We start from the raw sequence: 57,671 nt of genomic DNA on the forward strand, positions 1-57,671 counted from the left end.
TACGAGAACACGCTGCATCACTTGCTCGACCACGGAATTGGCGTCGAGAACGTCACACTCGATCTGTACAAGATGGTGGGTCGCAAAGAAGCAATCGTCGAGAAGATCACGGGCGGCGTGGAATTCCTTTTCCGCAAGAACAAGATTACCTGGTTAAAGGGACACGGCAAGCTTGCCGGCAAGTCTGGTAGGGGTATTGGCGTCGAGGTAAGTGGCGACGATGAAACAAAGGCCTATTGGGCAACCGACGTCATCATCGCAACGGGGTCCAAGGCCAGGCATCTCGACGACGTTCCTGTCGACAACGTCATTGTCTCCGATAACGAGGGCGCCCTGTCCTTCGACTCCATACCAAAAAAACTGGCCGTGATTGGCGCGGGAGTCATTGGGCTTGAACTGGGCTCAGTGTGGCGTCGCCTGGGTTCGGACGTTACGTTACTGGAAGCCCTGCCGACTTTCTTAGGCGCTACGGACGAAACCGTCGCCAAGGAAGCAGCGAGGCAATTCACCAAACAAGGTCTGAAGATCCATCTGGGTGTAACGCTTGGGAATGTGACGACGAGCGCGACGGGCGTGTCAATCGCCTTCACCGATAAAGACGGCACAGCTCAGACACTCGACGCCGACCGGCTCATCGTTTCCGTCGGACGCATCCCAAACACCGACAATCTTGGTCTCGACTCGGTTGGCCTGTTCGTGGATGAACGTGGCTGTATTCCGGTTGGCGAGCACTGCTGCACCAACGACCCTCATATCTACGCTGTTGGCGATGTCGTGCGCGGCGCCATGCTGGCCCACAAAGCCGAGGACGAGGGGGTCATGGTTGCCGAAATCATCGATGGGCAGAAGCCGCATATCGACTACGACTGCATCCCTTCGGTCATCTATACGGAACCGGAGATTGCCTGGGTGGGCAAGACCGAGCAGCACCTGAAAGCTGAAGGTCGCGCTATCAGGGTTGGACAATTCCCGATGATGGCGAACGGCCGCGCACTGGGCATCGGTCAGACCGAAGGTTTCGTGAAGATCATTGCCGATGCAAAGACCGATGAACTCCTTGGAGTGCACATCATCTCGGTCAATGCGTCAGATCTCATAGCAGAAGCCGTTGTAGCGCTGGAGTTCAAGGCATCTGCCGAGGATATCGGGATGATCAGCCACCCCCACCCGTCTCTCTCTGAGGTCGTGCGTGAGGCTGCACTGGCCGTCAACAAGCGGGCACTCAACATCTGACCAACAGGAGCCGGTCGCTGCCACCCAGGTCGACGGTGCAGGCGCGCTCCTTACCTGTTCTCACTCCACGGGCGTCGATCCGCTCCAAGTTGACGAGCCGATGCTTGCGCACGTGCTTACACGCAGCAGAACACCTTGCCAGCACCGCCAGCGATCGACCCGTTCCCCTTCACCGCTCTGGTGAACGTCCGGCCCACGCCAACCCTCTGCACATGGCGCTAGGCCGCACACAACCGCATGAGTCTTGTTGTCAGCGCAATACACATTTGCGTCGTGATTTGACCTGCGACCTGCCCTCGCGCAACGCCCGTCTGGCAAGGCTTCGTGTCGATTGGCGCCCGACAGAACTGTTTTTTCCAAAAGGGCTGCGCCTCTATTTATCATTCGATCATCTATACTTGATGCATGTTGAAGCGTGGCAAGTAAGTCTTTCGCAAATCAAGCGTCAGTCAACCCGCCACGATGAATTTGGAGCTAGGCACACGGCAGCGACCGGGAGTTAAACGTCGGGGTAACCGGCGCAGGCGATTCCACTGCAGCTGGCTCTGGCGCCATCAAGGCGAGTGGCTGTATTTGCGAGGATTACCAATTCATGAATATGAGAATCGAACCGGCCAATCTGGAAGAGCCGCAACTGTCCTTTGAGACCGTCCAGTCCGGTATTTCGGTACCTTACGTCGACGTGGGATCCGGGGAACCGCTGCTCTTCGTTCACGGCTCACTGTGCGATTACCGCTATTGGGCACCTCAGATTTTCGCGTTGTCCGAGGGGTTCCGCTGTATTGTCCCGAGCTTGAGTCATTACTGGCCTGCAGCAGAGGCCTGGATTCAAAGCGACTTTGGCTGGGAGAACCACGTCACAGAGCTTGCTGAATTCATTGTCGCGCTCGATATTGAGCCGCTCCATCTCGTCGGTCATTCCAGAGGCGGCGGCATCGCCCTGGAGCTCGTCCGTCGACACCCCCGTCTGGTGAAAACCCTCACTGTTGCTGATCCGGCTGGCCCGTTGCAAATTGGCGAGAGCCCGGTGACTTCGTTGCCAGCTGCGACCAATACTCTTCGCACCAAGATAGCGTGCATGATCGAAAGCGGGGATGTAGCCGCCGGACTTGAATTGTTTGTCGACTCTGTGAGCATGCCCGGCGTGTGGAACAAAAGCAGTGCCAGCTTCCGCGCGATGGCCGTCGACAATGCAAAGACGCTTCCCCTTCAGTTTCAGGAGACGCTGCCGACGCTTTCTTACGAAACGATGCGGGACATCAAGTGCAGAACCCTGCTAATCGAAGGCGCGACCAGTCCAAAGATGTTCCGGAACAACGTTCAAAAACTATCCGAATGGATTGACTTGGCCGAACTCCATACCATCTCCGGGGCGTCCCACGGCATGAACGTTTCTCATGCTGGCGAATTTAACCGGCTTATTCGTTCGTTTGTGTCGTTTTGAGGTGTATTGGCGCTGCTTGAGTCATAACCAGGGCGGGACAACGCCTCGGCAAATCAGTGCCGACGAAAGAATTGTCATCAAAATTGCCAGCGTGCTTGTCCTCCTGACACGTTCCCGACTGCGTCCATCATGTGTCGGGGACATGTCAACAAGAGTGAAATTTCAGAACTTTTCAGCAGTGGTCAAGGTCACGCAAGCCCAACAGCGATACCATCTGCATCATGAGTGACCAGATGAGCAATCTCACAACGATTGCGCATGCGCGGCTCCAACTTCGCAACGCTAGGCTTCCTAGCCCTAACCATGCCGTGCCTGCTTCCGATTGCACTTCGTGTGCGATTGGAGAACGCCGAACGTCACGTCGACCGTAGCCAAAAGAAGCCAAAACGCAGGAGAAACGTGATGGCGGACACAGGACATCAGCGCGCACTATTAGTGGTCGACGTTCAAAACGAGTATGTGACAGGCAAACTCGTCATCGAATACCCTCCCCTTGCTACCTCGCTTTCCAATATTGCAAAAGCGATGGACGCGGCGTCCAATCGCAACGTTCAAGTCGTCGTCGCCACACAAGTCTTGGACCAGGACGCACCGGTTTTTGCGGACGGCACCGACGGTGCGAATCTGCATCAATCGATAGCGATCAAACCGTGTTCGCAGCTATTCGTACGTAATCACGCACGCCTCTTTTGCGAACCAACTCTGGTCACATGGCTCCAGGCCAATTCGATTGAGACTGTCACCGTCGTCGGGTACATCGCGCAAACGCTCATCGATATTGCAATCTGCGATGCGATCCGGGTAGGTTTTAAAGTGGAGTTTCTTTCGGACGCAGGCGGTTCGGTTCCTTGCCGAAACCGGGCTGGAACGGCGTCTGCGGAAGAAATCCATCGCGTTTTGTCCGTCGTCCTGCACTCCTCGTCAGCTGCAGTGCTGCTGACTGACGAGTGGATACAAATGCTTGACGACGGGATGTGCGCTGAGCGCGACAATATCCTCAATTCGCATCGACGTGCTCTGCTCATCCGTGCTCAGGACAAGAATTTCGGCGGAGACGCCTGAGCGGTAAGCAGCGCAATTCTCCGGCCCTGCTCAGGTTTTCGCTGCGACTCGAGCTCCTGTCGGCCAACGCACAACGCTGGGAAAATTTGTTCGTGTACCTCAAGGATTCATTGAAGTTGGTCCAGTATCCCCTTCGCGGCAATCGTGTCTACCGTAGAAAATTCCTTTGAATATGCTTCATACACCGGAGACAGTGTCTCCAACGCTGCTGATTCGCGACCCTGGATAATTAGCAGCCTTGCCATGCTGACCGACGTGCGCAGCTCCCACGAGAGCGCGCCCATCGATTTGGCGGCAACAATCGAGTTTCTGAACATTTCTTCAGCAGCGGGATGAGCGCCGGTCCCGTTCACCGCCAGCGCGACCTCAGCGCGAACTCGCAGCAGTTCTGGCAAGGATATATGCCCACGATTTCGCTGCGCACGTGCTAGCCAGGCCCCAGAAAGCTCACACGCCTCCGAATGCGCCCCTCTCGTTACGAGTTCCGAGCAAAGCGACGACAGGTATCCCGTCAGGAACGGGGCTTGACTGGCGGCGCCAAGCGCATTCAGGGATGGAACAATCTTTTTTTGATACGCATTCGGCACGCCGCGCCATAGGCAGACTAGTCCGTGCCAGAACCTTCCGCGCGTTTCCCAGATGGACGTACCGAACTGACGGCCTTTCTGTCCCATCAGATGTAGCGGATACTCCAGTCCGGCGATGCCTTCGGTCAGCAGCGAGATCGGAAGCGCGCCAAGCATGAATACATACCACTGTGTTGCGTCGTGCCCCAACTCATCGGAGCGAGCCATGGCCTCCTCGATCAATTCTGTTGCTTGAAGGGGTTGGCCCGATAACCAGCAGAGATGAGCCAATGTGACCTGCGCGACAACGATCTGGTCGAAGTTGAATCTCACAAGATGCGAATCTGAACCGGAGTGCCTGTAGGCGCACAGCATCCTCTGGATCTCAATTTTCGCCTTCTGCAGATCACCACAGCAATAGTGTGCAGTTGCAAGGACCCGCTCACCGACCCAATGGTCACCCTGCCCTGGCTGCGCAGCGCACAAATCCCGGAAACGCCTGGCAAACTCTGCAAACCGATCAGACGATCCGCACAGATACGTGAAGGCACATAATCCCCACAGGGAGATCTGCTGGTATTCAATGTCTTCGAATTGCTCCGCTATGCTAAATGCGCGTGCAAACGCTACGCCGGCGTCCGGCAATATAGCTGCCTGCTCTGATGCAGGACTCGCGAAAAGCAGCATTTTCCCCAACGCCGCTTGCAGCTTCATTTCAGACTTCAGTCCGGTTCGACCTGTGACATTAATAAATTCAAGCGCCCGCGTGACATTGGCCAGACAGTCCTCAACGAGCGAATCCTCAAACCAGTAGGGAACGACGGCCACTGTGAGGTCAATACCGAGCCCAACGTCGCCATCCTCCGAGAAGCACCAACCGATGGCCGCTCTTAGGTCTTTGATAGCAATCTCGTAATCCGCCGTCCAGCGCATGTCGTTGCCTGACTCTCTCTGGGCATGCGCTGCCTGAAAACACTGACACAGATACTTGGCGTACCTCCCGAAGAACGTTTGAGCTTCGGCACGCGCCTCCAGTTTCTTCCTCGCATAAGCCCGGGTCATGTCCAGAAGACGATATCTTGCCTCCGGGTCTGCCGTATCCGGAGAGATCAGAGATTTCGCGACCAGATTGATAATGCAATCGAGCACGCCTTCCGAGGTTACATCCGCGTCTGCCACCACCGCCTGCGCCGCCCGAAGAGAGAATTTGTCGGCAAACACACTTAGACGGGAAAGTACCACCCGCTCCTGTTCAGGAAGAAGCTCGTAGCTCCAGTCCAAGGTCGCAGCCAGAGTCTGCTGGCGAGGCAATGCCGTACGGGCACCTCCGGTTAGAAGCTCAAACAGATTCTCAAGCCGCTCGGAAACTCCCGCTACCCCAAACACCTGTACGCGTGCTGCGGCCAGTTCGATGGCAAGGGGAATACCGTCCAGCCGACGACAGATCTGTGCCTTCAATGCGACGCTGTGAGCATCGTCTGCCATTCCTGATTGCCCGTAGCTGAGGCGGGCGTTGAAAAGCTGCATCGCGCTTGACGCCATTGCTGATGCCACATCGCATTCTCGTACATCGGGCACGGCCAACGCCGGCACATTAAAAGAGAATTCCCCCTCGATGCGCAACGCCTCCCGGCTCGTCGCGATGACGTGGAGGCCTGGACTCGCCTCAAGCAATGTCCTGACAATCTCCGCACTGGCGCCGATCACGTGTTCACAATTGTCCAGCACCAGCAGGCACGGACTTGTCCCCAACTGCGTAGAAACTCGCTCGGGTAATGCCCTGGTGTCCGCTGGGGCAAGCCCAAGCGCGGTGGCAACAGCCTGTGAAACGAACTGAGGTTCAACGATGGGAGCGAGTTCGGCCATACACACGTTCTGAGCAAAATCGTGCGCCATTTGACGCGCCAATTCGATAGCGAGCCTCGTTTTGCCTATTCCGCCAGGACCTACCAGCGTAACCAACCGGTTGGCCAGCAGCATGCTCGATAGGGAGTCAATGCTCTGTTGACGGCCTATGAGGCGTGAAATGCTTGATGGAAGCCTGACAACGCCTCGAGCGGGCACCTCGAGAACAAGCACCCCCAGCGGCGCAATGAACTTATACCCTCGGCCAGCAATCGTTCGAATGCATCCCCGCTCCGGTCCAAGTGCCCGTCTCAGGATTGAGATTTGGGCCTCGAGAGAGTTCTCTTCAACGATACGCCCCGGCCAGACTGCCTCCATCAGGTCCAGCTTCCTGACAATACGTCCGTTTGATCCAACGAGAACCAGCAATATGTCGAAAGCACGATCGCCAAGATGAACCGGTATGCCGTCGAGTCGTAGCTCGCGCGTGGCCGGCGTGACTTCAAATCGTCCGAACTGCAGGGATTTCAGCGAATTATCGTCCATAATCACGAGTTCTCGTAGCGATCCTCTTCCAGACGCGCAGGCATATACCGTCGTTTGTCAGAGAGATTTAGAGGCTGTGCATACAAAGATGACTGCGCTGACATTATCGCGCCATCTTTAGACCCGGCAACGCTCAATTCTGGGCAATCGCATCCATGGCGACTGTCTTTTTCCGTAACGTGAACGATGTGCAACGCGAAGCGTCACGGCGGCGTATATGTCTACACGGCACACGTGCAGGCGACTCGACGCTTCTGTCGCGTCGGCCCTCGATTGAGATGGGTCACGGGTGGGCTCAAATCATTGACCAAGATTGCGACTGCTGAGCGAAATGATGCGCGTCCCAACCGGGAGACGGGCGCAAGTTACTCGTAATCGTTCGCCCATGCTGCGGCGCCCAAGCAAATGTTGGGGTATATCCCGACACACCGGCTAGCCGCCTCCAATCGAAGATATCGACCAAGAAAATGCGACGGAATGCGGTGCGTCAGCGCGGTAAGACGTGCTACGTGTTCAGGATAATTCAGCACGCACAAGTTTCGAACAAGGACATTGTATGCGCGTGCGAACACAATATGAGCAAGTCTTACACACCCAAGGACGCCATCATGCTGACAGTCAGTGACGTCGAGATAATCCCCGACCAGCGCAGAGTCCTTGTATCTAGCAAGCCATTTAATCTGGGGTCGAGGGCGTACGACCTGCTGGAAATGCTTGCGGACGCGCGAGGAGAACTGGTGTCGAAGACGGAGATGATGAAGCACGTCTGGCCAAACACCGTGGTTGTCGAAAACAACCTGCATGTCCACATTGCAGCGATCCGTAAAATGCTCGGCTCTCGCGCCGAATTGCTTGTTGCGGTACCCGGTCGAGGATATCGACTTGCGATGGAATTCCCAAGACGGCGCCCTTTGGAGACCGGCCCTTCGAGATCACCGGGAAGTGGCTCGCTTTCGAACTTGCCGTCAACGGGCTCAAGCCTCTTCGGCCGCGAGAGCGCGATATCCGATGGGATGCGCATCTGCACGCAGACCAGGGTGGTAAGCATGGTCGGTCCGGGAGGTATCGGAAAGACAAGACTTGCCATTGAAGTTGCTAGGCAGCTCCTGCCGGCCTACAACGACGGTGTATGGATGGTTGAACTGTCAAAAATTGGCAAGCCTGAATTTCTGGCTGCGAAGATTGCCGCCCTCTTCAACCCCACCGCTCCGATGGAACGTGAGCCGATGGAAACTATCGCGAGCGCTCTCGACGGAAAGCGGATGCTCATCCTACTCGACAACTGTGAACATCTCATTGAGGCGGCCGCCGACGTAGCACAGGCCATCGCGACGCACGCTGCGTCGTGCACCGTATTAGCAACGAGCCGGGAGCCTCTTAGAGTGCCCGGCGAGGCAGTCTACAGAGTCCCGGCCCTAGACCTCCCGCGTGAAGGTGACGGCGAGCCTGCGGCACGTGAGAGCAGTGCTGTTCAGCTGTTCCTCAATCGCGCCAGTTCTATCGACGCGCATTTTTCCGACGATGCAGAAAATATCCTTCTGGCGGCAGTCATTTGCCGGCGGCTGGACGGAATGCCGCTAGCCATCGAGCTGGCAGCCTCGCGTGCCGTCACGCTGGGTATACGTCGACTGGTCTCAAACCTCAGCGACAGGTTCATCCTGCTTAACGGTGGCTATAGAACCGCGTTGCCACAACACCAAACCTTGAAGGCGATGTTCGACTGGAGCTACAACCTGTTGCCCGAAAAACAGAGGACCGTCTTCCGGCGACTCGGAGTTTTCCCCTCCAGTTTCGAATTAGAAGCCGCGACCGATGTCTTGTCCGATGAGCGGCTGACGTCATCTGACGTGCTGCAGGTCGTAGGCACACTCACTGACAAATCACTGCTCGTCGCAGACCGGAGCAACGGAATCACCGTGTACAGCATGCTCGAGACGTGTCGCGCCTATGCGCTTGAAAAACTGGACGACAATGGCGAACGGAATCGGCTGGAAGCGCGATTCGTGTCTTACGTCCTGTCGCGCCTCAGAAGCACTCTAGCCTCGATCTATAGTGCCGCTAGTACAGAACCATTAAGGCTGCTTCAACCGGACCTGGATAACATCCGGTTCTCCCTGAACTGTCTGAAAAAGAAACATTGTAATTGGCTCTTAGGCACCGAATTGATTGCGATGACGGCCCCACTCTTCTTTTCGCTTGGGCTTGCATCGGAAATCAGACTCTATGCGCGATCGGTGCTGGAAATGGGCGAAAAATCAGAGCAAACTGAAGAAATATCGGAATTCTGCCAACGTCTGCTCGGCACGATCGCGGGAGGAAACGAGGGTGAATCTGCCAACTCAGACCTCATCTTCGACTCCGAATCTGTGAACCAGCAGTTCAGCACTACAGGCTTTCCGCCAAGGCATGTGGCAGAGCCCTCAAACTAGCGCTACCCCGCGCTCGCGGTGAAGAGCTAGGCTACGTTCGCGGGAAACTTCGGTTAAGCAAGTTGGACTGGGCCAAGCAGATTACGCCTTTGATCTGCAAGTCCCTAGATAGACATCCACGATCGATTTCGCTGCGGCCGTAGCGCGACACTAGCTGTTGAGAGATGGCGCCAACGTCCATCCGCGAGTGGCGTCTCGACGATCAATCACGATGCCAGTTCGCACGTTCAACTTCCATGCTCTCTGATCACGATGTGGTTCGCGACCGACTTCACCTGCGGTGCCCTGTGCGCGGCATCTTCCGCCATCTGGAGTTGTGGCGCGTCAGGCACCGACCCGCTCAATGTGACGACGCCGCCTCGCGCGACGACGGTAATGCCGTTCGAACTCAGACCTTTCGTGGCTGCGAGCTGTTTTCGTACAGCATGCTCAGTTTGTCGATTCAGAGTTCTCACCTGCTTCTTGACGTTGACTTGCGACTGGCTCGTCGAATCGTCCTGCTGCGCAAACGTTGGTGGAGAAAACAGGGCAATACAAACGGTAAGACCAATCAACTTGACCAGATTATTCATCTCTATCTCCATAACTAAAAGGCTTGTCACGGACCTTCGAACGCGGTTTGCCAGACGCTGACCAAACGATTTATTGGACCTCATTGCTAATCTCGACCCACTCATCTTAGTGCAGCGCATCTGTGCCAAACTCTTAAGCCTTCTTAAGCCTGAAAGCAGTGTAGAGGTGGATTGAGACTAGTAACGTGAAAAAAGGAAACGGAGTTGATTGCGTCCTAGTCTGGCCCATGAGGAGCCGAGAACAAGCCCCCAAAAAATTATCCGCCGAAGGTTCGGATCGAGTCTGTCCAGAATATCGGCATTGATTGTGCCAAAGGTTGCCGGAGGCGGCATGTCCAGGCGGACAAACAGGCGGACAACGACAAGTACCAGGATCAGAATTCGCAGCGGGTTGTGAATTTCTACCAGCATCTCGTAGCGATCAGATGTCGAGTTGACCGTCCCTATTCCAATCAGCAGCATGGCCCGAATCAGCAGCGCCATTACCCAATGGAGCAAGCGTGCGGGAAACGCAAATTTTTCACTTGCTGTGCTCATGACTGCTCCCGTTGTTGCACATCACTTGGCGTAACCGAACCGGTGGCTTGACAGCGCGCCCCACCTCCCGAAGGGTAAAACTACGTGAATATGCAGTGGACCGCGCACTCGGGATTGGATCGTCGGACGCCCCTATGCCGGACGGCAGTACGAGCGGATCGTAATTCACGCCAAAACAAAGTCCGCCGTCCTCGCTCGATACGTGGTCAAGCGACACAATTCCTGCGTCGATTTGCCTTCGAGTCGCTGACCACGGCAATGTCGGGTCGTCCGTATGGTAATCAGGCCCTCCCAGGTAATCACAAGGTGCCACTGGACCTGGTGATTGAGTACCAGCAAGATGAACGCATCAAAAAGCGCGTTACTATCCTGCTTGGTCTCCGAAGGTTCGTACGATACGGCTGCCACTGGGACGGCAGCCCATCGGGCCGGCGTCGATTTGCCATTCGCGTCAACAAATGTGAATGTGTCGTTCGAATTGTAGGTCGCGTCACCGAAGCCCGATGACACTGTGCGTGCGCCGATAATTTTTAAGGCGGCGCCAAACTCGGGATGTTCGCCAGAGAACGTGCATCTTTGGGGGATCTACCTTGCCCGTCTTTGGGTCTGGCGTAGCTGCCACCATCTGGTCATAGAACACTTGCGCGGTCTTGAAAGGAAACACCGGTGTTGCGCTGATATAAGTTTTCCGCACGTCGTCGTGTTGAACCAGGAATCTCGAACACTGCGCTGAGACTCAATTTTTAGCAGCTCGCGGCTTGCGCGTACCCTGTAGTGATTCAGTCGAACGCAGAACTGTGCGACCTGAATCTCTTCATGCGACACAAATTTTGATGTTCGCGACGAACGTCGTTTTTTTTGTGAGGAGGACCGGCGACGCTCGCGGTCTCCCAAACCTCATCTTATGAGCCGCAGGACGGCCCGCTACCTTAATCCGTGGTAATTGTCACGACCGCTGGGCACGGCACGCCGATAGACCGGTAACTCGATACAACTGCGGCCAATGGATGGAGTTGCTCGCCAACAGTGCGAATGACGAGATAGGCAATTTGAGCGTCCACAAAAAAGAGCCTCTTTTGAATTCTCAGTGGGTGGTTTGGCGGGTCAAGGGCGGGCATAAGCCCGGCGCAGCGAACCCTTGAGGCGCCTGATTCGATAAGCTGAGTCATGGCTGGTTGCGGCAGAATGCTGCAACCAGCCATGCAAGACGAATCGAACAATGACGAACCAACTATTTGAAGCCGCCCTGGGAATCAAGGCACCGTGGTACGTACAAAGCGTCGACTTTGATACCGGCAAACGCCAACTCACGATTGCCGTGGACTTCGTCGCGGGCAGTCGGTTTGCCTATGCTGGCGTAGCCGGCGAGCACCCCGTGCACGACACGCAAATCAAGCGTCTGCGCCATTTGAATTTCTTTCAACACGAGTGCTATCTGGAAGTACGTGTGCCGCGTGTGCGCTTGCCGGACGGCTCGGTACGGTTGGTGGAACCTGATTGGGTCGGCCAACTCAGCGGCTTCACGTTGCTGTTCGAGGCGCTCGTGCTGATGCTCGCTCAGCAGATGCCGTTTGCTGCCGTGGCGCGCATCGTCAACCTGTCGTGGCACCGGGTTCACGCCATCTGCTCGCGCTATGTGGAACTGGCGCTCGCGTCGGCGGACCTGTCGGAGGTGACGACGGTGGCGATTGACGAAACCTCGTACCGGCGCGGTCATGAGTATCTGACATTGGTGGCCGACATGCAGGCGCGGCGCGTCGTGTTCGTGACGACCGGCAAGGATGCCAGCACAATTGAAGGCTTCGCGGCCTATCTTGTCCAACACGGTGGCAAGCCCGAGCAAGTTGACTCGGTCAGCATTGACATGTCACCGGCCTTCATCAAGGGCGTAAATGAGCATCTCCCCGATGCGCGGCTGACCTTCGACAAGTTTCACGTCGTCGCTCACGCGTCCAAGGCGCTCGATACCGTGCGTCGACAGCAACAGAAGGTCGACCCGGAACTCAAAGGTATGCGCTGGACGCTGCTCAAAGACTCGAACAAACTCAACCTGGCGCAATTGACCGACCTCGAGGCGCTCGTCAGTCAGTACACCACGAAGCGCACCGCCCGCGCATGGCTATATCGCGAGCAACTGCGCGAGATTCTTGAGCGCAAGCAAATCAATGTCGTCTCCGACATGCTGCAGCAGTGGTGCACCAACGTTATGCGTTCGAAGGTCGAACCGATGAAGGACGTGGTGCGATTGATTCGCCGACACTTTGACGGCATCGTCGCCTGGACCCAGACCCGCCAGACGAACGGCTTCATCGAAGCCATCAACGGACTGTTTCAGGCCGCCAAGCGCAAGGCACGCGGATACGCTCGCTTCGAAACCATGCGAACGGTCCTGTTTCTCATCGCAGGCAAACTCGACTTCTCCGCCTTCAACTCGCATGCCCGCTGAAGGCCGTCACCCACTCCGTTTTCAAAAGAGCCAAAAAAGACACGGCGTCGGTGAGACGCCGTGTCGTAGAACACTTTCAAATCAGCGCAGTCGTTCTGCTTCAAGCTGCGACGGGGCTCACGCTGCCGTCGGGCGGCAGCTGGAAGGATTTGACCGACAGCCACAAGTGCTGGGTCTGGTCCTCGAGTGACTGTGCTGCGGCGGCGACCTGCTCCACGAGCGCGGCGTTCTGCTGAGTCACGGTGTCCATTTGGGACATCGCACCGGCTATCTCCTGAATTCCGCCGGACTGAGCCGTAGATGCATCGGAAATCTCCGCGACGATACCGGTGACGCGTTGAACGTCCGATGAAATTGCAGTCATATTGCGACCGGCCTCCGACACGAGCGATGCGCCCGTTTCAACGAGCTCGACCGACGCCTGAATGAGCTCTTTCACATCCTTTGCGGCGCTCGCCGAACGCTGTGCCAGCGAACGGACTTCCCCTGCAACGACGGCGAAGCCCCGTCCCTGCTCACCAGCTCGAGCAGCTTCAACCGCTGCGTTCAAAGCTAGGATGTTCGTCTGGAAGGCGATCCCGTCAATCATGGCAATGATGTCAGCCATCCGAACGGATCGCTCGCTGATTTCTTTCATCGTCTCGGTGACTTGCAGGACGGTGAGATGACCACGCTCCGCCGAATGCATCGCCTCGGTCGCCAGCATGCTTGCCTTTTGAGCATTCTCTGCGTTTGATTGGACGGTGCCCGTGAGCTCGCCCATGCCGGCGGTAGTCTCCTCCAGCGAGGCAGCTTGCTCCTCTGTCCGCGCGGAAAGGCTTATGTTACCGGCCGCAATCTGCTGCGCGGCCGTAGCAATCGCCCCGCTACCGTTTCTCACAAGCGTAACTGTGTCAACGAGACCAAGACGCATCTCGGCCAGGGCATTCACCAGCGAACCGATTTCGTCGCCAGCGCCCGGCATGTCGTCATGACGCAAATCCCCAAGGGCAATGGCTTTGCATTGTTCGAGGGCGGCCTGCAACGGCGCCCCGACCGACGCGCGAATGCTCAAATAGGTAACGCCTGCAGCGATAAGACCACACAGCAGCGCCGCCGCTGTAAGCGCACGAAACATACTGAAGGTCGACTGTGCGTCAGCAAATTTCGCTTGTGCAACTCGCGTTCGTGTTTCGTTGAGATTGCCACAGCTTTTTTGAAACGCGACGTAAGCCGCAAATCCATCATTGGACAGCTCTATGAGCCGTCCCTGATCCGGAGTCAGGAGAACAACGGCCAAGTTCCGATAGACTTGTTGCACCTTCGCCAGGCGACTGGCAACGTCGGCGCTGGCACGCTCTTCGTCACCCGACTTTGGCAACGAATAGTACAGATTCCACGCCTGATCGGCCCGCTTGCTCACATCCGCTGCCAGGTCCAGCAGTTGCCGCTCCGACTCGCGGTCCTTAGCCAGAGCAGCCCGGTCGAGTGCCACCCGCTGACGAAGCATGAAAATCTGCGTATCGCCGATTGAAATTGCCCCAGGCAACTGAACGACAAAAATGTCGCGGCTCACCCCGTTGCTTGCAGTCATCCCCAAAATCCCCATAGTGCCAACCGTAAGAAGAAGCACGGACAACAGCAGCATGGAGACGCTAATACGAGTTCTTATCGAGAAATTTGAAAGCACGTTTTCACTTAGATATACTAAATTGTCTTGTTGCGAAGCCACGATGTTGTCCTTGCATCACGCACGCATGAATGCGAACGAAACTGTGCTCAACAACACGGACTGGTGTTTTGCGACGTCTAATCCGAACGGTACAGGTGCTAGTGTCGTCCACCTCATCCGGTAGCGATACAGCTTGCGGTGGCTCTGGAACCGTGACCGTCATCAGTTCGCAAGGCACCCTACAAATCGCATAATTTAGCTAATGATAATTTAAACGCGTGCTGGCCTACTGTCAAGATTGATGTGCGCGCGGGAGTGGCCACAATTCGGCGTTGATTTCAGCCAACCTCGCATGCCGTGCGTCGGCAATCTGGGTTGCTTGCTTTGGACCGCACCGCCGCCACTAACGCGCCGCCCAGCGCCACGTTGAGTTGACGCTGTTTTTTGAAAGGGAGACGGCGGGCAAACGTTGCCAAGGCGCTTTGGCACTAGGCAGCGTCCTTGCTGTGTTGGGCGTGTCGTTTCCACCACGGTTTGCAATTGCGGCTTGACGTGCAGCCACAGTTGGGCACCGGAGAAGCCTTGGCGCTTTGGTCAACGTTCGGCCCCTCTGCTGGCTGAGACGATGTCTGTTTCTCGTGTGCGAAGGAGGTAGCGTAACCCCCAAACGGCGTCGCGCGAATCCGCTTGAGCTCACCGCACGGACCGCACACCCTGCTCACCTGCGCCTTACAAAAGCGCAGAGAGGATTCGTTTCAGCAATGATGGTGACGACCTTTTCGCCGTTGCTTTGACGCCCTGTGCTGCAACGGATTGTGAGTTCGACCGGGAGTTCTCAACCGGGTTCCGCTTGAGGAAGCCTTGTAGCTCGGACCACGTTCCACCTTGAAAAATATCGAGCCTCGCAACAGGGACACCGATACTCGAGAATTGCTGAGCCTCAGTGGCAACCGCCTCGCGGGTCGCGTGCTGCATGTGTCGATACGGTTACTTCTCCGTATAGGCATGCTTTCGCTCCAATCGCGCTTTCGCTGGCGACGACAGCCCTTCACCTCGGCCCGAAGGCCGAGGTGAAGGGCTACCATCGGATAAACCACGTCATCGTGGTCGATACGGACGGTCGGGCCGACGATGGTCTGATTTACGGTGTCTTTGAGGTGCTCTAACTGAGGACGGCGTATATTATCAGCCTGTAGCAGTGAGATCTGGCCGTCGCCGATATCTATGGGCAGGCGGTCGGGACGGAAGAGTTCCCTCTCGGCTTTTAGCCTTAAAGGCTAGATGGTCCCGGGTAGAGTAAGGAGGCGTAGTGAACAAGTTGAGCAGCTTCGAAGCCGACATCCGCCCATTTTTTACGCAGCGGGATATTCAGGCGATGAGCAAGGCATTCAACCTAGCAAGTTATGACGACGTCAAGGCCCACGCGGCTGCAATTTTCGATCGGATTCGCGGGATTGGTGGCGCTGTCATGCCACCGCCGCCGCCCAAAGGAGAAGGTCCATGGACCCAATCCCGCATCGATCTTTTCGCCAAATGGGTAGCGGACGGCTGTCCACCGTAGTCGGCCCCTGAGAGGCTGCGGAAGAGTTGCAGATTTGCCAAGAGTGAGACGAAACGTCGGCAGGCGTGATACGTCCAGAAACCGGTCGACGGATTTTGGGCTTGGTTGTTCGCGCTATGAAGGCGTTACCACCTGTTGTTCTGCGACATCATCGCACGATCTATAGCAAGGCGCCGTCGGGACATTGCCGCCCTGAGTGCTCCGGCTCGCACAACAACTATCGCGCGTACCTTCTCGCGAACCAAAGTCCGGAAGATATTTTTCCACAACTCTGGCTCGGACCGTGCGCCGTCGAGCTGCGGTTTTGCGGCGTCGAGGACCAAAGATTGGGTCGCCGTGCTTTTGGAAGGCCTATCGAAGGTATGAACGCGCATCCGATCGTCCCCCTCTCGTCGTGGTCGCGTCGGAACCTCGTGTCCGCGAGTCTTTGTTGTTTAATGCCGCCTACCGCCGGAAAAATTAGACGCATTAAGATAGGTTCGGATGGTTGCAGGGCGCCGCCTAACCTCTTCTTCCCACCGCAGTAGGTTTGGGAAGCCAGACAGCTCTTGCTTCTGCTTTCTCCAAACGGTAACCCACGGAAATATTGCCATATCAGCAATCGTGTACGCATCGCCAGCGACGAAGTGGGTAATTCCAAGTCGGTGGTCCAGCACCCCGTAGAGCCGCGCCACTTCCCGATGAAAATAGTTCTCCGAATGGATTTGACTATCCTGCGTAGTTGCGATGAAGTGGTGATATAGCCCTCCAGCAGGTCCGAGTCCTCCTACCTGCCAAAACAGCCATTGGACAACCGCGCTTCGTCCGCGCAAGTCAGTTGGTATGAAAAGGCCAGACTTTTCCGCGAGGTAAAGGAGGATTGCCCCCGACTCAAATATCGCTACCGACTTGCCACCGTCCGCCGGTTCATTGTCGACGATAGCGGGCATTTTTCCGCTAGGCGAGATCTTAACGAATTCCTGTTCATGTTGTTCGCCCGCTAGTAGATCAACGGGGATGATCCGGTAGGGAAGCCCCGACTCTTCCAGGAAGATCACAATCTTAAGGCCATTCGGTGTGGGCCAATAGTAAACGTCGATCATGCCAGGGCTTCTAGTTGTTGCGCGTGGTCGAACGCCGCAATAGTAGGCGCAGAATGCGATCTGCTTTCTCCAGACGCGACCGTACCCATGAACTCGGGAAACCAAATCGGGCACGAGATTCTTGTGCTAGTTCTGACCATAGTGATGCTCATATCGTATCTCGCATCATTTCTACTATCGTTCCTTGTTCAATGTCGACTCGTCCCGAGCGAAGGAATTCGCTGCCATCCTCGGCTACCGAGATTTGCTGCGGCCAGTTTGCCGCTATTGCACGCCGCCTACGAGGACCAAGGCGACCTAAATAGTCACGCTTACCATTACGGCTGCTGCGGCTGTCATGTCGTCTGCAGCGCTGACCGTGATCGAACACTCACAGGTTCGACCTGCCTGGTCGGTCGACGGTTCGCTCGACAGATTAAAAATCCTCTAAGGCTTCCTCAAGACGTTCATTAACGCAGTCGTGCTTGCGCTGGTCGAAGTGCTCGTATCGCTCGCACGGCTACCGCTCCCGCGCCTAGTGGTCAAATCCATAAATCGACAATTCGAGCGAACACGGGGCTCTTCCACAAATTAAGTTACCCCCGGCCGGCGGCTTACCTTCTATGAGTTAGGCCCCCGCCTGCCTCTCGCCTCGTGACCGACACGTCAGTACTCGCGCCAATCACGCTCGTGGTCGCCTCCTTCGCAATTGGCGTACTGCATTGCCAATGCGCTAAGCATGGCCCCCGTGGAGTTGGATGCGCTCGAATCGTCTAGCCACGTCAAATCATCAAAACAATAGATTCTCGTCAATGTTGTCGAGCTTAATACTTCACTCAGGTGGACGGGCACCCTCCTAGGATTGTTCGCGATATCCCCGGGATACGCACGTGCGAAGACATCCATCCTCTCTCGCTCACTCGACCGCGTCGACAACAGTGATCCGGCACCGCACCGACAACAACGATCAGCCTCCTTCGATTCAGCCTATTCCTTGTCCGCTTCGGATTCTCCCTTGTTGCACTTATTGCCGTGCGTTCGCGCCCAAGATGGTCATCGCTCCTCCCGCCTTATCCGGGAAATGACGCCCACTAAGCATCTATGGCTCCCCATTGGCAATTACGCTGTTTCTAATGGAATTTCTTAGTGCCCCCAGACCTTCAATCTCCACTTCGCACACATCGCCGGCCCGCATCCACAGTGGCGGATTCCGCGCCATGCCGACTCCTGCAGGCGTGCCGGTGACGATGATGTCACCTGTCTGTAACGTAAGCACCTCGCTCATCAGCGTAACGAGTGTCTCTACATCGAATATCATGTCCGAGATAGATGCCCCTTGCACAGCATTCCCGTTTAGTCGCGTCTCAAGGCTCAATCCCTTGCAGCCGGGAGGCAGAACTTGGGCCGGTACAAAATACGGGCCGAAAGCGCCCGTGCCGTCGAAGTTTTTCCCCATGGTCCATTGCGGCGTCTTGAACTAATAATCTCTGAGGGTGGCATCATTGAAGATCGAATATCCTGCCACGTGGTCAAGGGCGTTGTTGCGTGAAATATGGTGCCCCGGCTTGCCAATGACCGCGACCAGCTCGCCCTCATAGTCCAGTTGTGATGACTGGGGCGGGAGAATGATCGGATCAAGGTGTCCAATCAGGCTCGAGGTGAAGCGGGCAAACACGGTTGGATACTTTTTCTCTTCAAATCCCGTCTCGGCGGAATGGTCCCGATAGTTGAGTCCGATGCAAATGATCTTGTTGGGGCGCGACAGCGGAGGCAACAGGCGCACAGCATCGAGATCGACCGCTGTTCCGGCTGCCAGTCCCTCGGCGACGGTTGCAAAATCGACGCCGTTGGCGATCAGGAAATCGAGATCGCCTGGATACCCCGTGTCGTCAACGAACATCCCGGTGCACTTGCCATTGCGTTCGACCGCCAGGCCTCGACGCCCCTTCACTTCATAGACAGCGAAACGCATAGTATTCTCCTTTGCGAATATGAGGAAACGAGTTCAATCTTCTGGACATCGGCACCGATCGAGACCATGCTGCCATGCACGTTGCGATCTGGCATGACGAACATAGTTTCAGACCATTCTCAGGAAAGCAGCTCATCGGGACGTGCGACGGGAATTTCGGCTTGTGCACTTCCCCCAAGTCCAGATCGAGCGCCTGTGCCCTTCGCATCAGCTTTTTTGCGGCATTGCAGCCCCAGTCTCCGCCCTCATCGAAGACAATGATTCGGGCATGGGACCGCCTGTAGCCCAGTCAAGCAGCTCGACTGTATGCACGAAGGGAATCCCGATCGAATCGGAGAGCTGCGTCATGCAACCGATGTTGCCGCTCGCAGCAACGTCGGCGTTGACTGAACGGATGCTAGCTACCTTGCGCTTCTTCAACTCACCCGCGATCTCCGGCTGCAGCATGTTATAGACGCCGGCAGAGCCACAGCATAAGAAGCCATCTGGCGGCTCGACAACCTCGAAGCCCGCATTGCGGAGCAGGTTGACAGGCTGGTGCACGATGCGTTGACCGTGCTGCATTGAACACGCGGAGTGATAGACCACCTTCAACGCCCGGTGTGACCGCGTTGCTAGCATCCCCACCTCCGTCATGAACTCCGTAATGTCCTTGGCGAGCGCACCTACTCGCGCGGCCTTTTCACTCCATTCCGGATCGAGCCGCAGCGCATGCCCGTAGGCCTTGACCGACATTCCGCATCCCGAGGTATTGATGATGATTGCGTCGAGACCACCAGGATTCTCCACCTCCTTCAGCCAGGCAGCGATGTTCGCCTTCACCAGGGGAAGCGCATGCGTCTGCAGTCCCATATGCTCGGGAGGCGCACCACAGCAGCCTGCGCCGCTGGCCACGACAACCTCCACACCGTGACGCCGCAAAAGACGGATAGTCGCCTCATTGATCGCAGGATCCAGCACCGTCTGCACGCATCCGTTAAGGATGCAGACCCTCGCCCGACGAACACCTTCTGCCGGAAAAACCTGTGGGCGGTCTACCGGACTCGAGTGGGGTAGCCGACCTCGTGGCGCGATTTCCAGAATCGCTCGCAGCGGACCCGTGAAAATCCGCCGCACGGGGCGAGCGAGATTCCCAGCTAGTAGCCCCAGACGAAACAGTCGTGGATGGGGGATCACCAACGTCAGAGCGCGCCGGATCACCCGTTGCGACAGCCGCCGACGGTAGGTTGTTTCAATGTGCTCCCGTCCATTGGCGATCAGCTTTGAATACTGCACGCCTGAAGGGCAAATCGCCTCGCACGCGAGGCAGCTGAGACAGCGATCGAGGTGTTCCACGGTCTTCTCGTCCGGCGTACCACCCTGCTCGTACATGTTCCGCATGAGCACGATACGTCCGCGAGGGCTGTCGTTTTCATCGTGCCGGACCTGGTACGTCGGGCAGTGCGACAGGCAAATGCCGCAATGAACACACGTCCGGATGATGTCGTTCGATAGCGCAATGTTGGGATCGGCCAAAGCGCCCTCGGGAATGCGAGTTCTCATGTTAGACCGCTCCTCCCGTTACTGCCCCCAACTTTCCCGGATTGAGAAGTTCCTTGGGGTCGAACGCTCGCCGGACCCGCTCGCCAAGACGCTGCAGCGCCTCTGACCGGGAGTGAAACGTGCCAATCTTGCGGCGCGAATTTGCTGGAGCCCGAAGCAGACACGCATTGCCGCCAACGGCGGCGACCTCATTGCGCAACGCCCCGGCTTGCTCCTCTGCCTTTGCGACGGTGGTCCGAACGAAGACTTGACAGCCTCCCCAGTCGTAGATAGCCTCGCCGCCCAGCAATTGCACCATGCGAGCCGCCTGCATGCATGGCAACGCGAGGCGCCAGACGCATGAGTTCTGATCGGCGGCGAAGCAAGACAGGTCTCGGATGCCCCGCCAGAACTGGCTGCTTTCGTCACCGACAATCGTACGGATATCGGCGAGTTTGTGCAGACGCTGTTCGATTTCAGCCCTGCGCCCTGCGACCGACTCGCTGAACCCCTCGAGACGAAGCGCTGTCGTCGACGCTTCGGTACGGCCGCCACCGAGGTGCACGGCGGCGCTGATCTCGACAGGCAGGCGCAACATGTCGCTGATCAAGCCCACGGCCTTCGCATCATCGAGCCCGCTCAACAGTACGGTAGCCTCCCACGTCGGACGAGGGTGAACCTTCAGTGTGACGGAGGTAAGCGCCGCAAGAACCCCGAACGAGCCGGTCAACAGGCGCGGCATATCGTAGCCGGTAACGTTCTTCACGGTACGCCCCCCGCCCTTGAACAGCTCCCCGCGCCCGTTCACACCCTCCACTCCAAGCACGGCATCGCGAGCCGCACCGGCCAGAATGCGGCGAGGGCCAGCGATATTGCAAGCGATAACACCTCCAATGGTGTCGGCCCCATCATCGCCAAAAAAAGCGGCGTAGTCGGGAGGCTCGAAGGAGAGGTGCTGCGCATTCGCCGCTAGCGCCTCGCGTACGGCGGAAACAGGCGTTCCTGCTCGCACCTTGATGACGAGTTCTTCAGGTTCATAGAACTCTATACCGGACAAACGTGACATATCCAAAACTGCGTCGGCCTTGACAGGGTCGCCAAACGAACGCTTCGTACCTCCACCGACGATTTCGAACGGCTGGCCGCTGGTATTTGCCTCCAGAATGATCTGCACAAGTTCGTCCGTATTTTTAGGGCGGACGATACACGGGGGATGAAGCGTGTACATGTCTGTCATCTCCGCACCCTAAAACCGGGGGATTCCTGCGAAGCGCATCTTGCCGTCGCGCATCCGCATGCGTCCAAGTTCCACACAGCGGCAGGGTGTGGGAAACACCTTGCCGGGATTGAGTAGCTCGTCAGGGTCGAAAGCGCACTTCAGACCCAGTTGCTGGGCCAGATCGGCGTCATTGAACTGGTAGGGCATCAGATCGCGCTTCTCGATACCCACGCCGTGCTCGCCACTGAGTACACCACCGAGGTCGACACAGGCCTTCAGGACGTCTGCTCCGAACGCCTCCGCTTTTTCAAGATCACCTGGCCTCGCCGAATCAAACAGCACCATTGGGTGGAGATTGCCGTCACCAGCGTGGAAGCAGTTCGCGTACTCCAGTCCATATGTCTTCGATAGATTTTCGATGCGACGAAGTACCTCCGGCAGCTTCCCGCGAGGAATGGTTCCATCTGTGACGTAGACATCTCTTGCGATCTTGCCCATCGCACCGAATGCCGCCTTGCGACCCTGCCATAGCTGTTCGCGCTCCGTTTCAGTCTTGCTGATCCTCAGTTCCGCGAGGCCTATCTCCCTCGCAATCACCTCGACGCGCGCGACGAGGGCGTCCACTTCTATCGCGGTGCCGTCCAGTTCACATAGCAGAATGGCCTGAACCTCGGGGGGGTGAATTTCGCCCAGCATCGAAGAGACTGTGTCGATGACCTTGCGGTCCATAAACTCCAGACCGGCGGGAATGATGCCGTGGGCGATAATCGCGCCTACGCATCGACTTGCGTCCTCGACGTTCGCGAATCCAAGCGATAGAACGCGCGCGATTGGCGGCTGCGGGGTCAGGCGAACCGTAATCTCCGTGATGATCGCGAGCATGCCTTCTGACCCAATCAGTACGCCTGTCAAATCGAATTCCCCATCAGTCCCGCCAACGAAGGGACCACCAAAACGGATGACGTCCCCAGTCAGCAATACCGCCTCCATCCCGGTGATGTGGTTTGACGTGACGCCGTATTTGAAGCAATGAACGCCTCCCGAATTCTCCGCCGCGTTGCCGCCAATGGTCGCAATCGCCTGACTGGATGGATCTGGCATATAGCAGAGACCCAGATGCTGCACCGCCTCGGTAACACGGACGTTCGGCACACCAGGCTGCACTCTCGCGACGCGGTTTTCAGCATCCACCTCCAAAATCCGGTTCATCCTCGCCGTGCCCAGCACGATTCCATCTTCGACCGGCAACGCGCCGCCGGACAGCGAGGTGCCAGACCCGCGCGGAACGATCTTGATTCGCTCTTCGCGGCAGTACTCAAGTACGCCTCTCACCTGCTCAGTGCTATCCGGAAGGACGACTAGAAGCGGCAATGCGCTATAGGCGGTGAAACCGTCGCACTCGTATGGACGGCGTTCGGCCTCGTTGTCCAGTACCCATTCTTGCCCCACGATCCGCCGCAGGCATTCCGCGATAAGGTGGCGACGCTGAACAATCGACTCGTCAACCGGGAGCATTTTCACGACTCATTTCCTCCGTCCCCGAGCAAAGGCACTTAGAGCACGAACACCGGACCTGTCCCGGTACCATCGCTTGTCGCGATCCGTAGACTTCGTCCATGCGCTTGCCTCGGATCATCTTGTTACGCCTGACAAGTAGTGTTGTCTGAACTACGGTTTTTCCAACAGTACGGCGGCAACAGGCGGCTATCTGAAATGCGACCTTACCTGTATAGCCTCTCGCGAGCCGCCGGCGAGTATCAGCGTGGCCGCCACGAAGCCAATTTGCTCAACGGGAATCGCAACGCTGTAATGAGACACCCCGACAAAAATGACACACACCGACAAAACTGATCGGCTTATCAGGCTCAGTTATGACATCAGGCAGTGTCCCGACTCGATCACCGATGTCCATTGCCACGAGTTTCTCAAAGAGGGGCCTTTTCACGCTCCAGCCGCGCACGATTAGCTCGACTTCCGCCCCGCTGATATCGATCCGCTGTGTGCCAGCGATCCGAGCTTCCGCCTGAACGCGTGTGACGCCGAGCACCGACGTCAGCAGAAAGGCTTGACAAATCCTTCGCCCGAGAAGGCCCGCGAAATCGCCCTCCTCAACCGCGAGGCAACAACTGCACTGACGAGGCACAGAGCCGCGCCGCGCAATTGAATTTGCGCAAGGCAGGATAACTGCCGACACACAAATAAAGCCAGACCGACCCGTCAGCCGGCCCGCCGGGCTCCGAGAGCGGCGAACCGTTGCTTAAAAAAGCTTCGAAACAACGCTGCCGGACGATTTGCCCCCCAACCGTCGCTTACCTAAGTAAACAGAGTCGCGCGCAACGTGCGCTCCAGAGGACCGTAAACTTTCCTTCGCCGGACAAAGGACCTCAATTCCAACGAGATCTGGAACTAGTCCGCAGAAGCACTTGAATCGATGGCAAGAGCTGTTCCTTGTCGGCTGAACTCGCGATGCAACGCGGTGGGCCTTCTCGATTACGTGCAAGTGTGCTCAGGCACCGCCTTCGCTAGCATGCTCGCCGAGAATCTGCTTTGCATAGCGCACCCCAATGCCGTACGCGGTGTTCTCCTTGAAGATGTCCATGACCCCGTTGTATGTTTCGGCGCGCGCCCAGTCTCGTTGCAGTTCGCACATAAACTGCACCGAGTTCATGGGCACCGCACCGACTTGAATCATCCGTTGCACTGCTCGTTCGTGCGCCTCTTCGGTGACGTCGCCGCATGCATCGGTCGCAACATAAACCTCGTAGCCTGCGGCGCGCATCTGGATGGTCGGAAACGCGACACAGACCTCAGTCCACAGGCCCGCGACTACAATCTTCTTGCGCCCAGTTTTCTCGATTGCCTGGCGGAAGTTCGGGTCCTCCCAAGAGTTCATCCACGTGCGGTCGATCGGCACTTGCTCCGGAAATACCGATTGCACCTCCGGGATCATCTGTCCGCTGAATGACTGTGCGGCGATGGTCGATAGAATCGTAGGCACCTTGAACAGTTTTCCCGACTTCGCCAAGACCTGAACGTTTTGCATGATTGTTGTGCGATCGTGCGAATGAACGCCGAAAAACATCTGTGGCTGGAAGTCTATCAATGCGAGAGCGCATGTATCGGGCGATAGCAGTTCGTAGGCCATGTACATCTCCTTAAGCAAAATGTAGGTCACGGGCAGAACTTAGATAAGTGCCCGCGATAGTTGGATCGAAAAGTTCCGCTCGACAAGATGTCGAGGTATTTTCTGCATTGCGCCGTCTTTGGCTAAATAGACTACCGACGGCCCTGAACGACATCGTGCGGTCTCGACCGCAAGTCCCGCTATGGGTCCCGGTAACTTAAAGTCTATGCTGATCGCAGACGAAGAGGTCGTGAAATGCCGCTTAATAATTCTTAACGTTCATCCTTCGGGCAAACGACGGTCGTGTGACAAGAGCGTTAAGAGAGCTAGCGAGATCGGTGTCCCGAACGTCGTCCATATATCGTTGCGTATACATTTAAGGCCTAGTACTAGTCGGTTCCTTCGCCACGTCGTTTATGACACGCGATTTCAGGCCGTACCTGTGCGCTCCACAACCGAAGCAAAGATGGGCTGCATAGGAATAAAAGCAGCTCTGGAATCGAATTCCCAGCGAATCGCGGTTTGTTCGTGAAGATCTATTGAGCAGACTGGATAAACGGCCACCCCTGCCTGAGCATGTGACTCACAAGCGACTCTCTGCGTAGCGTCCTCCGTGCCGTACGTCAGCGACGAGTACCGTGAGCGTAGAACGCACGTAAAAGGCGGGAACCCCCTACGATTAGTCCAGACAGTGAACCTGCTATCCCAGCAATTTTCGGGGGACTGGCGGGCGCTATTTGAAGAAGCGGTTGCTTCGCCTGTGGACAACCGGCATGCCGTGCAAAGAGATGTTCGGCGTGCGTCCTCACACATCGGAGCGAGTATCCCGCTTAACACTAAATTCAGGACATTTAAGGCGCTGCACCAGCACATCTGGGCGTATGGTATTTGGCATCGGTCAGTGCACATTGGCGTACGAAAGCATAGTTTTGTTGAAGCAGCCGCGTACTGTCGGATTAAGCCGTAGTCTCGTTCGCTGGCAAGCTCGGTGACGCGACACCAAGGGGGTCAGTCCGATGAAAATGTATATCTTCTCCCTGCTTGCCGGCGTTTTGGTCGGCTTGATCTACAGCCTAATCCAGGTGCGCTCGCCGGCGCCTCCGCTCGTGGCACTCGTCGGATTGCTTGGCATCCTCGCAGGCGAACAGATCATTCCGGTCGCTAAGCAGATGCTTTCGGGAAGCGGCTTTCACACGGCCTGGCAGGCATCGAAATGCGACCAGCACATTTTCGGCTCGCTACCTGGCCGCCACGCGGGACGGACGGAAGGTATCGCCTCCGCGAAATCACCGGAGAAACAGTCATGAGCAGTCGCGCGACAGACGCCCCAAACCTGATTCTTCATAACGGCCGCTTTACGACGCTTGACAAACGCAAGCCCACGGCGGAAGCCGTCGCAATCGGGGACGGCGTGTTCACCGCCGTTGGCAGCAACATCGAAATCCTCATGCTCGCGGGAGATGCCACGCAGGTCATCGATCTGAATGGGCGAAGTGTGCTGCCGGGCCTAATCGATAACCATTTGCATATCATTCGAGGCGGCCTGAATTTCAACATGGAGCTGCGCTGGGACGGCGTGCGTTCCCTCGCCACGGCCATGGAAATGCTCAGGCGTCAGGTGGCCGTTACGCCACCGCCGCAATGGGTACGCGTCGTAGGCGGCTTCACGGAGCATCAGTTCGTTGAAAAGCGCTTGCCGACGATTGACGAAATCAACGCGATCGCTCCCGACACGCCGGTCTTCATCCTGCATCTCTACGATCGCGCGATATTGAACGCCGCCGCGCTGCGCGTGGTGGGTTACACGAGAGAAACACCCGAACCTCCGGGTGGCGAAATCGTGCGCGATGCGGCGGGCAACCCGACCGGCCTGCTGCTCGCAAAGCCCAATGCCGCCATCCTGTACGCGACGTTGGCGAAGGGTCCAAAGTTGCCGTTCGAGTACCAGATCAATTCCACCCGTCACTTCATGCGCGAACTGAACCGCCTTGGCGTAACGGGCGCGATCGACGCAGGCGGCGGCTTCCAGAACTATCCGGAAGACTATGCAGTAATCCAGAAGCTTTCCGACGAAGGCCAGCTTACCATTCGTCTTGCATACAACCTCTTCACGCAGAAGCCGAAGTCCGAGAAGGATGACTTCCTGAACTGGACAAAAACCTCGACCTACAAACAGGGCAATGACTATTTCAGGCACAACGGCGCGGGGGAAATGCTCGTCTTCTCTGCCGCTGACTTCGAGGATTTCCGTCAGCCTCGCCCCGACATGCCGGACCCGATGGAAGACGAGTTGGAAGGTGTCGTGCAAATCCTTGCACAAAACCGCTGGCCGTGGCGCCTGCACGCCACCTACGACGAGACGATTAGCCGCGCTCTCGACGTATTCGAGCGTGTAAACCGCGAGACGTCGCTCGCAGGGTTGAATTGGTTTTTCGACCATGCGGAAACAATTTCGGAGCGTTCCATGGATCGCATCGCCGCGCTCGGCGGCGGAATTGCCGTGCAGCATCGCATGGCCTATCAGGGCGAGTACTTCGTCGAACGTTACGGGTCGACGAGGGCCGAGACCACGCCGCCCGTCGCTCGTATGCTCGAAAAGGGCGTCAAGGTATCGGCCGGCACCGACGCAACTCGCGTCGCATCCTACAACCCGTGGGTGTCGCTTGCCTGGCTCGTCACGGGGAAGACGGCAGCGGGCATGAGGATCTATCCGCAGCGCAACTGCCTGGACCGCGAAACGGCCCTGCGCATGTGGACGGAGAACGTTACGTGGTTCTCCAATGAAGAAGGAAAAAAGGGACGCATCCAAAGCGGCCAGTTCGCAGATCTGATCGTCCCTGACCGAGACTTCATGACGTGTCCCGAAGCCGACATAGCGGATATCACCTCCACGCTTACCGTTGTAGGCGGAAACGTCGTCTACGCCTCCAGTCCCTTCGCCGACCTCGATGCGCCGATACCGCCGGCAATGCCCGACTGGTCGCCGGTGCGATCATTCGGCGGATACGCCGCATGGGGCGACGAGGATAAGCCGCTGCAACGCACGGCAGCGCAACTATGCGCGTGCGCAAATGTGTGCGGACTGCACGGTCATGCGCATGCCACGGCATGGTCGCGCACTGTGCCCGTGTCCGACTTCGGGAGTTTCTGGGGTGCGCTCGGATGTTCTTGCTGGGCGGTCTAGCCACCGCTCCTGTCAGGGTCTCTTGGCGGTGACTCACGTCGCTCTAACGTCGGGTGTCATGCGTCGGTGGTCGGGATCGAGGAAGCGCGGAGATGCGGTAGTGTCCCGCGCCGGCAATCGCAACGGTCTCGAAGATGATGAGTGTGTACGCTCGGAGTTGGTGTGCACAATTTCTTCCCCATGACTGGACACAATTCACTACTCCGGCGGGCGTGAGTTGCGCTCGGCGATTCGGCAGTTGAAGCGTCATTCGCGGCATGCGTATCCAGCAGCCGGAATTGATGTTCGACCGCAGAAAGATAGTCATTTCAGCCGACATCGAGTTCGCATTTCAGCACGATAGCTCCGCATTCGGGATGTTAGTTGCTAACCTGCCGCCGCATGTCCGGGTTGTTTCACCTACTCGACGCTCAGTCGTGTCTTTCCATCGATTGGGCGATTATTGTGAGGCATCGTCGGCTCACCTATTCGGCCTTTGCTTGTCGGGTCATCCGTGGGAAGACCCCCGAGACGGGATGGTAAGGATGAGCACACGCGTGCAATGGCTTCGCGGGTTTGACGGTCTCCATCAGGTGGCCGGCGGCGCGCCCGCGCTGGTCATCTTGAGCTATACGCAGTCTTGCAGTACGCAATGTGGTTAGCAAATCCAATGGAGTTGCGAATGCGCGCCATGTATCAGGGCCCCGCCACTTTCCGGAACGACGGCGCTGCCATCGCTATACCACACTCGGGGTGGCCGCTGCGGACATCCCTCGACGCGGGTGGTACATCCCATGAGTGATACCGCCATGCAGGCTTCGATCCCAACATCGCCCGCTCCGGGGCTAACGCTTTCGCCAGCGCATACGCGGCCGCTGCTGTTCGGCCTCGGCCTCGCCACAGGCATGGAGTTTTACACGTTCGACAGCATGAACCTGGTACTGGCGGACCTGACCGGCACGCTGGGCGTGTCGGCGGACGAGGCGAGCTGGCTGCTGACGGTATATAGCTGTTCGCTCTTTCTCGGCGTACCGGTCTCGATCTGGATGGCGGGACACTATGGCTACAAGCGCTTCCTGATCACGACCATCGTCGTGTTCGCGATTGCGTCGATGGGCTGCGCGGTCTCACCGGATCTCGATTCGATGCTGATCTGGCGCGCCATCCAGGGGCTGGCCGGGGCCGGTCTCGTCGTATGGTGGCGCGCCAGCATCTATGTGCTCTTGCCCAAACCCCAGCGGAGTCCGGCTCTGATGCAGGCGTCCACGCTGCTTTATCTGTCGAGCGCGGCCGGGCTTCTGGTAAGCGGCTATATCACCGACCATTTCCATTGGCGGCTGATCTTTTTGCCGAATCTGTTGTACGCGTGCGCCGCGATATGGCTGCTCGCGCGCTACTTTCCGACCCTTCCACGTCCCGCCTCCGAACGCGCGGTCAGCATCGACTGGCTCGGCATCGTCCTGCTCGCCACTGCGCTTATTTCGCTGCAGATTATCCTCAATCGCGGCGAAATCGACGATTGGTTCGGGTCCTTTCATATCCGGCTGCTGGCCTGGACCGGCGGGGCGGCCCTGCTTCTGTTCGTTGCATGGCAGGCAAGTCCCTTCAACCGCACCCCGCTCCTCTGGCTCGACCTGCTACGTGACCGTCGCGTCTTGTCGTCCGCGCTGATCGGCGTCTTCACCGGCATGATCCTGTCGGGCAGCCTGTTCGTGCTGCCCGAATTTCTGCGCAATCTGTCGAGCCAGACGCATAGCGCGACCCAGACCGGGCAGATCATGTGCGTCTATGCGCTCACTGCGGCGGCCATCCGGCCACTAATGGTCGGTCTCATCGCGCGCGTCGGCCAGCGCAAGACCATCGTGATCGCTCTCGTCATGCTGATTGCCTCGATGATCCTCTTCAATCGCCTGCTGACCAGCGACACGCCGGGTTACTACTACGTCGCTCCGCTAATCCTGTACGCGTGCTGCCTGTCCCCGTTGTTGCCGGCGGTGGGCAGCGGCACCGTTGCAAAGATCGAGCAGAACAAGCTGCTCGACGGCGTCTCCTTGTACATGACCTTTCGCCAGTTCGGCGCTTCGCTTGGAGTTGCGCTGCTGACCATTCTCATCGGGCATCGCGAGACACTACATTCATCTCGCCTGTTCGAACACCTGCGCCACGACAATCCGGTAACGTATGACTGGCTCTCGTCGATAAGCGCAACGCTTGTCGCACGCGGCGGCTATACCCCCTTCGAGAGCCAGCACGCTGCGGTAAGACTGCTCGCCGAGGCAGGTGCACGCCAGGCTGCAACGCTTAGCAACGCGGACGCATTTGCTTTTATGGCGGCCGTCGGCGTGGTTGCGCTGTGCCTCGTTCCAATCATTCCGCCGACCCCGGTGGTCAAAAAATAAGGAGCGTGGCCGTCAAAACGCTCCCTGTTCCAACTCTAGTCCCTCTGTACGTCCGGAGACAGCGATGAGCGAAGCGCCGCCGCTTCAAAAGCCCTCGACTACCCCGCCTTCTGTCGAAGAGCATCCGGCGCCTTCGCAGCCCCAAAAACGACGCTGGCTGCTCGTCGGCGCGCTGGTACTGTTTGTCCTGCTGGCCGTCGCTGCCTATTTCCTGGTGCCTGACTTGTACGAAAAGCAGACGGACGACGCGTATGTCGACGCACACGCTGTCTCGATCATCCCCAAGGTCCCGGCCTACGTGAAGACGCTACATATCGACGATAACAGCAAGGTGACAGCGGGCCAGCTGCTCGTTGAACTAGACCCGCGCGACTATGTCGTCCAGGCGGATCTGGCACGCGCCAATGTCGCGACCGCAGAAGGGAAACTCGAGGAAGCGCGCAATCAGGTCTTGGTGGCCGACGCCAATACCGGCCAGCAGCAAGCGGAGCTTGAAGTTGCCAGAGCCAATGCAAAGCTTGCGGCCATCAACCTCGGCCGGCTGCAATCCGTTTCCGACGTGCGCGCCGTGTCATCGGAGCGGGTCGACGAGGCGAAAGCGGCAGCCGACGGTACACGGGCATCCGTTACTGCGGCCCAGGTCAAGGTCGACGCGGCGAAGGCGCAGGCCACGCTTGCACGCGCCCAGGTCGAAACGGCCGAGGCCTCGGTCGCCCAGGCTCAAGCCGAGCTGGCACAGGCGACACTCAACCTGTCGTACACAAAGATCTACGCAACTCAGGCTGGAAGCGTCGCGAACAAAAGCGTCGAGCAGGGCAACTTCGTGCAGCCCGGCCAGACGCTTTTGACTGTCGTCCCGGACAAGCTCTACGTCATCGCGAATTACAAGGAAACACAGTTGACTCACGTGAGACCCGGCCAGCCGGCCACCGTCTTCGTCGACGCCTTTCCGGACTTGCGGCTTCATGCCCACGTCGACAGCATCCAGCGCGGAACCGGCTCTCGCTTCGCGCTGCTGCCGCCGGAAAACGCAACGGGCAATTTTGTGAAGGTGGTGCAACGTGTGCCGGTAAAGATCGAATTCGACAATCCGGGAGAGGCACTCAAGTGGATCTCGCCAGGCATGTCTGTCGAAACGGAAGTCTTTGTCAGGGAGCGCCCGGCATGGTTCGGCTTTCTGAATTGATGCCATACGGAACGGTCAGGATGGCTTTCTCGCAACGACGCTCACGAGTCGCCTCCGGCGTTGCCGTCACGGCCCTGACATGGCTCCTCGGCGGCTGCGCGGTTGGACCCGACTATGTGCCGCCAAAGTCGGACATGCCGGCCAGCTTTACCGAACATATAGGCTCAGCGACAGGTGCTGCGCAAGGATCGCCGACGCCGGATGACGCGTGGTGGGAAAACTTTGGTGACGCCACGCTCGACTCGCTCATTGCAGACGCGCTGAGCTCCGCACCCGACATCGCCGAGGCCGAAGCGCGTATCCGCGAAGCGCGGGCATTGCGCGGAATCGCCGGTGCGGCCCAGTATCCGACCGCCGACACAGGTGCCGAATACGACCGGACTCACGGCAGCGCCAACGTGCCGATTGGTGTGCCGCCCGGCGGTCTCGGTCCGGGCGCCAATGGCAACCTATGGCAGACCGGCTTCGACGCGTCCTGGGAGATCGACGTGTTCGGCGGCAAGCGGCGCGGCGTTGAGTCCGCCGACGCGGCCTATCAGGCTACCGTGGCAGACCTCGGCGATGTCGAGTTGACGCTGGTTGCGGAGATCGCACGCAACTATGTCGAATTGCGCGGCGTCCAGCGGCAACTCGCGGTCGCGCGGAGCAATCTTTCGATCCAGCAGGACTCGCTGTCGCTGACCCGCTCGCAATTCGACGCCGGGCTCGCCTCGCGCCTCGATGTGCTGCGTGCACAGTCGCAGGTCTCGGATACGGAGGCCGCGATCCCGACTTTCGAAGCGAACGAACGCGCGGCCATCTATCGAATTGGCGCACTGATCGGCCGTCCGCCAGAACAATTGCTCGCGCAACTGGATACACCTGAGGCGGTTCCCTTGCCGGTCGCGGACGTGCCTGTGGGTCTGCCGTCGGACCTCCTGCGCCGCAGGCCGGATATCCGCGCGGCCGAACGCCGGATTGCCGCCGCGAACGCCCGGATCGGCGTTGCCGAGGCCGATCTCTATCCGCACTTCTCGCTCACCGGGGTGGCGGGCCTGGAGAGCCTGAACGCCTCGACCTTTCTCACCGCGCCGAGCCGCTATTTCTCCATCGGCCCGAGCATCAGCTGGCTGATCTTCGATGCCGGAAAGGTCCGCTTCGGAGTGCGTGCCGAAGAGGCACGCACCGACCAGGCCGCCGCCGCGTACCAGCGCACGGTGCTAGGCGCGCTGCGCGATGTCGAGACAGCGCTCGTGTCTTACGCGCAATCGAAAGTGCGGCGCGAGAGGCTCTCGGCCGAGGTCGCCGCTGACCGGGACGCCGTGACTATCGCGACACGGCTCTACCGGCAAGGTATCGAAGACTTTCTGTCGGTGCTCGATGCCGAACGCTCACTGTACGCCGCCAATGACAAGCTCGCGCAAAGCGATCGCGATACCGCGCTTGCGCTCGTCGCGCTGTACAAGGCGCTGGGCGGCGGCTGGCAGGCAGAGGGCAGCGCTGCAAATATCCCGGCATTCCGAAGTGATGTTGGTCCAGACTGAGATCGCTCACGTAAATCGGCTCGGTTTCTCCATCAAGCCATTAAAACAAACGACGTCGCGGCAGTAGCCTACCGATCGGCGACGGCCGGGCTGTTCGACTGTAGGGGTCGACGGGAAGTCCGGCCGCGCACCGAAATCCGGGGCGGTTCATTACTGTGGTTAAACCTGCGAGGAGTGCGAGCTGCACAACTGCCTGGTCAAACGGCAGCGCTCTTGTCTGCGTTTGTCGCTTTCATAGCATCGCCACGTTTACGACAAGCAATCGCGTCAGCACAACTTAGCAACGAGGGCAGAAATACCGACTGGACCTCAAGCGATACAACTGACATTGTTTTTCAAAATAAAGTAAGCCTTCCAAAGGCGCATCGCAGATGTCTATGGCGTGAGACCAAGGCAAGTGTGCGAGCAGGCGACACATTCGATGAACCCGAGAATTCCGCTTGCTGTTGGCATGGGCCATGTGAAGCAGGCAATCCAGCAGGTCTCCGATATCGTCGATGAAATTGCCGCCGCATCCGGGGAGCAAAAGAACGGCGTTGAACAGATTGCCGTCGCAGTCAACCAGATGGATGAAGTAACGCAGCAGAATGCGGTGCTGGTCGAACAGGCCGCCGCCGCGTCGCAGTCGCTGGAACCGCAGGCGAACAATCTCAAAGACGTGGTTTCGGGTTCAAAGTCAATGAAGCAGAACCTGCTGGATCTCATGTGCCGGCGCCCCGGGGCAGGAGCGCCCCGCCGGTCGCAAGCCCTCCATTGCAGCCTCGAACGGCGCCGGCGAGAACGAAGAACGCACTGTCAAACGTCAGCGAAGGAAACATCGCCGCCGTCGAAACCGCTGATTCCGACTGGCAAGCCTTCTGAGCGAGGCGGAAGTTGGATAAGACAACTGAGTTGCTCGATTCGATGAGCGCGCTTATTGCCAAACACACCAAAGCGGCAGCAGTCCTGTCCGCACGCGCCATGGTCTTGGGTAAGTTCCTGGACGCAACGTTTTTGCACCTTACGCAAGCGCAAAGCGCAGAGATTCGAAAATCATTTCGGGTATTCACCGCGAGACCGTCTGTATGCCGCATCGTAATAATCGCTTCACCTGGAGGGTGATTATTCTCCATCTGCAACCTTCACCTGCTAGTAATCTGCCTGCCGCGTACCGCGCGACTCCTTCGGGTGACCTTGATGTGCTGAAAACATTCACCTTTCCATCAACCATTCGCTCTCCTGGAAGTCCCCACCTTTGCGAAGGGTTGAGTACCTCTCCACGGCTCTTGACTCCTGGAAACGCTCACCATCCTGGAATTCCTCACCATTCCCGAGACTCAATCTGTGTCCTCCGGATGAAAAGTTTCGCGGTAAGCCGGCACTCACAGAGCGCGTCGTGACATCGTCTACGCCGTACCAAGAAGTAGAATCCCGCCCGCAATGGTGGTTTGCGGCGGGTTGATGGACGGAAAACAACTCCGCGCGCGAAGGCGCGCTTGATCGAATGTTAGTGCTAAGTCCCTAGCAGGCTGCGGAAATACCTCCCTCCTGAAGCAACGTCCTTTGATCTGCGCGGCTACCGCCGCGCAATTTTCTGCATTGCGAAATTTCAACGCGAATCCAGCTTGTTTTTCGACGGTTTGAGGCCTGTTTTTCGCCTCATGACCGCAATTTCTGCCACTACGGGCGGACCTGTCCTAGCGAACGCATGCGCACCAGGTTGTAGGCGGCCATGTTCAGCACGAACATCTGGTCGACTTTCTTCAACCCGCGTACCATCACCTGGCGCATGCGCCCCACGGTCTTCGCCCACCCAAAGCCTTGTTCGATCAGCTTGCGCTTTTGCTGCGATATCGCGTAGCCCACACTGCGCGCAATCTCATCGGGCACGGCCGAACGGCGACCCGACGTGTTCTGCGCCACGTGCGGCGTGACCTTCATCTGCTGGCAAGCTTCGATGAATTCCTCTGCGTCGTAACCCTTGTCCGCGCCCAGCGTGATTTGCGCAGCCGCATCGCTCGCCGCCTGCCGCGCATCGTTGATCATGACCTTGGCCGCTTCACGTTCGGCATGTCCGTCAGCACAGCTCACCCGGGCATTGACCACCAGCCCATGGCGGTTGTCGGTCAGCGTGTGGCCCATGTAATGCAATTCGCTGGCCGTCTTGCCCTTGCGGTAAAGCCGTGCATCGGGATCGGTCTTCGACTCGTGCGTTTCGTTGCTCCGCTTGCAGCCCTTGAAGTCGCCCTCGCCGCTGCCACCGTCGTTATCCCTGTCGTCACCGTCCTTGCGCACAAAGCTCTTGTGTCCCGCCCACGCCTGGATCAGCGTGCCGTCCACGCTGAAGTGCTCGCCCGACAACCAGTTCTTCTTCTGCGCGACGCACAGCACTTCGTTGCAGAATTCGACCACGGCATCGTGCCGGATCAAACGCTCGCGGTTCTTCGTGAACACCGTCGGCACCCAGACTGAATCGTCCATCGACAGACCAATAAACCACCGAAACAGCAGGTTGTATTGCGTTTGCTCCATGAGCTGGCGTTCAGACCGGATGCTGTACAGGACCTGCAGCAGCATCGCCCGAAGCAGCTTCTCCGGCGCGATGCTCGGCCGGCCTCCCTTGATATCGGCCTCGTACATCCCGGCAAACACCCGATCCATCTTCGCCAGCGCCTCGTTCGCCATGACGCGAATCGAGCGCAGCGGATGCGAGGGCGGAACGAAATCGTCCAGCTTGCGCACGGAAAACAAACTCTCGGTGAATGTGTCGGTGCCGCGCATGATCTCCAGGGGGCGGGTGCAGTTCTTACATCGACGCGTTTGCTATCCGTCGCGATGACTTCAGTGCAAGGTATTTCCGCAGCCTGCTAGACGACGCACTAACAGGCCGTTGAAATATCCATCGTTGATGCGCTCAGATGCATTACGACGGATGCTGGGTTTGCACTTTTGAAACGCGGAACACGTTTGCGGGCATTCGGCGTTACTCGCGGGTTCACCATATCGGTGTTATCCATCGCTTCCTGCCCCTCAACCGGCAAGTGTGCGCATACGCGTCAGGTTGTAGCCGACCTGCGTCAGCACGAAGAGCTGGTCTACGCGTTCAAGTCCCCGATACATCGCTTGTCGAATTCGTCCGACTGTCTTGCCCCATCCGAACACCTGCTCAATGCGTTTACGTTTTTGCTGGCTGACCGCGTAACCGGCCCAGCGCGTAGTTCGCTCGTCAATTGCTGAACCTCCTGGACGCCCATCGTTTTGCACCACATGCGGCGTCACACGGTTCGCTCGACAACTGGCCACGAAACCGGCGGTGTCGTAGTTCTTGTCCGCGCCGACCGTGATGCCGTGCGGCGCAACACTTGCGGCATCGGCAAGCATCAGCTCGGCCGCGTCGCGCTCGGCGGTGCCCGTCGCCATCGTCACCTGTGCGTTGACCACCAGGCCATGCCGGTTGTCGGTCAGCACGTGGCCCATATAACAGAGCATCGCTCCGGTTCCTTTGCTCTTGCGAAACAGGCGCGCCTGCTCGTCCGTCGTGGATTGGTGCGTCGCGTTACTGCGCTTCTGTCCGTGCCAGTTGTCATTCGGCGCGGGCGGTTCGTCAGGAGGCGTGTCGTCTTTGTCCGGACTTGCCTTGGGCACAAAGCTCTTGTGCCCGGCCCATGCCTGAATCAACGTGCCGTCGACGCTAAAGTGCTCCCCGGAAAGATATCCGCGCTCGCGCGCGGTCTCGACTGTCTCGTTGAAGAGCAACACCAGCACATCGTGTTCGAGCAACCGGTCGCGGTTCTTGCTGAACGTCGAGTGGTCCCACACGGTCCCGTCCATTGGCAGGCCGACGAACCAGCGGAACAACATGTTGTAGGAAATCTGTTCCACCAGCATGCGCTCGCTACGAATCGAATACAGCACCTGCAGCAAAAGAGCTCGCACCAGCTTCTCCGGCGCGATGCTCGGCCGACCTCCCTTCGCGTCAGCCTCGTACATCCGCGCGAACACATCGCCCATGCGTTTAAGCGCGTCATTGAGCCAGGTGCGAATCGGACGCAACGGATGGTCCTTCGGTACAAAATCGTCCAGCTTCAACACCGTGAACATTGACTCGGTAAAACTATCTGGCCCACGCATCCGTTCCATCTCGCTCTCATTGATGACATCAGTTCAACGTTTACGCCTGCGTCCCGGATGACCGCTACATGAGGTATTTCACCGGCCTGCTAGTGTTCCGTCCCAGAAATAACTTTACGTAAATATGGATTGTTCTATGATCGAGTCGTGATGAACAGGAGGCGATCATGGGACGCAAGGGGATCGAGGTTGTGGTGTCGGAACTGGAGCGAGAACAGTTGCTGTCCATGAGTCGCTCGCGTTCGTTGCCTCATTCTCTGGTGCGTCGGGCAAAGATCGTCCTGATGGCCGCTGACGGTTTCACGACCAATGAAATTGCGATGCAGTGCGAAGTGACGCCACCGGCGATCACGCACTGGAAGAAGCGGTTTGTCGCTCAGGGGCTTGCGGGTCTGCATGATGAAGCTCGCCCAGGCCGACCACGCACACATGACGACGAGGCGGTCGCGGAATTACTGGCCAGGGTGTTGCATGAGAAGCCGGACGGGGCAACGCACTGGAGCGTGCGTTCTGCGGCCGCGCAGACAGGGATTTCGAAGAGTTCGGTTGCCCGGTATCTGTCGCTGTTCGGTATACAGCCCCATCGTTCAAAGAGCTTCAGGCTGTCTACCGATTCATTCTTCGTCGAGAAGGTGCGCGATATTGTCGGGCTGTACCTAAGCCCGCCCACCAACGCCCTGGTGCTGTGCGTCGACGAGAAGAGCCAGTGTCAGGCGCTGGAGCGCACGCAGCCGATGCTGCCGATGGGGCTGGGCTATCTCGAAGGCGTGACGCATGATTACGTCCGGCATGGCACCACAACCTTATTCGCTGCGCTCAATGCAGCGACGGGCGAAGTCATTGCTCAATGCAAGCCACGCCACCGGCATCAGGAATTCCTGGCGTTCCTCAGGCATATTGACCAGGTGGTGCCGGCCGATCTCGACGTGCATCTGGTCGTCGACAACTACGCGACTCACAAGCATCCGAGGGTCTGGGCGTGGCTCGCCAGGCATACGCGCTACCACATGCATTTCACGCCGACCTACTCGAGCTGGCTGAATCAGGTTGAACGCTGGTTTGGCCTGATTACGCAACAGGCGATCCGTCGTGGGTCATTCAGAAACGTGCGCCAGCTCATTGCCAGCATCGAACGTTATACCGAGCAGTACAACCAGCACAAGCGGCCCTTCGTATGGACCGCAACAGCCGATTCCATTCTCCAGAAAGTGGCCCGGCTATGCAAAGTTATTTCTGGGACGGAACACTAGTGTGAAGCACGCGTCGCCGGTCATTTGATCAATTTGAGTACCTCGCGGAATTTGACGTGGTCGCAGCTACGTAGCCATTCAAAGGCGATCATCTCGACGGTTACCAACTGCACCCCTGCCCGATCAAGTCGCTCCATTGCGGCTTCCAGGTCGGTATTCTTTCGGGACCCCACCGCGTTGCGCGCCACCGTCACTCCGATGCCTCTTTCGAGTAGGCCAAACGCTGTCTGAAGAACGCAAACATGCGACTCAGATCCTGCAAGCACCACACTGCCTGTACCGGTTGGCAACATCTCAACCAGTCCAGCGCCGCGCGCGTCGAAAGTGTTTTTCACGAGCGTTCGCGAACATAGATTCTTCACGTCGCGTAGATTCGGTCCGAGATGTCGCGGATTTTGCTCCGTTCCGAATACAGGAACACCGAGTATCTGCGCGATATGGCCGAGTCGGATAGCCTCCCGTAGGACCTCACCGCCTTGATGGATTACCGGCATCAAACGCTCCTGGAGATCAACCATAACGAGTGCAGAATCATCAATATTCATCATCATTGTCGTTCTCCCGTTTCCGCACGTCTTCTGCCATTTGCACCAGTCGACGAGAAATCCTCCGGTGACTGCAGCTGCGCCTCAGCAAGCACGCAAAGTGGCCGCGCGCCGCCGGACTCATCGGGCAGATGTCGACCCAGCTTGTGTGAAAACGCACGCTGATCGCCTAAACTGAAGTAACGCATTCAGGTCGGGCGGGCACATGAAGCGATTCGTTGAAGGCGAAGACCGTAAGCAAGCTGTCTTGCTGCCCGAGTATCTCGAGGACTATGTGTCCGACGACAATCCGGTGCGCGTAGTTGACGTCTTTGTCGATGAGCTTGATCTTCGTGGTCTCGGCTTTGACGGAACCGCACCTGCAGCAACGGGACGACCCTCCTATCATCCATGCGTTCTACTTAAGATTTACATCTACGGTTATCTGAATCGGATTCAGTCGAGTCGGCGCCTGGAGCGTGAGACCCAGCGCAACATCGAGCTTATGTGGCTAACAGGCCGCCTCTCGCCGGACTTCAAGACCATCGCCGATTTCCGACGCAACAATGGCAAGGCAATCCGCAATGTTTGCAGTCAGTTCATCGTGCTATGCCGAAATCTGGATCTTTTCTCAAAGTCGATAGTGGCCATCGACGGTAGCAAGTTCAAAGCCGTCAATAATCGTGATCGGAATTTCACTAGCGGGAAGGTCAAGGCGCGCCTGCAACAAATTGATGAAAGCATCGCGCGATATCTTTCCGCGTTGGAGACGGCAGACCGTACTCAATCGGATGTAGCTGAGGCGAAGACGAGCCGCATCGGCGACAAGATCAGCAAGCTCAAACAGCAGATGCAAGACCTCAAGGCGATGGAGCAGCGATTGCGCGAGTCGCCCGATGGACAGGTATCGTTGACTGATCCAGACGCGCGCTCAATGGCTACCAGCGGCCGGGGAACGGGAATGGTTGGCTACAACGTTCAGACGGCGGTTGATGATACGCATCATCTGATCGTGGCGCACGAGGTCACCAACGTAGGCAACGACCGTGCTCAGTTGACGAACATGGCTAGGCAGGCGCGAGAGGCTACAGGCATCAAGGAACTGACTGTTGTTGCCGACCGGGGCTACTTCAAAAGCGAGGAAGTCCTGCAATGCCATGAAGCGGGCATTACGACCTTCGTTCCCAAACCGCTGACGTCGGGCAAGAACGCTGAAGGCTACTTCGGCAAGCAGGATTTTATTTACGTTGCCAAAGACGACGAATATCTTTGCCCCGCCCAGCAGCGGCTCAACTGGCGTTTCACGAACATCGAGCATGGCATGACGCTGCATTGCTATTCGAGCTCAGCCTGTTCTACCTGTGGCATCAGAAAACAATGCACATCGGGCAAACAGGCTCGCCGGATAAAGCGTTGGGAACATGAGGCTGTCGTCGAGGAGATGCAGAAACGGCTCGACCAGAAGCCGGACATGATGCGCATACGCCGTCAGACTGTCGAGCACCCGTTCGGTACGCTGAAATTCTGGATGGGCGCGGCGCACTTCCTAATGAAGACACGCGAGCATGTCAGCACTGAGATGAGCCTTCACGTGCTCGCGTACAACCTCAAGCGCGTCATGGCGATCTTCGGCACCGGAACGGTGATGCAAAAGATGCGCGTCTAAGGCTGGGCTAGCATCAGGCCGGCCTCGTCGCCGCGCATTAGAGCGCCTAAGCACCTCGTTCTCTCACATAACAGTCAAGAAAACCAGCAACCGTTGGACGGACTCAGAGAGGTCGTCGGCGCGTGTCGGTGATCGTGTGCAATCGTCAATGCGTCAGCGTCGCGTTTTTACACAACCTGGACCCATTGAAGACGCTGGGCCACGATCCGCTCCAACGGCTCCTTCGAAGGGTTCAACAGCCCCATGGCCAGTCCTAGGTTGCTGTGACCTACGCTAACGTCCGCCTTGTTGAACCGCCAACGATCGTAGCCGACACTAATGAAGTCCCTGATCATGATCGAACTGTCGCTTCGATGCTGTGATTCAAGTGCGGCGTAATGGGCGCTGGCTTCCGATGCATCGAAGCGCCGCACCGGCCGGTCGTCGGCCCAGCTCAAAAGTTCGATTTTTTTGCCAGACTTGATATTTGCGATTGTTCCCCACGCACCAGCGAGATCTTCGCGATGGGCGCGGTATCGGCGCTAGCCTCGGGGTCTCTATTATGTTTCTGCGACGTATCGGAGCGCCACGGCTTTTCGGCGAGAACCGCGCAATTCACGCATCCAATATTGTTCGAGTCACTAGCGATGCCCGTTATTGGACAGTTGTCTCTTCAATAAGGCGGCATTAAGCCGGGCACCTGCATAAGCCGCCAAAAGCTAGCGGAGCCCGACAGAAAGTAGAGACTGCCATTTCGGTTCCCATCCTTTAGCCTAATCTGGAATTCCTGGTAGCTGCTCGACTGCACGTTTGCTTCCCCATCAAAATTCGCCGAAGTCTTTCAGTTTGAAATAATCGGGACACGCAGGAGAGGCCAGATGGAGCCTGATAGCCCAAACCAGAATGCCTCGGACAAGAAGCCGCTCGAGAATGAAAAAGAGCAGAAAGAAGAAGGTTCGCTTAGCGCGGCGAGGAAGACCTTTATTACTACACTGGTTGCAATCTGTCTCAATCCGGTGTCGGCTGCGGTGGGGTATTATATGAATCACATACTTCAAAAGCCGCGTCTGCAAATAGAATATGTAAGCGAAAACTATTTCGTGGAAAATCATAAGATTGGCGCGAAAATACTTGGCGAGTTGCAGAAAGACCAAAGACTGAAGGCAAGTCTTCGTGAGTCTTTGATGCGCGTGCAGCAACAGGGCGACCCCGACTGCCTGAGCTGGCTGGACGGGGCAGACTGGTCGGATGAATGCATAGACCGAGTCGAAAGTGTTGCGGCAGGAATAATGAATACCACGACTGTGGAGGTCGAGGCCCTCCAGTCTAATATCGATGCCCTAAAAGATTGGACCCCTCCTGCCCCCCTAAATTTAATCCCGAATGGCACGGTCCAATACGAACTGCTTACGATACAGGCACAAAAAGATAAGCAAGGCGCTATTAACATGCTTCAACGGCCATCTGAGGTCTTGTCACGGGAGGTGTCGGCGCTTAAAGATCTCGCTGGGATTTTCCCTTCTATGCGGCAGAGTGAGACTCCAAGAACCGGAGACTTAGAACTCGTTGTGGGCGTCTTGAATTCAGGTGACTCAGATGGTGTCATTGCGAACCGAGCGACGCTTACTTTCGACGGAAAAGAACTGTGGCTTCATCCGAAACCCGACGACACGTGGACGCCTATCAAAGCCCATGCTTTCCAAGAAATAAGATTCGCAGTTGGCGAGAGCGAACAGGACCCCGAGTTGCTCAAGGAGTGGAAGGCGGCAATTGTTGCAGGTAAGAAAATTGACATCACTGTCACGCTTAAGACTGGCGCGAACACTAACGGGCCTACGTCCGCGAAAACATTAGATCCGGCAAGTTAAGCGGTCGGCGGTCAACGTCCGGCGTAGAACAAAACACGTTCTTGATGCCTTTTAGCTCGTCATTCGGGCAACTGGCGTGCTAGTTGTTTTGACGACTTCAAAGCCGCAGCGAGCAATCCGCGACCCACAGGCGGTCCATGGGATCATTGAGATGCATCGAGGCGATTTCGGCGGCGGAGCCCGGCGCTCCGATGTCCCGTGACGATGCGAACCTGACGTTCGAGCGTTAGCTTGAATGGACGGGCGACTGACCGCTGGTGGCCGCGTGCCGCCTCACGCAATGCGCGTACTTACCCCGGCCTTGCACGACTGCGATCGGCGGCACGCGACCCGAAACAGTCGGTCGACTTACTCAATAGCAGTCGTTCACTAGCTCCGACGGTCGCCCGAGAAAGCAGATCACATGCGTCGCCCCGATCGAACACGGCGGCCGCAGCATGCCCGCCGGCCGATACACAAACACTGCTAGCCGGATTGAGCACCGATCTGATGGCTGCTCGACTAAAAAGCGACAAAGATGGTGGCCGAAAAAACCTCCGTTATCCGAGAGGTACAGATCTTCTAACGTCCACCGGAGAAGGCAGCGAAGGTCTGAGGTTGGCCGGTCGCTGCCTGACGTTGACCGGCGGCACACGACCGACCGTGTGAAAACGCAAAGGTACGGTTTTCGGGTGTAGGTAGGTTTACCTTTCCGAGATGCTGCCAAGCCGGCACGGCACGATCTGAAGCTTCGATTTTTTCGAACGCCACGTTCAGCGTGCGTTTTCAAGACGCCACTCACGAGTGCCGGGAGTTCGGCGCTAACCGACGACTGACTCTGTTTTTTAAAAAGTGATCCGCATTGGTGCACTGCGACAGGCGAGGTTTGTGGATTGACCGGTAGAAGCTGCGCCAGCACGTGTTAATGAGCTCGTTTTCGCCCACTCAGGGGCAGCCAATTGACGGTGTGCATCTCCGCGCGCGGGACCCTCACGCGAACAAGTTTGCCTTGCTCAATTTCGAGAACGTGTCGAGCTTGCCGCCAAGTAGAATGCGCGGATACGATGCCTTGCACTAGATATGATGGAGGGCATCGGCAATCGATACCGGTTTCGGGAGGATTCCCGCGTGAAAGAAATCACGGCGTCAATGTCCAGAACCTGGCTTGCACTGGTCGGTGCTAGTGCTTTGTTGCTTGCATACGCATGCCTGCCCGGAGACACGCGCGCTTACGAAGCCGCGCAAATCGAGGCGACAGCACTCGAATCCGTTGTAATGGCATTCTCGCTCGATGTTGACCTCAGCGAACGCTCCCTTACTCCAGGCATGGCCGACATTATTCAGTATGAGTCCGAGCGCGTCAGGCGCGTGGCAACGGAGTTCGCCGGTCGCTTCGGCATCGGAACACTTCACCGGCATCTCTATTTAGGTCCACTTTCGTATCCCCTGCCGGGATACAACTCGACCGTTTCGGAAATTCTAAGAGACTTGCACACAGCGCCAGTGCGATATGTACATGCTCCGACCGACGTTACACTTCGACACGCGTTCGACATCGTTACACGGCGGGACAAATCCTCGCCGACCCCTTTGTGCGTGCAGCCTGGTACGAATCCGAGTTCGTCTTTTCCGTGCGATAAACTGCCGCTCAACATGGAGCTGAGTAGAGTGTATGTCGAAGACGGATCTGAGCAGCCGCGCCGTGTCCCACAAGTGCAATTATCGGAAGAGAGCGTTAAGGTTTCTCACGATTGGGTACTACTTCTAGAATTTGTTCCTCTTCCAACAAATACCGACCAAGCCTCCAAAAGAATAATTTACGCGATAAAAATCGGCCATCTGGACACGACAATTGCGACAGATACGTTCGGCCCGGCGCAGCTCAAGAATGCTTTATCAAGCATTGCACTGCTCAGCAGGGTACGGCAGAACGTTCTGAGCCGTGCGGTCGACGAACTGCCACATTTGCTGTACCGCCTGCACCTGACCAGATTCGATGCAACTAGCTACGAAAACGACTTCCCTCATCTAAGACGGTTTATGAGCGACGTAGGATCAATGACGACATCGCAAGCTGCGAGCTATTTCAATGACAAAGGACGTGAAGCACGTCAAAAATTCTCTTTGCTCGGGCAGACGCTTGACGAGCGACTCTTTTCAATTGGTGGGCCGCTCTTTATACTTTCAATCTCTCTTTTTCTGCTATCCGAAGCTAAAATGCTGAACTCCGCGCTCGCGAGACGCCGAATTACGGATAACGGAGATTTCTCATCCAGTGAACTCTCACCCTGTTGGATCGGACTCGACAAGAACGGAGTTTCGCGCCTCATGACGGCCTCAAGCATTGCCTGGCTGCCAGTAATCGCAATCTGTGCGATTTGGACCCAGACGGATGGTCAGTTCGATGTGGGACAAACGACCACCCTTGTCATGGCGCTAGCAACGGCCGCCATTGGCGTCATGTCGTTGATTGAGTTGCGACGCTTGCGCTGCGCCTTGGACGGCGCATATGAGGTCAGGAAACTCAAGCGTCGAGGGGAAAGGCGAGCAGCGGTCCGGGAAAAATTGCGCACACGTAAGGCCAAGCGCGCGGCGCCGTCGCCATTCGACGATATATGCTGAAGACTAATCTCATTGGTAGGCTCCGACGTTTCTGACGTTTCACGTTTCCGACGTAACTGTCGCTGACGCGGCGCGCGGGTCCACCCTCCTATAACAGCCTGCGGTGTCGTCCTGCTGCCCCAAGCGCTGACGGTTTTGGCTGCTCCCTTGCCATACTTTAGATAACGCTCACGTTGCTAGGCTTCTGGGCGGCACTGCGATGACAAGCAGTGTGTTTCTAGCCCGCAGAAGACGGTCCTGAATGTTATGCAAAGGTTCCCTTAGGCGGTCCCTGTCTGTCGGGCGATCGGCAGCACACGACCGAGGCTGTGTGAAAACGCGTCCTGAATGCGCGCTCTAGAAAATCGACCCTTCAGATCGCGTTGTATTGGCCTAGCAGCAACTTGGGAAGGGTAAGACGACACCCGAAAACCGAGTACTTCTGCGTTTTCACACAGCCTCGACCCACTGCCGCCGTTCGACCCGACGCCGCCTCGACTGCAGCTTTCAAGGTACAACGGCCATTCGCTTGGCAACGTTGGCCGGCGGGTGCTCGGCCGGAGGTGCCATTTGCGCACTCGCACATCTCCTTAGCCGCGAACGGCCGCTCTGGAGAAGATCGAATGCTGGGTGCCGCCCCGTTCCGGCGGTTCGTGACTCTGTGCATGGCGAAAACAGGAACGGTGAAAGCTATCATCCTTCATTTTTGTGATTCAGTTTTTAATGTACGCTGGATGAATTCGCAAATCCGCCGAATCGCCTGCTCGTCATCATAGATTTTCACGTGATTGAATAAGGCATGCCCGTCTACCATCGCAGACTCCGACGGGCCTATTGGAAGCATTGAAATCGAAACAGTGCCAAGAACAGAATTCAAAAATTGCGTTTGATCGCACATCTGCTCCAATACACCAATAAAATAAAACACGCTGATGCGAAAAGCTCCGGCAATAAGCATGCTGATCATGCTCGCAAGGATTGCAGTTGCTGCCAAAAAAATTAGAATCAGAAATAATTTGAAACTGTAGTCCACCGCAGGAAAAATATAACCGCTGAAAACGACATAACCACGATCTCTCATTGTCGCGACTAAAGGTTTCAGGATCACCAATTTATCGGCGATTGAATTCAATACTATAAATCCGCTGACAGATGTGGCAACCAGTATCGAACACAGCTCCATGATTATCCACGGCAGCACCGCGAGAGCGTCGATAGCTTTAAACCTGGCACTTAACCACGCGATTGACAGAATTCCCAAAAACATCATTTGATGAAATATTGATAATAGGTTGATGACGACCGAAAGCGCCTGAAATGCTTCGTCCTGAGAATATGCAAGCACCAGAAAACTGGAAGGATCTCGAAAATTGCGTCTCCATTCGATATCCGGGTCAAAGGGCGGAAGCATTGCGAACATCTGCTCTCCCTTTCTCCAAAGTAAACCAAACAGCACGAACGGGCAAAAAAAAAGCAATGCAATCAGGGGAAATTGCAACCGCCCGAGGGTGGTTGCGAAAGGCAGAAGCTGTGGCTCGTCAGCTAAAAAAGCCGCTTTTTTTGCTGAAAATGCGATGTACGCCCATGAAAAAGAGCCCATGACGCACACGGCCTTCAAGTTACGTCGTATAAATCCAGGCAAGGCATCATAGATGTCACGAACATTGAAACGGCGGCCCGAACAAAGAAATGGGGTCGCCATGAGAATAATCTTTACGTTTCGCTGTTCTAATTGTGACAATGTCTCGAATGCACGAACCGCAATGTTTCCGCCATGGCTGTGCGCCAGAACGAATATCGGACTTGCACTGGAGCTAAGTGCTAGTCGCATTTCGTTTGCGAGCCGGTCGGCCGCTTCAAGTCGCGAGTTCTGTTTATTGGCACCCGACCAACAAAACCTCCTGAACTCAAGGACTTGGGTTACACGACTTCGTAGTGCGGTCACCAACTTCGATCTATCTGGAATTGCCCACAGTGAACGGGTGGCCCAAGTACCGTAAACCAGAAAAACGAGCGGCTTATCGGTTACTCGATCTAAGTCTTGACGGTTGGTTGCAACGAGAGACGACTGTACATCCTCCCGAGGCGGCTCGTCCTGAACAATGTCTCGCGTAAATCCGGGGCCGCTATCTTCAGGATCTTCCACGCTCGGAAAAGCTGCAGCGAAGTCTGTGAACGGCCGCTCCGCACTTGCTGCGTCGATTGAGGCCAAACTTTTCGCGACGACGTACCCGTTGATTGAAAGGTCGCAAACCCACTGGTCTAAAATCTTCGTTGTGCTCAACCGTACCTTTAGACGACAACGGACGCTTTTCCATGATATTGGGGTTACTACTCGCAACCTCTGTTCAGCAAGCAGTAGCGAGAGCGTCGCTCCGCGCCAATTTGCGAAAATACAAAGTGAAATAGCGGTTGTTTCTAGAAGTAGGGGTACCTCAGGCGGTATATGGATAATCCTTCCCAGCACATAGCAGAGACCTTGCGCGCCTAAAAGGTAGAACATCAAACTTTTGACGAAGAACAGAATTTTACTGAACCATGGAATCGGCAGCCGAATTCTGAGCAGCTTCCCAGGATCGAATCGAAGAACAGGTATCTCTCGAGGGATCATAATCTCCGTTAAAGGTATTTCTTGGGTATCCATTTTCCACGATGCTCCTTTTAACCATTGATCGCTTAAGATATTCTCAACCTTGAAAAAATATTTCCGCTTATCAACTTGTCGCCTAGTCACCTGGCTCTTTGCGCTATTGCTTTGAACCTTCAGTCGCCCTTACCTAGCGATCTTTAGGATAATTAGTTCCTGAATTTATTTTTGGATCTAGGGTTTTCCAGAGCTTGTTTTCGAACGGCGGTCTTCGGCGACCTGCTGCTCTGCCATCCTCGTTTTCACGATTACCTCGTCGAGCGTCGACTTATTTACTTTAACGTCTGGAGCCTGCGTTAATCGCTGCAACCATGCTCTAAGAAAGACCAGTTCAGACGCGTGGAAATCGGATGGGCTTTCGAATGGCTGCGGAGGTTGCGCGAGCAGGGCTGGGCCTGTGCCCGGCAGTCTATTTTTCAGGAATTCGTGCAGCTTTCGCTGGGTGTCAGGGTCGACGATCAGCCCCGCGCTCAGCAGAAAATCTAGATTGATCGCGGCCTTATCCGGATCGCCTGTCTTGATTACCTCCAGAATCCTCGCGTGTTCCGACTGCCTCGCTTCGAGGTCACGTCCGTACTTGGCGTTGATCAGTGCCACAGAGGCACTACCAATCGCTGCAAGTGACGCAGCAAAGATCGCAACGATTAACGGGTTACTCCATCTTGAGGTCGAGCTTGCATTCTGGTCGGACACAAGCGCTTTTTCACCGGGGTCTTGCACCCTCTCCTCGAGCGCAATTTCGCGGTCCAGACAGTCCTTTAAGGCTTCCCCCTCGGCCTGTTCAGACGCGGCATCGGAAGAATCGCTGGGTGTAACCATGTTCAACCTCGTAAGCGACAGAGTGCTAGACGTTACAACGCGTATCCGTGCCGTCCACCGAGGTGTCCATGCGAACGTTTCGCGAGTGCTTCAAGGCGCAATATGGCTTCGGTTTCTTCCATCACATCCGGCGGTCAGCTTTCCCGATACCAAAGCGTAGCCAGCCACTTTTCACCGTTCTGAATTGGACGACCAGCGTGCAAAGCTCTCGTGTCGGGTGTAAGCGTATCGCTCATGCAGTTCTCGAAAATCAGCACGGAGCCCTGCGTCGGCGTTACTGCTACGCCGAGCTTCGGGAAGACGGTTTGACCGCCAATGAATCCCTCGTTCATGTAAAGAAGAGCTGTGATCAGTCGTTGGCCTCGAGATTTCGTGCAACGCCTCCCGCGCTCCGTGTTCATGTCATAACCATCAAGGTGTTCCCGATACTCGTCGCCACGTCGGTATCGAATCACATGTAGCTGCTCGGCCCGCGTCGAGTCGAGCCCGACAAGTCCGGAGATCGCCTCGACGACTTTTGCCACGCTTGCATTGGCGTCATGGGGCAGCCACGCCGACTGCGCACTGCGCCCATCTTTCTGTACTCCGCCATTTTCACCACTTACCAAGGCCGGTCTCAACAACGGGACTGCCGAGTCAATGATCGATTGTGCATCCATCGCCGCCACAATACTTCTGTAAAGGATCAGGCGAGGGGTCGTGCTCAGAATCTCGCGAGGCTCTTGCTCCGCCTCGTGCGTAGCCGCAATGAATCCGTTTGCCATGTTAGTTTGAATATTTCCAGGCGCCTTTTCGTAAGCGCGATGCGCGCTGTGGGATGGGATCGCGCAGTTCGTCTCTTAAATGCTCACGGATCAAGCGTCCTTGCGTAACACTACAACCTCTCGACTTTTGCTTTCTCTGCAATCCTCTTCGTGCACGTTGGCGATTGCGAGGAGACCTTCTACCGTAGTCGATCTCGAAGTAGCCCGCCCTACATGCTCATCCCGGTCGCGGAAGCTCCGAAGTTCCGCCACCTTCCCACGAGAAATTGAGGAAGACATTCCACACAGTGATCGTTCTGGTACCGTCGGCAGCAACATTTACCCCGATCTGACCTGAAATATAAGTGCCTGCTGGCGCATCGGGAATTTGGTTCTGTGGCACGTTGCCTAGATAGGCGCCCAACGCCGGTGCAGTGATCGTCACCGACCTTGCTTCCACCAGATCGCCGTCATCTCCTAGATCGGATTCTGGCTCCGGTTCGGGTTCCGGCTCCGGTTCGGGTTCCGGCTGCGGTTCGGGTTCCGGCTCCGGTTCGGGTTCCGGCTGCGGTTCGGGTTCCGGCTGCGGCTCGGGTTCCGGCTCGGGTTCCGGCTGCGGTTCGGGCTCGGGTTCCGGATCTGGATACGGTCCCGGTGCAGGATCTGGGGGAAATCCAACGATAGGTGGGAGTGGATCTGGTACATTCTCCGGAGGCTGCTGCCCACCGATTGTGAATGTGATTCCCCCAGACGGGATTGACGGGCTGCCCGTCTGCGAAATCTGCAACGTGAAATAACCTTGAATGCTCGCTCCAGGAAGGCCTGGAACCGGTATGGAAGGCAACGTGATTTTTGCTGAACCGGCAGGTGGTCTATGCGCCATATCCATCCCCTTGCGTGGAAGCATTCATCAACCTTGGCAGTCTCTTTTCCATCGTATCCCTCTTTGAAGCAGGAATCTTCGACATCACGAAACAACCTTAGGAATTCAGAAGAGAATCCGCGAGGTCGATATACATCGTCTGTTCTACACCGCACAAAGGGTCGCGGTAGCGACGATGATTATCGCTGCCCACCTCTTCTTCATCGCTCAACGAGCTTAAATCCCGGTGGGACCGGGGCCGCCGATGTTGGTCATCGCAAGCGATTAGCTGCACTCGACTCCCCACCGCCGGCCAAAACCTCCGCCGCTATACAGGTCAAGAATTTTGCCTTTTCTCTCGGGTTTCAACGGTTGACCGCGCCAGACGTTGATTTGTGACGACGCAGTCGCTGACGGCAGCGCCTCAACAGTTTTATGAAGTCGGGCTCGGAAAAGGTCATGGGCTTCGGCCTGTCAGCAGAACCGACTCGCGTGGGGATGAAGACAGAATGCTCGGACATCAGCCAGAGCGCAGTGACGGACAGGCTGTGGAAAATCACAAAGCGCACTTCCAGTTCTGTGTTTTCCCGATTCGGCAATTGTTCTGCCTCGCGCAGTGCGCTAAATAGTGCTCGCGCGGCATCGTGTCCGCGAATGCTCAATGGCTTGCTAGAATGCTCCGGATTCGCGGGCAGGTCGAGGAGGGCTATTGGGCGGCCGTCGTCCAGAACGATTGCCCGGCGTCCTGACGGATGCACAAATTTCGTCAGTGAATTGCCAAGCCTTGCGCTGCGCCCGCTATAGACGGGGATCGGTTCTAGCAGCGAGAGACGTGACCCCTCAGGTACTGGCTCGCCAAGCTGACCGAGGGCCACGCGAACCTTACGGCCAAGCCCCTTGATGTCCGATGGATACGGTGTGACGCTGAAGGCCATGTCTCACCCTTTTGTGTAGTATGTGTCCGTCCAGCGACCGTCATTGCCGTTGAGATAATTCCCGTTGAGGTCGGCAATCGAATGAACGCTTTCCCCGTATAGCGGATCTGAAATGGCCACCGAACCGCCGGCCCCGTAGTCCATCGCATTGCGGACGATGACGAAGTGGCCTTGACCATTGTCCCACTCGATGCGGATGCATACTGGTGCCCCGATCCCGATTGCATTGATAAGGTCTGCGACCTGAACCTGATCGTTAACCGGGGAGCCATCGAGGTTGCCAGTGAAAGCGAATGCCTTGTCGAGGTCAAATGTGTCGTTGCAAGATTTCAGACTGCCGTTCTCGCAGCAGTTACCCGTGGGGAAGGCTTCCGATGCAAGGGCGCATTGACTCCATGGACTACCAATCGCATAAAAATAGGACACGGTCGACGCGACCGCTGCCCAACACCAGTAGGTTTGCTTCTGGTGCTGAACGCGAATGTTAAGGCCGGGCGGTTGCGGTTCGGCTGCGGCATCGTCGGCCGACATCTCCAGAGGATACGATTCAAGTCCAACTGGAGTACTCATGGCGCACCTTCGAAACCGATTATTACTTGAGGCATGTGTCCGCCTTCGAAGCGTTCTCGATGCCAGTTGTAGAAAACTTGACCACTTGACAAACGTTTATCAGGCCGCCTGTCACCTTGTCAAAAACAAGTCGGTATAGCCCCGGTGGCAGCACCGGGGTTTGGACAGGATTACCTTCACGGCCCCCACCCTTCTTAGAGGTGGTCGCCGAACCTGTGCCTCCCGATCCTCCACCGCCCTTTGCTGCCGATATCAGTGAGCCGATGGAGGCAAGCGTTTCAGCCGTCTTGCTATCGGCGGATCCGCTAATTGACGTCAACATCCATCCGTTCTGCAACGATGCGTTTAGCTGGGTTGAACCGATGCCGGGATGCTGTTGCAACACCATAGGTCGCGACATATCGGGAAGGTAGATAAGCTTTAGTCCATATTGTTTTGTGAACATGCTGAATGACGTATCTGAAGCGCTGCTTGGAGAAGTGCCACTGCCATCCTGTGAAGCGTTGCTTCCAGTCTGCGATTTGTTGTCACCGGAAGGTGCGGCGCCAGCTCCGCCTGCTCGCCCATTTGGCGTTGCCTGTTCATCAAGCGGCACCTCCGTGACGAGCAGATATGGCGCCGGCTGGTAGTATGGGATCCCATCGATCGCATTCGTCTTAGCTTGGCCCGTGGCTGGGTCGATAACTATTGCGGTGACAGAGGCACATCCAGCAAGCGCACAAATTAAGGCAAGCAGGCCGCTCGCCAGATAGATTCTCGACTGACCCCGACACATAAGGTGCTCCTTGACAGTTTGGGTAAGGCGAAACCTTCTCGCTGGCCCAGAGCACGGATGCGAGAGAACTGCAGTCTTGACGCAGGTGCCATCAATAAGGTCAGGACGGAAAGAAACGCCCGTCCGATCGGACAGTCTCCAAGCCTCTCGTTATTTTTGTTGAGTTTTTGTTGATCAGTTCAATCCTAGGAGATGGGCAGGATTGCCTATCGTTTTTATGAGGAATGTGTGCGGTGGCGAACACAGAGGGACGCCCGAAGCCCGACGTGGCACGGTACCGTTCAGAATGCTGGCAACGATGGCCGCGAGCACGGGGTGCCGCAGCAGCCGAGAACGTTCGGCGGTACGCAGCCCAGCTTCAGGTTCGCGTCTTCGAGTACTTTCTGGATGCGCTGGCGGTGCCGGGCGATTTCGCGGACCAACTGCTTGCTGCCGATCGCATGGTCTATGCGTAACTGACTCACGGTCAGGCTCTGCGGCTTAGCGCAGCCAAGCTTGCAGTGCAATACGTTCGTTCGTACAAAGCATCTGACGCGATCGTTCCAGGCGCCCCGCAAGATGCATTTTTCATAACGAAGCAAAGCGCTTACCGGGAAAACGATAATAAGATATCGGCCTGACTCTGTCCTACGCTCATCCTAAGCGATTCGACGTACGCATGACAACGTACTGTAAGGAACGCTGCGTGCGCGGTCCGACCGCGCGCAAGTCGCGACAGAGCCACGCGCACCAGTCAGGCAGCGCGCCGGCCTGATCACCATGGGCCGGTCACTCGAGCCATTGCCGACCTTCGATGCCTGTACGCCGTTCGAACGAGCGCGCCTAGTACGGTGTCCGGTGTATCGGCTTGGCGCGTGGGCCCGGTGATAACGACAGGCCATTCCCGGGACAGATCGCCGCGTTGGGGATGGCTCATGGCGCTGCTCAAGCAAGCGTTCTTTGCGAGGCAAGCGAAAACGTCGTCGTTTCAAAAGTTCGTCTGCGATAACCGCACGTTCCGGACAGACATCACCCTCAGTCTGGACTGGCGACATCTGCCGAACTGATACGGCGGATCATAAACCTTGCCCCCGACAAGAGCGATGATTCTCTGATGCCGAAGCGTGCGTGGCGTTCAAGCCTCCACGACCCAAGAGACTCAGTTCCTGGTCAACCGATTCCCCTCAAATCGATGTGTCGAAGGCTCGCGGCGATGTCTTAGCCGCTCGGCGTCGCGCAGCGCTGACGCGTATTTTGGATCAGTAACGGAGACCATCATGCTAGGACAGATTTTCGACACGCTATTGGGCGTTCTGTTGATGTTTGCAGTGCTCGGCATTGTGAATTCTGTCCTTGTCGAAGCGGTGCCGCGTATCCTGCAAATCCTGCCCGGGTCGCGCACGCGTGGCGAATTACTCAAGCTGGCAATCGAAAACATGTTTGGTGGCCCGGCAAAGGACACGTCTCAGACGGTGACGCGTCTTAGCACCGATCTCTATGCGCACCCGTTGATCAGGGCGCTGGGATCGTCGGCTAAACGGCTGCCATCCTATATCGCGCCCGCGACGTTCGCCACGGCGCTGATCGATATTCTCGACAAGCGAGGCAATGCGATTGCGAAAATGCTTCTTGCGGAAGCAGCCGTCGACACCGAACGCCTCACGACAGCTGTAAGTGAATTGCCCCCCGCCGGGGATGCGTCTACGCCGCGACCGCTCGCACGGCTCTCGGCACGGTTGAACAATGACATCAAGGCGTCCACGCGGAATGATGGCAGTGTCGATATCATCAAGCTCGCTGGTCTGAGCTTCTGTTGGCCCAGTGCGCTAGGCATTGTGAGTGACGCGATGAGTTCGAAGAGTGACGAGGACAATCTGGATACGTTGCTTAAAACGTTCGACTTGCTCCCTGCTGCCTGGCTGAAAGATCTCCCTCCGCTCACCACGGAGTTGAATAACGCATTCCAGACTGATTTTTTTTCCGGCTCGACCGATGTGGCGTCAAATTACGATAAGGCCAAACTGCACGCCAAACTTGATCAATATGTTCAGGCCATCCAACAGTGGGAGTCAAACTCATGTCAGGTGACGAGAAGCGCCACGAACACGCTCGACGGGATTAAATGCCTGATCGACTCGTTGCCGGACGAGGTGAAGAGTCTTCGAAACGGATTGCAAGCCATTTACGCTCGCATGAACCCGGCTGTCAATGCGGCTGCCGCCGACGTGGAAATGTTCTATACGGGCGTCGAAAACTGGTTCGGGGAGGTCACCGATCGCGTGGCGGGATGGTACAAACGCAACGCGCGTGTGTGGGGTGTCGTCTGCGCGTTCATTTTGTGCGTCTTCGCGAACGCCGATGTCATCTATGTCGTGCGTGCGCTCTCGTCTGACGCGGTGCTTCGGGCACGGGTCGCCCAAGCCGCAATCAAGACAGTCACCGACTACGAGGCGAGCGTCAAAGCCAATGCGCAAAGCAAAGCCGGTCAAGTCACAAACACAAAGGCACAGGCGCTAACACCAGCTTCCAAGGCGGTTGCAAGCGCGGCCAGCGGCACCGCTGCGCAAGCCGGTAAGCCGAAGCTAGGTCGGGCTACCAGTGCAAGTGCGGCTTCCACCACGGCCGCGAGCACCGGTGCGGCTTCGAGCAGTACGGGTGCGGCTGCAGGCGCAGCAGCGGTCGCGAACGCGGCGCCGCTGCCGATCCTGGGCGGCGGGGTATCGTCAGAGTGTGCGGAGCTGAATGCGAAGGTAAGCAGCAACGAAGGATGGTCTGCGTCACAAGTGACGGCGCTTGTGAAGTGCGAGCAAGAAACGGCGGCCGTCGCATTCACCTATCTTGAGAATTCCGCCCTTCCGATCGGATGGTCCGTTGCGAGACAGAACCTAGTTTTCGCCGGGTACTACGCCAATGCGGACACTGCCCCCACTTGGGGTGCACGCATGTTCGGTGTCTTGTCCAGTGGTGCGTTCTGGCTCTGGCTATCCGGTGTAGTGATTTCTTCGCTTGCGGTAACCCTCGGTGGAGAATACTGGTTCAATCTGCTCGAAGAAGTCGTTCGGCTGAGCGGACCGCCACCGACGAAGCCGGACAAGAAAGTATAAGTGCAACCTGGAGCGACGCTGAAGCCGGCGGCCCGGTATCGCGAGCCGCGCGCTTTAGCCTTCGCGATGCCAACTTGGCTGATGTAGCTGGAACTGGCGGCCCGGTCTGCATTAGCAGATATGGGGCGGTACATCCAGGCGCAAGACGATGTCCGTCACGAGGATGTCGAAGCCGTCGTCTGCGCGTTTTCGCATCTACGGTTGGCGGTGGACTCTTCATCACATTTATTTCCTACAAGTTGACGACGAGCGTCGAAGCGATGATGGTAACCACGCCAATCAGGGGATCTTTACGCTCGGTCGTAGCTCCGGATGGATGCCATCAGCCGTGTGAGTTCACCAGAACTGTCTGCTCAATCGTAATCAATGCCCCACGCCTGATCGCGTGGGTTTTCCCAATTATTGCGGAAACTGTGCTGAAGTCCTTCGGCGGGCAGCCGCAGGCTGCAATTGCGCGGGGTTCGGTGTATGTTCTGGGCATCGTCCTCGCCCGAGACACGCGGACAGGAAACGCCAGACTAAGCGGCGCCCGGTCGTCCCTCCGTCCAATTGTCGCTTCGGCAGGCAACCTAATGCCATATCAATTGCCTGTCCACGTTTACCCCATGCAGAATGAGGGAACACTTCTGCACGCAGTGTGCCTACACTTTGAAATGCTGGTTAAAAATTTACGAGCTGTCCCGGACGCAATTTTGGTGAGCCAACGGATGATGTAGCCCTTGCCGCTTTCCCGTAGAAATTTACGATTGGCTCAACGCCTGGATTCCGGGCACACCAGAAAATCTCCACTGTTTTTCGACCCATCCCGACGACCGTTCTTCGTAGGACAGTGTTATGGCAAACGCTGACGTTCCCCTTGAAGTCGTCCTTATAGGCCATCTTATCCGACACGTCATGCTGGTCCCAGATGAGCACGGCGACCGCTATACAGGCCACGTTCGGGAGGCGACGACTCCTTTACTTTCCGACATGATTACCGAAGCGTTGGTGGAACGACTAGAACAAACCACCGCCCCCCCATCGACGGAGCCATCAACAGCCATCTCCGAACACGCTGACAACTCGGCACGGCAAGACCCGACAGAAGCAAACAACCGAAAGGAAGCTCTGCTTCCCTACCCTAAGCCTACTTTTGTGCCGAGCACCGATAGCTTCGCGACGCTGCGTGAAGCCGAAACCCGCGCGGTAACTCGATTTGGCGAATTGCATAGCGTACTCGACGCCTTTCCCTCCGGTTCATCCAAGTCAAAGCAGGAAACAAAAGTCCTCCGTGTGAGGTATGAGCAACTGGCGACGACAGTTGTGGTTCCCAATGCTCAAGGCGGCTCGCCGGAAGAAGACGGATTGAAATATGTTGAATGGCTAGTCAAGACGGTGAAGACGGCAGTTCAGGCAAACGACAACAAAGCCCAACGCATCATGCTGCTCTACGACCATAGCCCCTATTTCCGGGAAATACTCGAAGAGTGGAGTAAAGCGAGCGACGAAAATGATCGGCGTTTCTCTGAACTAGCCTGTAGCTGCGGTGCGGGGCTGGTGCTTGCGATAAATGATGCCTTTGACGCTAGTTGGGTCAGGTTGGTACAGCGTCTCACGTCGGCCTCTGTCAAAGACTGTACAGATCTCAGAAATCGCTCCATTGCCGTTGTCTCGGCGGATGCCTTGAGAAAGGGCGGTTCGCTGATCATGGAGCTGGGGGCATTCGAGAGCTCTGTTCGTGACGTCGTGTTACGACTCAACGACTCACCACTCAAGCTGCTAAAAGACGTCTGCCGCCATCTTGTGGTCGTCTTCAGGGAAACAGGCGCAATGTGTCTGGATCACGATACAGGCGAAGGAAGCGTGACCTACGCCCCGAACTCCGATAGGCATGCACAGCTTCACCCATCAAGCTATGGTGCGATGCCGGGAAAGTTCACCACGATGGTGACAAGCGTCATAAGAGAGCTATCGTGGAGCGCCGTTACAAAAAAACCGACAGCGTCTCTCGTAGAGAAGCCATGGGATATTGGTGGAGCCCTGAGAATGGGGGTGGCGGCTTACAATTTACACTTCAGTAAAGGCTTCACAAAACCCGAGGGGAACACCACGTGCAGGCCGATCGATGACCTGAAGCACGTCCTCAACGTCACGAGACGTGAGACCGCCATCAAAGATACCGCAGATGTAAAGGGGGCGGAATACTTGCTCACGACAGTTT

At 56.9% G+C, this 57,671-nt stretch carries 38 protein-coding genes and 2 pseudogenes (2 of these 40 only partly in view); 19 read left to right on the forward strand and 21 right to left on the reverse strand.

What is annotated here, in order from left to right:
- The 3 genes from lpdA to P0D84_RS29890 all read left to right on the forward strand — a co-directional run.
- Positions 1-1,233, forward strand: the 3' portion of a protein-coding gene (lpdA, locus tag P0D84_RS29880) for a dihydrolipoyl dehydrogenase (RefSeq protein WP_408342583.1). Its footprint begins 522 nt before the window's first position; the window shows 1,233 of its 1,755 coding nt (coding positions 523-1,755); its start codon lies off the left edge, out of view; it ends in the stop codon at positions 1,231-1,233.
- A gap of 592 nt (positions 1,234-1,825) precedes the next feature.
- Positions 1,826-2,677, forward strand: a complete 852-nt coding sequence (locus P0D84_RS29885; protein ID WP_408342585.1) for an alpha/beta fold hydrolase — start codon at positions 1,826-1,828, stop codon at positions 2,675-2,677.
- Between the two features lie 402 nt (positions 2,678-3,079).
- On the forward strand, positions 3,080-3,739 hold the full coding sequence (locus P0D84_RS29890) for an isochorismatase family protein (protein WP_408342587.1): 660 nt from the start codon (positions 3,080-3,082) through the stop codon (positions 3,737-3,739).
- A 107-nt stretch (positions 3,740-3,846) separates the two neighbouring features.
- On the opposite strand, the gene P0D84_RS29895 is transcribed toward P0D84_RS29890, so the two are convergent.
- Positions 3,847-6,696, reverse strand: coding sequence for an ATP-binding protein (locus tag P0D84_RS29895; RefSeq protein WP_408346134.1), 2,850 nt, complete (start codon positions 6,694-6,696; stop codon positions 3,847-3,849).
- Between the two features lie 575 nt (positions 6,697-7,271).
- Here P0D84_RS29895 and P0D84_RS29900 point away from each other — a divergent pair.
- On the forward strand, positions 7,272-9,125 hold the full coding sequence (locus P0D84_RS29900; protein ID WP_408342589.1) for an ATP-binding protein: 1,854 nt from the start codon (positions 7,272-7,274) through the stop codon (positions 9,123-9,125).
- A gap of 227 nt (positions 9,126-9,352) precedes the next feature.
- On the opposite strand, the gene P0D84_RS29905 is transcribed toward P0D84_RS29900, so the two are convergent.
- Both P0D84_RS29905 and P0D84_RS29910 read right to left on the reverse strand, forming a co-directional pair.
- Complete coding sequence (locus P0D84_RS29905; RefSeq protein ID WP_408342591.1) at positions 9,353-9,697, reverse strand: BON domain-containing protein; 345 nt, start codon at positions 9,695-9,697, stop codon at positions 9,353-9,355.
- 177 nt (positions 9,698-9,874) lie between these two features.
- Positions 9,875-10,234: a cytochrome b/b6 domain-containing protein gene (locus P0D84_RS29910; protein WP_408342592.1), complete on the reverse strand. Its 360-nt coding sequence runs from the start codon at positions 10,232-10,234 to the stop codon at positions 9,875-9,877.
- A gap of 1,219 nt (positions 10,235-11,453) precedes the next feature.
- Between P0D84_RS29910 and P0D84_RS29915 the strand changes: the two genes are divergently transcribed.
- Positions 11,454-12,680 (forward strand): ISL3 family transposase, encoded by a 1,227-nt coding sequence (locus P0D84_RS29915; RefSeq protein WP_408342594.1) that lies wholly within the window; start codon positions 11,454-11,456, stop codon positions 12,678-12,680.
- A 100-nt stretch (positions 12,681-12,780) separates the two neighbouring features.
- On the opposite strand, the gene P0D84_RS29920 is transcribed toward P0D84_RS29915, so the two are convergent.
- A complete protein-coding gene (locus P0D84_RS29920) occupies positions 12,781-14,391 on the reverse strand; it encodes a methyl-accepting chemotaxis protein (protein WP_408342596.1) in 1,611 nt (536 codons plus the stop codon).
- Positions 14,392-15,640: 1,249 nt separating this feature from the next.
- Between P0D84_RS29920 and P0D84_RS29925 the strand changes: the two genes are divergently transcribed.
- Complete coding sequence (locus tag P0D84_RS29925; RefSeq protein WP_408342598.1) at positions 15,641-15,892, forward strand: hypothetical protein; 252 nt, start codon at positions 15,641-15,643, stop codon at positions 15,890-15,892.
- 434 nt (positions 15,893-16,326) lie between these two features.
- Here P0D84_RS29925 and P0D84_RS29930 read toward each other — a convergent pair whose 3' ends face one another.
- The 6 genes and pseudogenes from P0D84_RS29930 to P0D84_RS29955 form a co-directional block, all read right to left on the reverse strand.
- On the reverse strand, positions 16,327-16,974 hold the full coding sequence (locus P0D84_RS29930) for a glutathione S-transferase N-terminal domain-containing protein (protein WP_408342600.1): 648 nt from the start codon (positions 16,972-16,974) through the stop codon (positions 16,327-16,329).
- 1,078 nt (positions 16,975-18,052) lie between these two features.
- A pseudogene (locus P0D84_RS29935) lies at positions 18,053-18,925 on the reverse strand (fumarylacetoacetate hydrolase family protein).
- 207 nt (positions 18,926-19,132) lie between these two features.
- A complete protein-coding gene (glcF, locus tag P0D84_RS29940; protein ID WP_408342602.1) occupies positions 19,133-20,467 on the reverse strand; it encodes a glycolate oxidase subunit GlcF in 1,335 nt (444 codons plus the stop codon).
- 1 nt (position 20,468) lies between these two features.
- On the reverse strand, positions 20,469-21,674 hold the full coding sequence (gene glcE, locus P0D84_RS29945; protein ID WP_408342604.1) for a glycolate oxidase subunit GlcE: 1,206 nt from the start codon (positions 21,672-21,674) through the stop codon (positions 20,469-20,471).
- 18 nt (positions 21,675-21,692) lie between these two features.
- Positions 21,693-23,180: an FAD-linked oxidase C-terminal domain-containing protein gene (locus P0D84_RS29950; RefSeq protein ID WP_408346137.1), complete on the reverse strand. Its 1,488-nt coding sequence runs from the start codon at positions 23,178-23,180 to the stop codon at positions 21,693-21,695.
- 991 nt (positions 23,181-24,171) lie between these two features.
- Positions 24,172-24,810: a hydrolase gene (locus P0D84_RS29955; RefSeq protein WP_408342606.1), complete on the reverse strand. Its 639-nt coding sequence runs from the start codon at positions 24,808-24,810 to the stop codon at positions 24,172-24,174.
- A gap of 995 nt (positions 24,811-25,805) precedes the next feature.
- On the opposite strand from P0D84_RS29955, the gene P0D84_RS29960 reads away from it, so the two are divergent.
- From P0D84_RS29960 to P0D84_RS29985, 6 genes and pseudogenes are all read left to right on the forward strand, one after another.
- Positions 25,806-26,096, forward strand: a complete 291-nt coding sequence (locus P0D84_RS29960) for a XapX domain-containing protein (protein ID WP_408342608.1) — start codon at positions 25,806-25,808, stop codon at positions 26,094-26,096.
- A complete protein-coding gene (locus P0D84_RS29965) occupies positions 26,093-27,973 on the forward strand; it encodes an amidohydrolase (protein ID WP_408342610.1) in 1,881 nt (626 codons plus the stop codon). The genes P0D84_RS29960 and P0D84_RS29965 overlap by 4 nt, the downstream gene beginning before the upstream one ends.
- 773 nt (positions 27,974-28,746) lie before the next feature.
- Positions 28,747-30,351, forward strand: a complete 1,605-nt coding sequence (locus tag P0D84_RS29970; RefSeq protein WP_408342612.1) for an MFS transporter — start codon at positions 28,747-28,749, stop codon at positions 30,349-30,351.
- Between the two features lie 64 nt (positions 30,352-30,415).
- Complete coding sequence (locus P0D84_RS29975; protein ID WP_408342614.1) at positions 30,416-31,537, forward strand: HlyD family secretion protein; 1,122 nt, start codon at positions 30,416-30,418, stop codon at positions 31,535-31,537.
- 20 nt (positions 31,538-31,557) lie between these two features.
- On the forward strand, positions 31,558-33,060 hold the full coding sequence (locus P0D84_RS29980) for an efflux transporter outer membrane subunit (protein WP_408342616.1): 1,503 nt from the start codon (positions 31,558-31,560) through the stop codon (positions 33,058-33,060).
- A 451-nt stretch (positions 33,061-33,511) separates the two neighbouring features.
- Positions 33,512-33,921: pseudogene (locus P0D84_RS29985) on the forward strand (methyl-accepting chemotaxis protein); the annotation flags it as partial.
- Positions 33,922-34,719: 798 nt separating this feature from the next.
- Here P0D84_RS29985 and P0D84_RS29990 read toward each other — a convergent pair.
- On the reverse strand, positions 34,720-35,820 hold the full coding sequence (locus tag P0D84_RS29990; RefSeq protein WP_408342618.1) for an IS5 family transposase: 1,101 nt from the start codon (positions 35,818-35,820) through the stop codon (positions 34,720-34,722).
- Between the two features lie 249 nt (positions 35,821-36,069).
- A complete protein-coding gene (locus P0D84_RS29995; protein ID WP_408346140.1) occupies positions 36,070-37,170 on the reverse strand; it encodes an IS5 family transposase in 1,101 nt (366 codons plus the stop codon).
- Between the two features lie 167 nt (positions 37,171-37,337).
- Here P0D84_RS29995 and P0D84_RS30000 point away from each other — a divergent pair, with 167 nt between their 5' ends.
- Positions 37,338-38,420 (forward strand): IS630 family transposase, encoded by a 1,083-nt coding sequence (locus tag P0D84_RS30000; RefSeq protein ID WP_408342620.1) that lies wholly within the window; start codon positions 37,338-37,340, stop codon positions 38,418-38,420.
- Positions 38,421-38,440: 20 nt separating this feature from the next.
- Here P0D84_RS30000 and P0D84_RS30005 read toward each other — a convergent pair whose 3' ends face one another.
- Positions 38,441-38,971 carry an isochorismatase family protein gene (locus tag P0D84_RS30005; RefSeq protein ID WP_408342622.1) on the reverse strand — a complete coding sequence of 177 codons (531 nt, stop codon included), beginning with the start codon at positions 38,969-38,971 and terminating at the stop codon, positions 38,441-38,443.
- 199 nt (positions 38,972-39,170) lie between these two features.
- Between P0D84_RS30005 and P0D84_RS30010 the strand changes: the two genes are divergently transcribed.
- From P0D84_RS30010 to P0D84_RS30020, 3 genes are all read left to right on the forward strand, one after another.
- Positions 39,171-40,610 (forward strand): IS1182 family transposase, encoded by a 1,440-nt coding sequence (locus tag P0D84_RS30010; RefSeq protein ID WP_408342624.1) that lies wholly within the window; start codon positions 39,171-39,173, stop codon positions 40,608-40,610.
- An 857-nt stretch (positions 40,611-41,467) separates the two neighbouring features.
- A complete protein-coding gene (locus P0D84_RS30015) occupies positions 41,468-42,457 on the forward strand; it encodes a hypothetical protein (protein ID WP_408342626.1) in 990 nt (329 codons plus the stop codon).
- A 1,107-nt stretch (positions 42,458-43,564) separates the two neighbouring features.
- Positions 43,565-45,058, forward strand: a complete 1,494-nt coding sequence (locus tag P0D84_RS30020) for a hypothetical protein (protein ID WP_408342628.1) — start codon at positions 43,565-43,567, stop codon at positions 45,056-45,058.
- 679 nt (positions 45,059-45,737) lie between these two features.
- Here P0D84_RS30020 and P0D84_RS30025 read toward each other — a convergent pair.
- From P0D84_RS30025 to P0D84_RS30060, 8 genes are all read right to left on the reverse strand, one after another.
- Positions 45,738-47,681, reverse strand: coding sequence for an alpha/beta fold hydrolase (locus P0D84_RS30025; protein ID WP_408342630.1), 1,944 nt, complete (start codon positions 47,679-47,681; stop codon positions 45,738-45,740).
- A gap of 177 nt (positions 47,682-47,858) precedes the next feature.
- Positions 47,859-48,503, reverse strand: a complete 645-nt coding sequence (locus P0D84_RS30030) for a hypothetical protein (protein WP_408342632.1) — start codon at positions 48,501-48,503, stop codon at positions 47,859-47,861.
- 134 nt (positions 48,504-48,637) lie between these two features.
- A complete protein-coding gene (locus tag P0D84_RS30035) occupies positions 48,638-49,267 on the reverse strand; it encodes a prolyl hydroxylase family protein (RefSeq protein WP_408342634.1) in 630 nt (209 codons plus the stop codon).
- 217 nt (positions 49,268-49,484) lie between these two features.
- Complete coding sequence (locus P0D84_RS30040) at positions 49,485-50,153, reverse strand: hypothetical protein (RefSeq protein ID WP_408342636.1); 669 nt, start codon at positions 50,151-50,153, stop codon at positions 49,485-49,487.
- A 320-nt stretch (positions 50,154-50,473) separates the two neighbouring features.
- Positions 50,474-51,043 (reverse strand): hypothetical protein, encoded by a 570-nt coding sequence (locus P0D84_RS30045; RefSeq protein ID WP_408342638.1) that lies wholly within the window; start codon positions 51,041-51,043, stop codon positions 50,474-50,476.
- A gap of 3 nt (positions 51,044-51,046) precedes the next feature.
- A complete protein-coding gene (locus P0D84_RS30050; RefSeq protein ID WP_408342640.1) occupies positions 51,047-51,613 on the reverse strand; it encodes a papain-like cysteine protease family protein in 567 nt (188 codons plus the stop codon).
- A 22-nt stretch (positions 51,614-51,635) separates the two neighbouring features.
- A complete protein-coding gene (locus P0D84_RS30055; protein ID WP_408342642.1) occupies positions 51,636-52,388 on the reverse strand; it encodes a hypothetical protein in 753 nt (250 codons plus the stop codon).
- A 281-nt stretch (positions 52,389-52,669) separates the two neighbouring features.
- Positions 52,670-52,852: a hypothetical protein gene (locus P0D84_RS30060; RefSeq protein ID WP_408346371.1), complete on the reverse strand. Its 183-nt coding sequence runs from the start codon at positions 52,850-52,852 to the stop codon at positions 52,670-52,672.
- Between the two features lie 450 nt (positions 52,853-53,302).
- On the opposite strand from P0D84_RS30060, the gene P0D84_RS30065 reads away from it, so the two are divergent.
- From P0D84_RS30065 to P0D84_RS30075, 3 genes are all read left to right on the forward strand, one after another.
- Positions 53,303-53,434 (forward strand): hypothetical protein, encoded by a 132-nt coding sequence (locus tag P0D84_RS30065; RefSeq protein WP_408342644.1) that lies wholly within the window; start codon positions 53,303-53,305, stop codon positions 53,432-53,434.
- A gap of 210 nt (positions 53,435-53,644) precedes the next feature.
- On the forward strand, positions 53,645-55,471 hold the full coding sequence (locus tag P0D84_RS30070; protein WP_408342646.1) for a hypothetical protein: 1,827 nt from the start codon (positions 53,645-53,647) through the stop codon (positions 55,469-55,471).
- Positions 55,472-56,305: 834 nt separating this feature from the next.
- Positions 56,306-57,671, forward strand: partial view of an AAA family ATPase gene (locus tag P0D84_RS30075; protein ID WP_408342648.1) — the 5' portion only. It continues 1,133 nt past the right edge of the window; only the first 1,366 of its 2,499 coding nucleotides appear in the window; it begins with the start codon at positions 56,306-56,308; its stop codon lies off the right edge, out of view.

It is taken from the genome of Paraburkholderia sp. RL17-337-BIB-A, assembly GCF_046025895.1.
In the GTDB taxonomy this organism is placed as follows: Bacteria; Pseudomonadota; Gammaproteobacteria; order Burkholderiales; family Burkholderiaceae; genus Paraburkholderia; species Paraburkholderia fungorum_C.

What these genes read in the sequence shown, in the direction of transcription:
- P0D84_RS29950 (WP_408346137.1), bottom strand. Translation starts at nt 23,180, where the DNA reads ATGCTCCCGGTTGACGAGTCGATTGTTCAGCGTCGCCACCTTATCGCG.
- P0D84_RS29930 (WP_408342600.1), bottom strand. Translation starts at nt 16,974, where the DNA reads ATGATCGACGTTTACTATTGGCCCACACCGAATGGCCTTAAGATTGTG.
- P0D84_RS30045 (WP_408342638.1), bottom strand. Translation starts at nt 51,043, where the DNA reads ATGGCCTTCAGCGTCACACCGTATCCATCGGACATCAAGGGGCTTGGC.
- P0D84_RS30065 (WP_408342644.1), top strand. Translation starts at nt 53,303, where the DNA reads ATGGCGCTGCTCAAGCAAGCGTTCTTTGCGAGGCAAGCGAAAACGTCG.
- P0D84_RS29960 (WP_408342608.1), top strand. Translation starts at nt 25,806, where the DNA reads ATGAAAATGTATATCTTCTCCCTGCTTGCCGGCGTTTTGGTCGGCTTG.
- P0D84_RS29900 (WP_408342589.1), top strand. Translation starts at nt 7,272, where the DNA reads ATGAGCAAGTCTTACACACCCAAGGACGCCATCATGCTGACAGTCAGT.
- P0D84_RS30055 (WP_408342642.1), bottom strand. Translation starts at nt 52,388, where the DNA reads ATGTGTCGGGGTCAGTCGAGAATCTATCTGGCGAGCGGCCTGCTTGCC.
- P0D84_RS29955 (WP_408342606.1), bottom strand. Translation starts at nt 24,810, where the DNA reads ATGGCCTACGAACTGCTATCGCCCGATACATGCGCTCTCGCATTGATA.
- P0D84_RS29975 (WP_408342614.1), top strand. Translation starts at nt 30,416, where the DNA reads ATGAGCGAAGCGCCGCCGCTTCAAAAGCCCTCGACTACCCCGCCTTCT.
- P0D84_RS29890 (WP_408342587.1), top strand. Translation starts at nt 3,080, where the DNA reads ATGGCGGACACAGGACATCAGCGCGCACTATTAGTGGTCGACGTTCAA.
- P0D84_RS30005 (WP_408342622.1), bottom strand. Translation starts at nt 38,971, where the DNA reads ATGATGATGAATATTGATGATTCTGCACTCGTTATGGTTGATCTCCAG.
- P0D84_RS30030 (WP_408342632.1), bottom strand. Translation starts at nt 48,503, where the DNA reads ATGGTTACACCCAGCGATTCTTCCGATGCCGCGTCTGAACAGGCCGAG.
- P0D84_RS30010 (WP_408342624.1), top strand. Translation starts at nt 39,171, where the DNA reads ATGAAGCGATTCGTTGAAGGCGAAGACCGTAAGCAAGCTGTCTTGCTG.
- P0D84_RS30015 (WP_408342626.1), top strand. Translation starts at nt 41,468, where the DNA reads ATGGAGCCTGATAGCCCAAACCAGAATGCCTCGGACAAGAAGCCGCTC.
- P0D84_RS29980 (WP_408342616.1), top strand. Translation starts at nt 31,558, where the DNA reads ATGGCTTTCTCGCAACGACGCTCACGAGTCGCCTCCGGCGTTGCCGTC.
- P0D84_RS30000 (WP_408342620.1), top strand. Translation starts at nt 37,338, where the DNA reads ATGGGACGCAAGGGGATCGAGGTTGTGGTGTCGGAACTGGAGCGAGAA.
- P0D84_RS30070 (WP_408342646.1), top strand. Translation starts at nt 53,645, where the DNA reads ATGCTAGGACAGATTTTCGACACGCTATTGGGCGTTCTGTTGATGTTT.
- P0D84_RS29895 (WP_408346134.1), bottom strand. Translation starts at nt 6,696, where the DNA reads ATGGACGATAATTCGCTGAAATCCCTGCAGTTCGGACGATTTGAAGTC.
- glcF (WP_408342602.1), bottom strand. Translation starts at nt 20,467, where the DNA reads ATGAGAACTCGCATTCCCGAGGGCGCTTTGGCCGATCCCAACATTGCG.
- P0D84_RS30035 (WP_408342634.1), bottom strand. Translation starts at nt 49,267, where the DNA reads ATGGCAAACGGATTCATTGCGGCTACGCACGAGGCGGAGCAAGAGCCT.
- P0D84_RS30050 (WP_408342640.1), bottom strand. Translation starts at nt 51,613, where the DNA reads ATGAGTACTCCAGTTGGACTTGAATCGTATCCTCTGGAGATGTCGGCC.
- P0D84_RS30040 (WP_408342636.1), bottom strand. Translation starts at nt 50,153, where the DNA reads ATGCTTCCACGCAAGGGGATGGATATGGCGCATAGACCACCTGCCGGT.
- P0D84_RS29915 (WP_408342594.1), top strand. Translation starts at nt 11,454, where the DNA reads ATGACGAACCAACTATTTGAAGCCGCCCTGGGAATCAAGGCACCGTGG.
- P0D84_RS29990 (WP_408342618.1), bottom strand. Translation starts at nt 35,820, where the DNA reads ATGCGCGGCACCGACACATTCACCGAGAGTTTGTTTTCCGTGCGCAAG.
- P0D84_RS29885 (WP_408342585.1), top strand. Translation starts at nt 1,826, where the DNA reads ATGAATATGAGAATCGAACCGGCCAATCTGGAAGAGCCGCAACTGTCC.
- P0D84_RS30025 (WP_408342630.1), bottom strand. Translation starts at nt 47,681, where the DNA reads ATGGATACCCAAGAAATACCTTTAACGGAGATTATGATCCCTCGAGAG.
- P0D84_RS29905 (WP_408342591.1), bottom strand. Translation starts at nt 9,697, where the DNA reads ATGAATAATCTGGTCAAGTTGATTGGTCTTACCGTTTGTATTGCCCTG.
- P0D84_RS29995 (WP_408346140.1), bottom strand. Translation starts at nt 37,170, where the DNA reads ATGCGTGGGCCAGATAGTTTTACCGAGTCAATGTTCACGGTGTTGAAG.
- P0D84_RS29965 (WP_408342610.1), top strand. Translation starts at nt 26,093, where the DNA reads ATGAGCAGTCGCGCGACAGACGCCCCAAACCTGATTCTTCATAACGGC.
- glcE (WP_408342604.1), bottom strand. Translation starts at nt 21,674, where the DNA reads ATGTACACGCTTCATCCCCCGTGTATCGTCCGCCCTAAAAATACGGAC.
- P0D84_RS29970 (WP_408342612.1), top strand. Translation starts at nt 28,747, where the DNA reads ATGAGTGATACCGCCATGCAGGCTTCGATCCCAACATCGCCCGCTCCG.
- P0D84_RS29910 (WP_408342592.1), bottom strand. Translation starts at nt 10,234, where the DNA reads ATGAGCACAGCAAGTGAAAAATTTGCGTTTCCCGCACGCTTGCTCCAT.